A 55470-nucleotide genomic window follows, 5' to 3' on the forward strand; every position below is an offset into this window, starting at 1 on the left:
ACGTCCGCGGCGAGACCGTGCTTCTCGCGTGCCTCGGCCTCGGTGCGGGCCACATACACGTTGCCTTCGGCGTCGTACCAGGCAGGAATACGATGGCCCCACCACAACTGGCGAGAAATGCACCAGTCCTGCAGGTCGCGCATCCAAGAGAAGTACATGTTCTCGTAGTTCTTGGGCACGAACTGAATGTCGCCATTCTCCACCGCTTCGATGGCAGGCTTGGCAAGACTCTCCACAGCGACGAACCACTGGTCGGTGAGTAGCGGCTCGATGACATCGCCACTGCGGTCGCCGTAGGGCAGGGTGTTATTGACCGTTTCGATCTGCTCGAGCAGCCCGGCGGCGTCCATGTCGGCGACGATTCGCCTGCGCGCTTCGAAGCGGTCGAGCCCGGCGTAGGCGTCGGGCAGGCGGGGATCGACCTCCGGCAGCGGACGGCCCTGGATGTCGAAGGCCTCCGCCTGAGGCAGGATCGCGGCATCCTTGGTAAAGACGTTGATCAGCGGTAGCCCCTGGCGCTTTCCGACCTCGTAGTCGTTGAAGTCGTGGGCCGGGGTGATCTTCACGCAGCCCGAGCCTTTCTCCATGTCGGCGTGCTCATCGGCAACGATGGGAATCCGACGGCCGACCAGGGGCAGCTCGATGAACTTGCCGACCAGCGAGGCATAGCGCGGGTCGTCGGGATTGACCGCGACGCCGGTGTCGCCAAGCAACGTCTCGGGGCGGGTGGTGGCGACGACGAGATACTCCTTGCCTTCGTCGGTGGTGACGCCATCCGCCAGCGGGTAACGGAAGTGCCAGAACTGGCCCTGCTGATCGCGATTCTCGACCTCGAGATCGGAGATCGCGGTGTGCAGCGTCGGATCCCAGTTGACCAGGCGCTTGCCGCGGTAGATCAGGTCCTCTTCATAGAGGCGCACGAAGACTTCCTGTACTGCCTTGTAGAAGCCATCGTCCATGGTGAAGCGTTCGCGGGACCAGTCGACGCTGGCCCCCATGCGGCGCAACTGCCGTGTGATATGACCGCCGGACTCGGCCTTCCATTCCCAGACCTTGTCGATGAACGCCTCACGGCCGAGATCGTGACGGCTCTTGCCCTCTTCGGCGGCGACCTTGCGCTCGACCAGCATTTGCGTGGCGATACCGGCATGGTCGGTACCTACCTGCCACAGGGTGTTGTTGCCCTGCATGCGGCGCCAGCGGATCAGCGTATCCATAATGGTGTCCTGGAACGCATGGCCCATGTGCAGGCTGCCGGTGACGTTGGGCGGCGGAATCATGATCGAGTAGGGCGCGCCCTCGCCTGAGGGGGCGAAGCGGCCATCGGACTCCCAGCGCTCGTACCAGCGGGATTCGATCTGCTCGGGTTGGTAGGTCTTGTCCATGGGCGTTCCGGGTCCAGAAATGATCGCCGCCGGGTGAGGCACCGGACGGCGGGTATTCGCGAAGAGGGTTCGAAAAATGGGCTCGATTATAGCCCGATGAGGCACGTGGCGTCAGCCAGGAGCGGTACGATAGGGATTCACATGGGCGCCAGGAATAGGCTGAGAGGAGGTCCGATGCCATGGATGGCATCGGTAGCGCCCAGGGATGGGTTTACAGCGCCTCCTCGTTGGCCTGTTCCTGGGTTAGCCCATGAGAGACCTGACCCGTGTTTAGCCGCGAAGCTGATGCGCTTTTACGGGATACCCGCGGTTCTTGTAGGTCTGCCAGCATTCGCGCTTTACGGTCAGCACGTCCTGATGCTGGTTGATGATCTCGGCCACCCGCTCGAAGCGCGAGAACCACTCGGGTATCTCGGGATGCAGGTTGAGCATGGCATCCACGCCTGGCTCCGGCGGCCCTTGCCAACCGATGGTTACCGGGACGTCATCGGCATGCTCACTGTCGAGCAGGGCATGCGGCAGGAAGCTGTCGGGACGAAAGGTCCACAACAGATCGTCGACTTCTCGGGCCATGGCCTCGTCCTCGGCATGCAGATGCAACCGATAGCCCTTGCGGTGGATGGTCTCCGCCAATCGGCAGGCGAAGGCCAGCCGCGCCTCCAGTGTGGTATCGGGGAGGATATAGAAGTCGACTTTCGTCATTCACCCTGCCTTATGCCAGTTGGACCAACCACCCGCGGGTATCTTCCGCGCGGCCGTACTGCAGATCGAGCAGGCGCTTGCGCAGGCGCTTGGCGATGGGGTTGTCGCCCTCGGGGCAACGAATGCGCTCATCTTCGCCAACCAGTTCGCCGACGGGGGTGATGACTGCCGCAGTACCACAGGCGAAGACTTCGGTGATCTCGCCCGAGGCCGCGCCTTCACGCCACTCGTCGATACTGATGTGGCGCTCTTCGGGGCTCAGCCCCTCGTCGCGGGCCAGTTCCAAAACCGAGTCGCGGGTGACACCCTCTAGAATCGTGCCGGTCAGCTTGGGCGTGACCAGGCGACCGTCCTTGTAGACGAAGAACAGGTTCATGCCCCCGAGTTCCTCGATCCACTTGTTCTCGGCGGCATCGAGGAAGGCGACCTGACCGCAGCCGTGGGCCTCGGCTTCCTTCTGCGCCGCCAGCGAGGCCGCATAGTTGCCGCCGCACTTGGCATAGCCGGTACCGCCCGGGGCGGCGCGCTTGTAATTCGAGGAGAGCCAGATCGAGACCGGCGCGATGCCGCCCTTGAAGTACGCCGCCGCCGGTGAGGCGATCACGTAGTAATCGACTTCCTGGGAAGGACGAACACCCAGGAACTTCTCGCTGGCGATCATGAAGGGGCGCAGGTAGAGGCTGCACTCGTCGGCTTCGCTGGCCGGGGTCGGTACCCAGTTGCGATCCTGTGCGATCAGCGCGCGCAGCGATTCGACGAAGGTTTCATCATCCAGCTCGGGCAGCGCCAGGCGGCGTGCGCTGCGGCGAAAGCGCTCGGCGTTCTTTTCGGGACGGAAGGTCCATACCGAGCCATCGGCGTGGCGGTAAGCCTTGATACCCTCGAAGATCTCCTGGCCGTAGTGCAATACGGCGGCAGCAGGGTCCAGCGTCAGCGGACCGTACGGGCGCACCTGGTGACCATGCCAGCCGGCAGCGTTAGTCCAGCGGACATGGGCCATGTGATCGGTGAAATAGCGACCGAAACCGGGATTCTCGAGGATATCGGCACGGATGGTCTCAGCCGTGGGATCGGCAGAAGGCAGCAGGTCGAATGGTGCAGTGGGCACGGCTAGGGTCTCCGCAAAAACCTAGAGCGCGAGTGTCGTCGACTCTCGGGGCGATACGTGAACACCGGGTCGCGTACGCCCCGGTGCATGAAACGAGCAAACACTACTAATTAATGATTGGCGAGTGTAAAGGCAACCCTCGTCGTTTTCAGCCCTTCATTTCTCGACCTGGGCATCGGCTTCGCGATCGAGCAGGTACTGGGTCAGCAGGCCGACCGGGCGGCCGGTGGCGCCTTTCTGCTTGCCCGACTGCCAGGCGGTGCCGGCAATGTCGAGATGCGCCCAGGGAAACTTGTCTGCAAAGCGCGAAAGGAAGCAGGCGGCAGTGATGGTGCCGGCCGGACGCCCGCCGATATTGGCCAGGTCCGCGAAATTGGATTCGAGCTGCTGCTGGTATTCCTCCCACAGCGGCAAATGCCAGGCTCGATCCCAGGCCGTTTCGCCCGCCTCGAGGATGTCCAGCGCCAGGTCGTCGTCGTTGGAGAGCAGGCCGGTCGCATGGTGGCCCAGTGCGATGATCGCCGCGCCGGTCAGCGTGGCAATGTCGATCACACTGGCGGGCTCGAAGCGCTCGGAGTAGGTCAAGGCGTCGCACAACACAAGGCGGCCTTCGGCGTCGGTATTGAGCACCTCGACGGTGAGACCCTTGAGGGTCTTGATGATGTCGCCGGGCTTGGTGGCGCGGCCGTCGGGCATGTTCTCGGCGGCGGCGACCACGGCCACCAGGTTGATTCTGGGCTGGATGGCGAGTGCTGCCTTGACCGTGCCGAACACGCTCGCCGCGCCGCACATGTCGAACTTCATCTCGTCCATCTCGGCGCCGGGCTTGAGCGAAATGCCGCCGGTATCGAAGGTGATGCCCTTGCCGATCAAGACATGAGGCGCTTCGTCGGGGTCGCTGGCGCCCTGGTAGCGCATCACGATCAGGCGTGAAGGTTCTTCGCTGCCGCGCCCTACCGAGAGCAGGGTGCGCGCGCCTAGCTCCTCGAGCGCCGCCTCGTCGAGGATATCGACCTCGAGTTTGCCTTCGGAGGCCTTGCCCAGCTGCTCGGCCTGCTCCGCAAGATAGCGCGGCGTACATACATTGCCCGGCAGGTTGCCCAGGGTCCGGGTGTAGTTGATGCCCTCGCCAACCGCGGCGCCGATTCGGGCTCCCTCCTTGGCATGCTCGGCATCGTCGCTTTCGCTGACCAGCAGGGTCACGCGTTCCAGCTTGGCCGCGGGGGTGGGTTCCGACTTGAATTCGGTGAAGCGGTAGACGGCACGCAGGGAGGCTTCAGCCGTCATGCGGGCTTTCCACTGGCTGTCGCGATTGGGGACAGGGACATCGATCATGGCCACGGCGGCGTCACCGACGGGTAGCCCGGCCAGGGCGTCGAACGCGGCGTCCAGCGCCTTGCGGAAATTGCCTTCGTTACACTTGTCGCGCTCGCCGAGTCCGACCAGCATGAGGCGTTCGGCGTTGAGCCCCGGGGCGAAGGGGATCAGCTGAACATTGCCCAGCCCGGCCGTGAAATCGCCACGCTCGATGAGCTGGCCGATCAGACGCTCGCTGGCGTCGTCGAGCTTGGCTGCGGCGGGCAGCAAGTCTCCGTCCTTGAACACCGGTACCACGAGACAGGCCGTTTCGACCTTGGCCGGGTTGGCCGTCTGAACAGGGAATTCCATGGAGTCTCCACAAGACAAGTGTAGGGGGATTCTGGATAATGCCGGCACGGTAAGGTTCCGTAGCCGAATGCCTCCAGTGTACGCAAAGCCCTTCACTATTGCATGGGGGAGGGCGCAGGGAGCGCCTGGAAATCGACTCGGGAGAGTGTGTTGATAATATTCCGCTATCTGACGCGTGAAATCCTGGTGACCATGGCCGCCGTGGCGGGCGTATTGCTGTTGGTCATCATGGGCAGCCGTTTCATCCGCTATTTCACCGATGCCGCCGAGGGCGAGATTCCGGCCAGCATCCTGGGCACCCTGATGCTCTTTCACCTGCCGGGGTTCGCCGAGCTGGTGCTGCCCCTGGCGCTGTTCCTGGGCATCCTGCTGGCCTATGGCCAGTTGTATCTCAACAGTGAGATCACCGTACTGGTGGCTTGCGGCATCAGTCCCGTGCGATTGCTGCGGGTCAGTCTCATCCCGGCCGCCATCGTGGCCATACTGGTGGCGGTCTGCAGCCTATGGCTGACGCCGGCGGGGGCGCTGCAGAACGAGCGCATGATCGCCGAGCAGCAGAGCCGACTCGATTTCACGGCCCTGGCGCCGGGGCGTTTCCAGGATTTCGGCCAGGGGCGTACCGCCTATACCGAGGCGATGAACGACGATCAGTCACGCATGCAGGAGGTGTTCATCAGCGAACGCCAGCGACGCAACGATGGGGCGCCGGAAACCATGGTCACGCGGGCCAGCGAAGGCTACCAGACCGTCGACGACGAGACCGGTAGCCGCTTTCTGGTACTGACCGAGGGCGAGCGCTACAGCATCGACCCCGGCAACCATCAGGCCGAGCGCCTGGAATTCGAGACCTATGCCGTGCGCCTGTCCCGCGTCGATGAGGAGCGCGATCTCGACGCTGCCGAATACGCCTCCACGGCGGCGCTGTTCGGTGACGATTCGCCACGTGCCCAGGCCCAGTTGCAGTGGCGTTTCAGCTTACCGGTCATGGTCCTGATCCTGACGCTGATTGCACTTCCCCTGGCCAAAGTCAATCCACGCCAGGGGCGCTTTGCCAAGCTGCTGCCTGCCATTTTTCTGCATATTAGCTATCTCAGCCTGTTGCTGGCCGCCCTGGATGCCATCGGCCGCGGCAAGCTGCCACCCTGGATCGGCATGTGGCCGATCCACGTCTTCTATCTGGCGATCGGGCTGGTGCTGATGTGGCGTTTCCAGCGGGGAGGGGTGCGCTGATGTTGGCCGATCGTCTTGACCGCTATATCGCCCGTAACGTTCTGGGGGCGATCCTCGTGGTCCAGGTGGTACTGCTGGGACTCGACCTGGTGATCACCTATATCAACGAGCTCAATGATGTCGAGGGCGACTACGGCGCCCTTCAAGTCTTTCTCTACCTATGCATGCGCTTGCCATGGCGCTTTTACCAATATGCACCGGTCGGTGTGCTGATCGGGGCGCTGATCGGGTTGGGGGGGATGGCCTCCAGCAACGAACTGACCGTCATGCGTGCAGCCGGTCGTTCCTTGGCTCGCATTCTATGGGGCGTGATGAAGCCCATCATACTGGTGGTCGCGGTTCTGTTGCTCATCGCCGAGTTCGTCAGTCCGCGCACCGAGCAGTTCGCCAGTGCCTGGCGGCTGGAACAGATGCAGGGGAAGGGGGCGGTACTCACGCAACGCGGCGGATGGCAGCGAGAGGGGGATTCGTTCTATCGCTTCGGGGCGATTCGTGCCGACGATACCGTGCTCGACCTGACGCGTTATCGCTTCGAAGACCAGGCACTTCGCGAGGCGACAGCGGCCGAACGGGCAATCTGGGAAGGCGATCACTGGATCCTGGAGAACGTGCGGGTGACCCGAATCGAGGACGAGCGTACCGTCGTTGAGCAGCACGACCGGTTGGCGTGGCAGACCAGCATGACGCCGCAGCAGCTCAACCGGTTGCTGCGGCGCATCGATAGCCAGGCACCCAGCGAATTGTGGGCTTACGCCAATTATCTTCAGTCCCAGGGGCTTCAAGCGACCCAGCCCTTGCTCTACTTCTGGCAGAAGATGCTGCTGCCCTTGACGCTGGCCTCGTTGGTTCTGGTGGCGGCCTCGTTCGTGTTCGGCCCGCTGCGCACCGTCGCTGCCGGGACCCGCGTGTTTTATGGGGTGATCGTGGGACTCTCGTTCAAGTACCTGCAGGACCTGCTGGCCCCGGCCTCCACCGTGTTCGGCTTCTCGCCGGCCTGGGCCGTGCTGGGTCCGACCTTGTTGTGCGTGGCCCTGGGCTTCTATCTATTGCGACGTAGTGGCTGACAACGATGCGCAAGCGCTTTTCCGACCTGGATTCCACCTGGCCTGCCGGCCTGACGCGTCGCCTGGGCGCGATGATCTACGACCTGCTGATTATCGTAGCGATATGGATGCTGCTGGGCTTCGTCGCCGTGGCGATGAACCAGGGTGAAGCGAACGAATCGCCGCTTTTCCATAGTGTGCTGTTCGTGGCGACATTCGCCTTCTTTGCCTTTTTCTGGATGCGTGGGGGCATGACCCTGGGCATGCAGGCCTGGCGGCTGCGCGTCGAGAATCATGACGGGACCCCGATCACGCTGGTCCAGAGCCTGCTTCGATTCCTTGCGGCGGGACTTTCCTTTGCGGCCTGTGGCCTGGGTTATGTGTGGATTCTCTTCGACCGGCACCAGCGTAGCTGGTCGGATATCGTGTCGAACTCTCGCGTCGTGGTATTGCCAAAGTCTTCAGGCAAGACCCGCAGGAGGAATAAGAGCGATTAGGGGTTGCAATGGCCTCTGCGAATCATTTACATTTGGTTTTGCCATATGCAGGAGGTGAAGCCATGTACGTTTGTCTTTGCAAGGGTGTGTCCGACCGAGCCATTCGTGAAGCCGTCACTGAAGGCGCCCGGAGCTGGCGTGAAGTGCGTGAGCAAACCGGTTGCGCCGATCAGTGTGGCAAGTGCGCCTGTGTAGGCAAGGCGATCACGCGTGATGCCATCGCCCGCGAGGTCATGCCCGCCAGCGATCTGGCCTATGCCGTTTGACGCCGCTTGCTGATATCGGTCGTCATGTGGCAATCCTTGCCAATTGCAAGCGAGTCTCGCTAACCTGCTGTCAGGATTGGACTTTTTCTTCTGGATTGACAATACTGCCATGACGGCAGTCGGTCGGCCTGCGATGCAGGTGGCCCATTTCGGTTTTTCTTCCCCCAGGAGTGATAGTCCATGAAAGGCGATGCCAAGGTCATTTCCTACCTCAACACGGCGCTCGGTAATGAACTGGTCGCCATCAACCAGTACTTCCTGCATGCCAAGATCTTCAAGGACTGGGGTCTGGCGGCTCTGGCCAAGTGGGAATACGACGAATCCATCGAAGAGATGCGCCACGCCGATCGCCTGATCGAGCGCATCCTGTTCCTTGAGGGTATGCCCAATCTGCAGGATCTCGGCAAGCTGCGCATCGGCGAGAATACCCGCGAAATGCTCGAGTGCGACCTGGCAGGTGAACATCAGGGCCGTAATGACCTCATCGAAGGGATCAGCTACTGCGAGTCGGTGAAGGATTATGTCAGCCGCGATTTGCTCAAGGACATCCTCGATGACGAGGAAGAGCACATCGATCATCTCGAAACCGAGCTTGGCCTGATCGACAAGATCGGCATCGAAAATTACATGCAACGGCAAATGCAGCAGCCTGGCGGCTGAGTTTTCCCCTGCGTTACCTACCGCCGCCTTCGGGCGGCGGTTTTCGTTACGACCCCATCTCTCGATCGCTTTTCCCTGAAGCGATCCTTTCGTCATTATTTCTATTGCACCCACTGCACCGCACCGATTTCGCTATCGCCATGCGCGAGACCAGTGCGTAACGTCAGGATCATGCGCCATTTGAGTGCGCTCTCTTCGCCTATAACGCTCAGGCTTGGCTTCAATCGAGAGGGCGGATGGCCCCGAGACGGTGCATTGACCGAAGGGACTCATATTGGCAGGCGTTTTGCTAAGGCTTACCTTAGGAGCGTCACGGCTCCACAATCATAATCACCAAGGGACATTCGCCATGTCACGTAGCCGCTTCACCTTGTCGGCGCTAGCCGCCAGTCTCACCGGTGCCACCCTGTTGGCTTCCACGCTCTCCCACGCTGACGACACGCGCATTCGTTTTCAACTCGATTGGCGCTTCGAGGGGCCTGCGGCGCCCTTCCTGATGGCCGTCGAGCGGGGCTACTTCGAAGAGGAGGGGCTCGAGGTCGAGGTCGATTCGGGCAGCGGCTCGGCCGGGGCCATCAACCGGGTCGCTTCGGGGGCCTATGAAATGGGCTTCGGCGATCTTAACGCACTGGTCGAATTCCTGGCCGAGAACCCTGACGGCCCCGGGATCAAGGGTGTCTATGTGGTCTACGACGGCACACCGGCCGCCGTTTTCGCCCGCAAGGATCGTGACATCGAGTCGCCCGAGGATCTCGAAGGCAAGACTCTGGCCGCGCCGAGCTTCGACACCGGCTACCGTGCCTGGGGTATCTTCGCCGAAGCCAACGGGATCGATCCCGAGAGTGTCGAATGGCAAAACGTCGATCCTTCGCTGCGCGAGACCCTGCTCCAGCGCGGGGACGCCGATGCCATTACCGGTTTTTATTTCACCAGCCTGATCAACCTCGAAAGCCGCGGCATGAGCGAGGAAGAACTCACCATCATGCCGTTCTCGGAGTATGGCGTGCCGCTGTACGGCAACGCCATCATGGTTAGCGATGCCTTTGCCGAGGAGAACCCCGAGGCGGTCAAGGGCTTCCTGCGCGCCTTCAACCGCGCCCTGGAAGAGACGCTGGCCGATCCCGACGCGGCCGTTGAATACGTCAAGAATCGTGACGCACTGATCGACGTCGAGATGGAAACCCGCCGGCTGCAGCTGGCGATCGACAGCGTCATTGCCACCGAGGATGCGCGTGCCAACGGGGCCGGCGCTGTCGATGAGGAACGCCTGGCACAATCCATCCAAGCCGTGGCCGATGCCTATGCGCTGTCCTCGGTGCCCGAGGTCGATGACGTTTTCGACTCCCGCTTCCTGCCGCCCCAGGAAGACCGCATGATCTTCCCGGAGTGAGTACGGCATGATCGATGTGATGAATGATGCGTCCGAGACCCGGAAGGTCACGGGCGGGGTCAGGGATTTCGTTGTCTTCGATGACGTGAGCCTGGCCTATGACGAGTCGGGGAATGCGATCGAGGACATCAGCCTGAGCATCGACGAAGGCGAGTTCGTGGCCTTCGTCGGCCCGAGCGGCTGTGGCAAGTCCACTTTCATGAAACTGTGCACCGGCCTGCACGCCCCGACCCGTGGCAGCGTCAGGGTCGACGGCGAGCCCGTCACCGGGCCGCTGAAGATTACCGGCATGGCCTTTCAGAACGCCAACCTGTTGCCCTGGCGCACCACGCTGGATAACGTCTTGCTGCCATTGGAGATCGTCAAACCCTACCGTTCGCAGTTTCGGCGTCGCAAGGCCGAGTTTCAGGAGCGGGCACGTACGCTATTGCGTACGGTCGGTCTCGAAGGCTATGAGGACCAGTATCCTTGGCAGCTTTCGGGGGGGATGCAGCAGCGGGCCTCGATCTGTCGAGCACTGATCCATGAGCCGCGCCTGTTGATGCTCGACGAGCCGTTCGGGGCGTTGGATGCCTTTACCCGCGAAGAGCTATGGTGCGTGTTGCGCGACTTGTGGGAGGCTCAGCGCTTCACGGTGGTGCTGGTGACCCATGACCTGCGCGAAGCGGCGTTCCTCGCTGATACCGTTTATGTCATGAGCCGTCGGCCGGGGCGCATCGTCGAGAAGCGCAGCATCGACCTGCCTCGACCGCGAGAACTCGAAGTGACCTATGAAGAGCCCTTTACCCATCTGGTGCATGAGTTACGGGCCCAGATTGGCGAGATACGCGGAGGCAAGCCATGAATGCCCGACAGCGTGAGCGTATTGCTCCTTGGGTCGCCGTGATCGTGCTGGTGGTGGCCTGGGAGGGGATTGTTCGTGCCTTCTCGGTGCCTGAATTCCTGTTTCCGGGGCCCTTGGCCACGGCCAGGGCCTTGGTCGACTATGCAGGTCCCATTGCCATACACTCCTGGCAGACGTTCTGGACCACCATGGCCGGCTTCGGTATCGGGGTCGTGGTAGGGCTCGCCCTAGGCTTCATCGTGGGATCGTCGCGCTTTCTTTACCAGGCCTGTTATCCGCTGCTGGTCGGGTTCAACGCCATCCCCAAGGTCGCCTTCGTCCCGATTCTGGTCGTATGGTTCGGTATCGGCTCGGTGCCGGCAATCCTGACGGCATTCCTGATCTGCTTCTTTCCCATCGTCGTCAACGTGGCGACCGGCCTGGCGACACTCGAGCCCGAACTCGAGGACGTGCTGCGCGTACTCGGCGCCAAGCGCATCGATGTATTGCTCAAGGTGGGGCTGCCGCGCTCCTTGCCGTACTTCTTTGCCTCGCTGAAGGTGGCGATCACGCTGGCCTTCGTCGGTGCGGTGGTGTCCGAGACGGTCGCTTCCAACCAGGGCATCGGCTACCTGATGATGAGCGCCGGCTCGCAGATGCGCATGCCGCTGGTGTTTGCCGGGCTAGTGGTTATCAGTGCCATGGCGATGGTGATGTACGAGTTCTTCTCCTTCCTCGAGAAGCGACTGACGGGGTGGGCGCACCGCGGCCAGCGCTGACGCAAACAGAGTGGCTGGCTAGAACGCCTTCTCCAGGGCGAACCGGGCCACCGGCTCGCCCTGCACGTCGACTGTTTCGCAGAACATGCCGAGTGGCCTGACCCACAAGCCATACTCGCCATAGAGTGCGCGGTAGGTCACCAGTTCTTCCTCGGTCTCGCTATGGCGTGCCACGCCCAGCACCTCGTAGCGCGCCCCCTTGTAATGGACATAGATGCCCGGCACCGGGCGGCTGTGTTCATGACTCATGATCGCTCTCCTGAGGCTCCGCTGTGTGAGTGAGGGGGTGTCGTCTCGGCGGAGGGTTTTGCAGCACGCTTGGCCAGGCGGGCCATAACCCGGGAAGCGGCGGTGAAGCCGAAACTGCCGGTCACGAAGGTCGCGGCGCCGAAGCCACTGGCACAGTCCAGGCGTGTCGACTCGCCCTGGCCGGGCTTGGTGAAGCAGACCTCGCCATCGTTCCCCGGGTAGACCAGTTGCTCCTCGGAATACACGCACTCGATACTGAAGCGCCGCTTGGGATTGCGCGAGAAACCGTAATCACGGCGCAGCTTGGCACGCACCTTGGCCAATAGCGGATCGTGCTCGGTACGCGACAGGTCGGCAATCCGAATACGTGTGGGATCGGTCTGTCCGCCGGCGGCGCCGGTGACGGTAATGGGAATCTTGTGGCGACGGCACCAGCTGATCAGAGCGGCCTTGGCGGCGACGCTATCGATGGCATCAACAACATGATCGGCCTCCAATGGCAGGCGCGTGGCGAGATTGGTCGGCGTCACGAACGCCGTGTCGGCCACGACATCGATACCCGGCTGGATGGCTCGGCAGCGTTCGGCCAGTACCTCGACCTTGGGCCGGCCGATGGTGCCGTCCAGCGCATGTAGTTGACGATTGACATTGGAGACGCAGACATCGTCGAGATCGATCAACGTCAGCTTGCCGATGCCGCTACGCGCCAGTGCCTCGACTGCCCAGCTACCGACACCCCCCACGCCGACCACCACGACGTGGGACTGGCGGAAAGCCTCGGCAGCTCGAGTGCCGTAGAGTCGGCGAATGCCGCCGAAGCGAAACGCATAATCGTCATTCATGGGCAGGCGTTACCTCTTCCAACCAATGGGTGCCACAGCGGGAATATGGCCGGACCAGCCGAAACGCTCGAACAAGGCGTGAAGTCCTGGCGATACCCCACACTGAACATGTAGGCGCGCGCCTTCGACCGGATGCGGAATCGTGAGTTCAACGGCAGCCAGCAATAGGCCCGGACAATCCAGCCGGTCACGAAAGAAACGGTTATGGTTGCCCTTGCCGTGCTTGGCGTCACCGATGATCGGATAGCCACGCTGCGACAGGTGGCGCCGAATCTGATGGCGCCGCCCGGTGCGCGGTCGTGCCTCCATCAGCGAATAGCGCGCCTGGGGATAGCGATCCACGGCGACAGGTAGCTCGACGCTATCGAGTCGACGAACCTCGGTGAGGGCCGCCATGGCGGGCATCTCGGCCTTGGGCCGCCGGCCATCCTCTTCGCGCAAGGCATAATCGAGCACGTCGTGCTCCGGCCCGATGCCGCGCACCACGGCAAGATAGCGTTTGGACACCGCCTGCTGGGTGAAAGCCTCACCCAGTCGCGCGGCTACCGTCGGCGAAAGGGCGAACACCATGACGCCAGAGGTAGGCCGATCGAGGCGATGCACGGGATAGACGCGCTGCCCCAGCTGGTCGCGGAGCGTCTGTACCACGAAGCGGGTCTCGCCGCGTGCCAGTGGCGAGCGGTGGACCAGCATGCCGGGGGGCTTGTGAATCACGACCAGCGATGCGTCGCGATAGAGGACTGCCAGTTCGGGCGCGTCCTTGTCTTGCAGCGTTGGGTGTGACTGGGGCATGCGGGCCATTGACCAGGAAATGGGCGTGTATTGTGGCCGTTCGTTTCAGCACTGTCATCCATCCCGATCACTCTCGCAGCCCTCGAAAAGGGGCCTATCGCAAGGCAACATGACCGGGACTGAGCCCACAGGATCGACTATAGTAGCGGCGACTCAAGTCGTGAGGTGGTGGGGTATGTTACTTCGTGTCGAGTGGGGGTCGGTGACGCGTATCGTGAGCTGGGCACCGGTACTCAAGGTGCTCGGGGTGCTGTGGCTGGTATTGGCGCTGTTCATGGCGTTGCCCTGGCTGGTGCTGTTTGTCGAGCGCGATCCGGATGCCCCGGCTTTCGGCCTGTCGATCCTGTTGATCCTGGGGCTGGTCGTGGTCGCCTGGCTAATGACCTGGCGGGCACCGATCGAACTCAAGCCCCGGCACATGTTCGTGCTGACCACGCTGAGCTGGGTCTCGATCAGCGGGCTGGCCAGTTTGCCGCTGGTACTGGGCGCACCGCAGCTGTCCGTCACCAATGCCGTGTTCGAATCGGTCTCGGCGATCACCACTACCGGTTCCACCATTCTTGTCGGTATCGAATCCTTTTCCGATGGCATCAAGTTGTGGCGCGGCATCATGCAGTGGCTGGGCGGTATCGGCATCATCGTCATGGGCATCGCCATCCTGCCGTTTCTCAAGGTCGGTGGCATGCGCCTGTTCCATACCGAATCGTCGGATTGGTCCGAAAAGGTCATGCCTCGCACAGGGGGCATCGCCAAGGCCACCCTGGGCGTCTATCTCGGATTTACACTGGCAGCCGCCATCGCCTACTGGCTGGGTGGCATGGTGCTGCTGGATGCCATCGTGCATGCCATGACCTCGGTGGCCACCGGTGGCTTTGCCAATTCCGATGCCTCGTTTGGCGCCTATGCCGACCGGCCCCATCTCTTGTGGATGGGAACGCTCTTCATGCTCACCGGTGCGCTGCCGTTCGTGTTGTACATTCGCATGCTCAGGGGCACGCCCAGCGCACTGTGGCGGGACGAGCAAGTCCGCGGTTTGCTGGTGCTGCTGACGTTCGTGTGTCTGGCCTTGACGGTCTACCGGATCGTCAACGGCACGGCCCCCTTCGACGCACTGACCCATGCCACCTTCAACGTCGTCTCGGTCGTCACGACGACGGGCTATGCCTCGGACGATTACACGCTATGGGGGCCGCTGGCCGTGGTGGCATTCTTCTATCTCACGTTCGTTGGCGGCTGCAGCGGCTCGACCAGCGGGGGGATGAAGATCTTTCGTTTCCAGATTGCCTCGGAGATGCTCAAGAATCAGCTGCGCTTTTTGATTCACTCCAATGGTGTCTTTGCTTCCCGCTACAACGGCATGCCGCTGACTGACGATATCTCCCGCGGCGTCGTGGCATTTTCGTTCTTCTTCTTCCTGACCATCGCCGGGCTGGCGCTTGGATTGTCCCTGCTTGGCCTCGACCTGGTGACGGCTCTTTCCGGCGCAGCCACGGCGGTGGCCAATGTGGGCCCGGGGCTTGGCGACACCATCGGCCCGTCCGGCAATTTCGCCTCGCTGCCGGAGGCCGCCAAGTGGCTGCTTTGCGTGGGCATGCTGATGGGGCGACTCGAGATCCTCACCGTGCTGGTGCTGCTGACCCCCATGTTCTGGCGCAAATGAAGCGTACTGGCGAAATGAGCCGGTATTCTTGGTCGGCTTCTCGCCGAATGCTAGGGTTGGCTGACCAAGCCCGAGTTCCAGGATCGCCATGACATCATCCTCCAGGCCGCACCTGGTCGTGCTGACCGGGGCCGGTATCAGTGCTGAAAGCGGTATAAAGACGTTTCGGGCCAGCGACGGGCTCTGGGAAGAGTATCGTGTGCAGGACGTGGCCACGCCCGAGGCCTTCAACCGCGATCCTGAGCTGGTGCTGCGTTTTTATGATCAGCGTCGAGCCCAGGTGCGCCGCGCGCGGCCCAACGCGGCCCATCGTGCCCTGGCGGATCTTGAGCGTGACGGTTTTCGGGTCAGCATCGTCACGCAGAACATCGATGACCTGCATGAGCGCGCCGGATCGCGCGATGTGCTGCACCTGCACGGCGAAATTCTCATGGCGCGTTCGAGCGTCGATCCCCGCTTGCGCTATCCCTTGCCTCGCGGCGGGATCAAGCTGGGGGATGTCTGCGACAAGGGCAGCCAATTGCGCCCCGATGTGGTGTGGTTCGGCGAGTCCGTGCCGCGCTATGCAGACGCATGCGATATCGTGGCCGAGGCCGATCTGCTGCTGGTGGTAGGCACCTCGCTGGCGGTGATGCCGGCGGCGTTGCTGCTCGAACAGGCGCCTCTGGAAACGGATATCGTTCTGGTCGACCCTCAGGCCGGCAGCCTGGCGCCACCCGGTGTGGCGCGTGTCAGCCGTCCCGCGGGCGAGGGCGTTCCCGAACTGGTGCGCCACTGGCGTCGTGAAGGTCGATTGTGGCTACCCGAATTGCGGTTCGGCCCGTCGTAAGTTGTCGCTGATCGCTGGCCGCGATCGGCGTGCTAGAATGCGCGCCCGTTTCCAGCCATGTTGTCCTATGCCCAACGATACCCCGCACGACCCTTCCCGCGATCCGGCAACCGGACATCCGCGTCCGCCACGGCGTGAATTCAAGGCGCGCGGCAGTTTCGTCACACGCTGCCCCGGCTGCAACCTGCCCGTGCTCAATTGTCTATGTCCGTTTCGCGTCACCGCCCAGAGCGATGCGCGGGTCTGGTTGTTGACGCATCCCCTCGAGCATCATAAACCGACCAATACCGGGCGGCTCATTGGTGACGTGCTCCCCACCACCGAGGTCTTTACCTGGTACCGGACCGAGCCTGATCCTCGCTTGCTGGCGCTGCTAGACGACCCGCAATACGTCCCTTTCATCATCTTTCCCGATGATCAGCCTGACTATGCCCACCGGGTCGTGGGCATCGATGCCGTAGTCGATGTCAAGCAGGCAGGACGTATCCCGGTATTCGTGATTCTTGACGGGACCTGGCGGCAGGCACGGCGCATCTTCCGCAAGAGCCCCTACCTCGATGCACTGCCGGTGTTGCCGCTATCGACTCGACGCCTGACACGCTACCGCTTGCGCAAGCCCGCCTCCAGCGCCCACTTATGCACGGCCGAAGTGGCCATCGAGCTGCTGCGCCAGAGTGGCGATACTAACGCTGCGGAAATTCTCGACGACTACTTCGATGTCTTCAACGACAGCTATGCGGCCAGCCGGGCCTATCACAAGCTCGAATCGACACCGGCCATGCGGCGGCTAAGCGCCCGTCGGTAAGGGCAGGTGCGGGGCGCTTGACCTAAGCCATTAGGCGCCAAATAGTTTGCCGGCAATACGAAATCCTGCAATCCATGTCCCCGCCGCGGAACCCAGCGTGGCGAACAGGAACACCAGCAACGTGCGTGAGACCCGATTGCGCCACCAGCCTTTCGGCGCGGCCACGTCGTGACGTAACTGGGAGAAGTCGCGCACCTTGGGCTTGCGCATGAACAGCTCGACACCGGCCGCCACGAAACCGGCACCGATGGTGGGGTTCAGCGAGGTCAGCGGTGCGGCAAAGAACGTCGCGACGACGGTCAGCGGATGAGCGAGGGCCACCAGCGTGGCGGCCGCCGACAGGATGCCATTGATCAGGAACCAGTCGAGCACCAGCTCCCAGCCCAGGTCGGTGTTGCGCGAGAAACCGATCACGAAGCCGATCAATACCAGGGCGGTAATCGCCCAGGGCAGGGCTCGCCACCAGGCACCCCGCGGCGGGGTATGCTCGAGCGCCTCACGGGCCTGACGCGGATCGTCGTCGGTAGGCGACTCAAGATGCGCAGCCAGCCCCTTGAGATGGCCCGCCCCGATCACCACCAGCACGTTTCGAAAGCGTCCGTGAGGATTGTCCTCGTCGAGACGCAGCGCCATGTAGTGGTCGCGTTCGCTGATCAGTGGGGTATACAGCGCCTCCGACTGTTCGGCGAACTCATTGAATGTCGACTCCAGGATGTCGCCCTCCTTGAGCCGCTCGATATCCGCCGCGGACACCTCCTGGCGGGACATCACGCTGCCGAGCAGGCCGGTGAACAGGCCGAAGCGTTGCCACCAGGGGACGTTGCGGTAGATGCGCTTGAGCGTGACGCCCACGTCGCGATCGATCAGCAGCAAAGGCAGATTGCGCCGCTGGGTCTCCTCGAGCGCAGCACGCATCTCGGCGCCCGGCTCGATGCCCGACTGTTCGGCGACGCGCTGCTGGAAGGCTCCCAGGGCCAGGCTGGCCGCGACCATGCCGGCCTTGCCCTGGCGAAATATCTCGAACAGGTCCTGGCCGGCCAGGGCGTCGGGCTCGATCAGGCTCTGATGACGTGACGGGCACAGCTCGATGGCCACGGCGTCGAATTCGCCGCTGGCGATCAACCGGCGAACTTCGTCGGCACTCTCGGCCGAGACGTGGGCGGTTCCCAGCAGGGTGTAGCGCGTAGTGCCATGTTCCACCACCCGCATCGGGCCCGTGATCGGGGACTCATCGGTGCGTGCGGCAATGTCCTGAGGGTCGGTCATGAACGCTCTTATCCTGTGGGTGACCGGTCGATTATCCACCAAGGCGGCGGGCAGGCCAAACCGGTCGATGTTGCGAAGCTGCCGTCAGCGGCGCCAGAAAGCCGGCGTCAGCAGCACCAATACGGTGAAGATTTCCAGGCGGCCCAGGAGCATGGCGAACACCAGAATCCATTTGGCAAGATCGGGTATGTCCCCGTAGTGACCGGCGACTTCGCCGAGACCCGGGCCCAGGTTGTTGAGAGCCGAGGCGACGGCCGACCAGGCGGTGATCTGGTCGAGCCCCGTCGCCATGACGCCTAGTAGCATCACAAAGAACAGCAGTAGGTAGACGGAGAAAAAGCCCCAGACGGCCTGGGCGATACTGTCCGGCACACTGACCTTGCCCACCTTGACCGCGATGATCGCGTTGGGGTGAATCAGTCGCAGGATTTCACGCAAGCCCTGCTTGAGGATCAGGATGATACGGATCACCTTGATGCCGCCACCGGTGGATCCTGAACAGCCTCCTACGAACGCCGCCACGAACAACAGGAAGGGCAGGGCGCCGGGCCAGACCGAGAAATCGGCGACGGCAAACCCGGCCGTCGTCGCAATCGACACGACCTGGAACAGGCCATGGCGAAGCCCCATGCTGTCGGTATAGGTGGCGCTGATCCACAGTGTCGCCACGGTGACGACCGTCAGGCCAAGCAGGAACATCAATAGAAACCGCGACTCGGGATCCTTGAGATACTGGCTCAGCTGACGCTCGCGCCAGGCGGCGAAGTGCAGGCTGAAACTCATCGCCGAGATGATCATGAAGCTAACGCAGATCAGCTCGATGGTGGCACTGTCGAAGTAGCCGATGCTGTCGTCATAGGTCGAAAACCCGCCGATGGCGACGGTCGAGAAGCCATGGCCAATCGCATCGAACCAATCCATGCCGGCCAGCCAATAGGCGACGATGCAGGTCACGGTGAGGCTGGCGTAGATATACCATAACGCTTTCGCCGTCTCGGTGATTCGAGGGGTCAGCTTGGAATCCTTGAGCGGGCCGGGGATCTCGGTGCGATAGAGCTGCATCCCACCGACACCGAGCGTTGGCAGGATAGCCACCGCCAGCACCACGATCCCCATGCCACCGAGCCACTGCAGTTGCTGGCGATAGTAGCGGATCGACTCTGGCAGGAAATCGATGCCGGTGATGACCGTGGCCCCGGTGGTGGTCAGCCCCGAGAACGACTCGAAGACAGCGTCGGTCGGTGACAGGGCGTAGGTCGCCTCGAACATAAGTGGCAGCGCACCGAACAGGCCGAGTACGGTCCAGAACAGCGCGGCGATCAGGAAGCCGTCGCGGGTGCGCAATTCCTTGCGTGCACCCAAGTTGGGCAAGTAAAGCAGGCCACCTGTGGCCAGTGTGATGCCCAGGGCGATGGCGAACCCCTCCCAGGCGCCGTCGCGGAAAATCACCGAGATCAGGATCGGCGGCACCATGGTCAGGCTGAAGAGCATCAGCAACAGACCCAGGATGCGAAGTATGACCCGGCCGCTCATATTAGAAGAAAGTCAGCCCGACCTGGAATAGCCGCTCGACGTCGCGGATGCGGCGCTTGTCGATGACGAACAGGATCACATGGTCGCCCGACTCCACCAACACGTCGTCATGAGCGATCAAGACTTCCTTGCCGCGTACGATGGCGCCGATCGTGGTCCCGCTGGGCAGGTCGATCTGGTCGATGGTACGCCCGACTACCTTAGATGAGCGGGAATCGCCATGGGCGATGGCCTCGATGGCCTCGGCGGCACCGCGGCGTAGCGAGTGCACATTGACGATGTCGCCGCGCCTCACGTGGGTCAGCAGACCACCGATAGTGGCCTGCTGGGGCGAGATGGCGATATCGATCTCGCCGCCCTGGACCAGATCCACATAGGCGGCATTGTTGATCAGGGTCAGCACCTTCTTCGCCCCCAGGCGCTTGGCCAGCATCGACGACATGATATTGACCTCGTCGTCGTTGGTCAGGGCGCAGAAGATGTCGCAATCCTCGATGTTCTCTTCCAGGAGCAGACGCTTGCTGGTCGCGCTGCCATGCAGGACGACGGTGCGGTCGAGACGCTCGGAAAGACCGGTACAACGCTCCAGGCTGTGCTCGATGATCTTGACCTGGTGGCTATGCTCCAGCGTCTCGGCGAGGCGTTCGCCGATATTGCCACCGCCCGCGATGACCACACGACGGAAGTCACGATCGAGCTTGCGAAGCTCGCTCATGACGGCACGGATGTCGCGGCGGGCGGCGATGAAGAAAACCTCGTCGTCGGCTTCGATCACGGTGTCGCCGCGAGGAATGATCGGGCGGTTGCGGCGGTAGATGGCCGCTACCCGGGTATCCACGTTGGGCATATGCCGACGCAGGAACCCCAGTTCCTGGCCGACGAGCGGGCCGCCATAGAACGCCTTGACCGCAACCAACTGGGCCTGGCCTCCGGCGAACTCGAGCACCTGAAGCGCCCCGGGATACTCGATCAGGCGGCGAATGTGGTCGGTTACGACCTGTTCGGGACTGATCAGTACATCGATGGGGACCGCGTCATGCGCGAACAGTCCCTTGCGGGTCAGGTAGGCGGTGGCGCGCACACGAGCGATCTTGGTCGGGGTGCGAAACAGCGTATGCGCCACCTGACAGGCAATCATGTTGACCTCGTCGGAATTGGTCACGGCAATCAACATGTCGGCATCTTCGCCGCCGGCCTGGCGCAGCACCATCGGATAGGACGCCGGCCCCGAGACGGTACGGATATCCAGTCGATTGTGCAGTTCGCGCAGTCGCGGACCGTCGGTATCGACGACGGTGATATCGTTCTCTTCATGGGCCAGATGTTCGGCCAATGTGCCGCCGACCTGGCCGGCACCCAGAATGATGATCTTCATGAATCGGGCATCCGCATGCTGTTGGCATGGCGCAGCACAGCGCCCCTCGCCGGATGGCGCAGGCTAGCACAACTCGCCCGCCCAGGGCACGCCGGGGCGGGCGAGTTGTGCCGGTCGGTCACGATAACCAATCACTCGTCGAGGGTGAAGCCTACCTTCATCGTGACTTGCCAATGCGAAATGCGGCCCTCTTCGATATGCCCCCGGGTCTGCATGACCTCGAACCAGCGCAGGTCGTGCAGTGTCTTGCTGGCACGGGTGATGGCCTGCGAGATGGCATCCTCGGCGCTTTCGGTGGAAGAGCCCGTCAGCTCGACATGCTTGTAGACGTGCGACATTGAATCGCTCCTTGATCGTTGAGTGTCGTCGGTCAACGTCAGTATAGGCAGGAGACGCGGGGGAGGGGCAAATGCCCCTCCAGGCTAGGCGCGACGGTTCAGCCGAGCGTAGAAGAAGCCGTCGTGCCCGTCTTCCACGGGCAGCAATTGCCGCCCTGCACCGGCCGGCCGGCCCCAGGCGACCTGCTCCGGGGTGGTGACCTGAGCCTCCGGGGTGCGTTCGAGGAAGGCGGCGATCTGGTCGGCGTTCTCCTCGGGGAGCACGGAGCATGTGGCATACAGCAGCGTGCCGCCCGGGGCCAGCGTTTGCCATAGGCTGTCGAGCAGGCGTGCCTGCAGTTTCGCCAGCTCACGAATGTCTTCGGGCTGGCGCAGGCGTTTGATATCGGGGTGGCGGCGAATCACGCCACTGCCGGAGCACGGGGCATCGAGCAGGATGACATCGAACTCGGTACCGTCCCACCAACTCCGCTCGGTGGCATCGCCATGCAGCAGGCGGGCGGACAAGTCGAGGCGGGCAAGGGTCTGTTCGGCGCGCTCCAGGCGCGTGGCGTCGCTATCGATGGCGGTCATGTCGACATCGAAGGCCTCGAGCAGGTGGGCGGTCTTGCCGCCGGGGGCACAGCAGGCATCCAGCACCTTGGCACCGGGGCGCGGCGCCAGCAGGGGCCCGAGCAGTTCAACGGCCAGTTGTGGCGCTTCGTCCTGGACGCTGACCAGACCGTCGTGAAAACCCGGCAAGGTATCCACATCGCAGGATTCGACCAGGGTCAACCCGTCCGGCGCATGCAGGCACAGCCGGGCATCGAGGCCGGCACTCACCAGTCGCTCGCGATAGGCTTCGCGGTCGATTCGGCGGCGATTGACGCGCAGCGTCATGGGGCCCGGCTGATTATTGGCGATGGCGATCTCCTGCCAGTCGTTGGGCCATGCCCGGCGTAGCCATTTCAACCACCAGCCGGGATGCAGCATCGCCACGCTGGGGTCACTGTCGACCTTTGCCTGGAGTTCGCTGGCCTCGCGTTGCAGGCGCCGCAGACAGCCATTGATCACGCGGGTGGCCCACGGCTTGTCGAGTACGCGCGCAGCACCGGCCGTCTCGCCCACCGCGGCGTGCGCCGGCACGCGAAGGTAAAGCAATTGATAGATGCCGATCAGGAGCAGCGCCTGGATATCCGCGTCACGTGTCTTGAAGGGCGACCGCAGCAATTCCGACGCTAGCGCCTCGAGACGGGGTAGCGTTCGACAGGCGCCGTAGCATAGTGCGCGCATGAGTCCGCGATCGCGCGAGGCCACCTGGCTGGTGTCCAGGCCTGAAAGCGACCCCTGGTCCGTGATTACCGGTACCAGTGCACGCGCCGCTGCCGCGCGAACGGCTTGTCCGTTGGAGTTAGGCGAATTGTCCTGTGGCATCAACGAGTCTCCTCCTGAGATGAGTGGGCACGGCCCAGGCGCGTGCCGGTATGTAGCCGATCGCCTCGTGCGTTGAGTAGATCGCGCGCCAAGAGTGGCTTGCCACCCGGTAACTGTGCCTGATGAACGCACAGCACCTCCTCGCCCTGGCTGCCGCAGGCGATACGCAGCGCATCGGGGGCGGCCGGCAGCAGCGTACCCGGCGCGGCTTGGGGGTCGTCCGGCCGGAACTGGCCCACCGAGGCGCGCCATAACCTCAGCGTATCATCACCGAGCGTCGTCCAGGCCACCGGCCAGGGATTGAAGGCCTGGATGCGCGCCGCCAAGGCCTTGGCCGGTTCGCGAAAGTCGAGTTCGGCTTCGGCCTTGGACAGCTTGGCGGCATAGGTGACCCCTGACGCCGGCTGGGGAACGGCCTCGAGTCCTGTACCTGCCAGTGCGTCCAGGGCCTCGACGATCGCTTCACCCCCTAGCGTGGCCAGCCGGTCGTGAAGCGTCCCACCGGTGGTATCGACATCGATCGGCGTGGTCCGCGTCAACAGCATGGGCCCGGTGTCGAGGCCGGCATCCATCTGCATGATGGTGACGCCGCTCTGCCCATCGCCCGCTTCGATGGCGCGCTGGATGGGTGCCGCGCCTCGCCAGCGCGGCAGCAGCGAGGCATGCACGTTGAGACAGCCAAGGCGGGGGATGTCGAGAACGGCCTGGGGCAGCAGCAGCCCATAGGCGACCACCACCATGATGTCGGCCTCGAGCGCCTTCAGCTGGGCCTGGGCCTCGCCCTCCTTGAGCGTGACCGGTTGATAGACGGGCAAGTCGTGTTCGAGGGCCAGGGCCTTGACCGGGCTCGGGGTCAGCTTGCGCCCCCGGCCGGCGGGGCGGTCGGGCTGGGTATAGACTGCGATGACATCATGGTTGCTGGCCAGGAGGGTGGCGAGACTGGCGGCGGCGAAATCCGGGGTGCCGGCAAAGATCACACGCAGGGATTGGGTCATGTGGCGGCCCTTGGCTCGTCGTTATCGAAAGGAAGTGACGCCATGATAGCGGAAGGGGCCGGTAACGACGAAGGCCGACTCACCGGAGCCGGCCCTCGCTAGGACGTGCCGATCAGGCATCCTGCAATTGTTTATGTCGCTTCTGCATCTTCTTCAGGACCCGATCGCGCTTGAGGGGCGACAGGTAATCGACGAACAACACCCCTTCGAGATGATCGTGCTCGTGCTGAATGCAATGGGCCAGGAGGCCGTCGGCATCGAGCGAGTAGGGGTTGCCGTCGCGGTCGAGCGCCTCGAGATGCACGCGCAGGTGACGGGGCACCTCGGCGTAATACTCCGGAATCGACAGGCAGCCTTCCTGCATCGGCTCACGTGCGTCATCGAGCGGGGTATAGTGCGGATTGATCAGCACCAGCGGGCTGGAATGGTTGTCGCTGACATCCATGACGATGACGCGACGATGGACGTCGACCTGGGTAGCCGCCAGGCCGATACCACGGGCCTCGTACATGGTCTCGAGCATGTCGTCGACCAGTTGGCGTACCTCGTCGTCGACGCGCTCGACAGGCGCCGCCTTGGTGCGCAGTCGTTCGTCGGGAAATTCGAGGATCGGAAGTAGGGCCATGGCGTTGAATTCACCGTTACGCTGTTATGACAAAATACGCCCCAAGTCTCTTGGGCGAAAACCGATAGTGTAGTGGGCGGAAGCCGCCAACGGAACCTTGGGGACCATTATTGGAATGATAGCCGAGTCCGATGGTTCCCTGAAATCAGCGACAATGTCGTACAATCGCGAGCGCCGGACACAGGCGAAGCGACAACGATGCGCGGGGTGGAGGAACATGAACCGAAGAAAGCGCCACCTGCATGGCAGGGTGGGGCAGTGGGTACGCCTGCTGACTTTATCGCTTCTGGTCTTCCCGCTGGGGGTAGGCAGCGCTTCGGCCCAGGGCCTTGGCGATTCGGGATTGCGCGATGACGCGCCGGACAGCTACACAGTGGTGCGCGGCGACACGTTATGGGATATCTCAGGTCGCTTTCTGCGCCATCCCTGGCAGTGGCCACGGATCTGGGGCGTCAACCCGCAGATAGACAATCCCCATCTGATCTATCCCGGCGATAGCGTCTACCTCTATTACGAGAACGGCCAACCCCGCCTGGGGCTCGAGCGAGGCCAGGGCGAAGTGCGACTATCTCCTGACGTGCGTCGCGTGCCTCGCCGTGAGGCGGTGCCGCCGCTGCCGCTGGAGCGTGTCCAGCACTTCCTGTCCGATCATCGGGTGGTCGATGAGTCCACGCTGGCAACACAGCTTCCTTATGTGCTGGCCGGCGACGATAGGCGACTGGTCAGTGGGGCGGGCGATCGCATCTATGCCCGAGGTGAGCTGGCCGCTCAGGGCCGCTGGGGCATCTATCGGCCTGGCGAGGCCTACCATGACAGCGTAACCGGCGAATTCCTGGGCCAGGAAATGGCAGGGGTGGGCCAGGCGCGTTGGATCAGTCAGGAGGAGGACATCGCCTTGCTCGAGGTGGTGGCGTCTCGTCAGGAAGTGCGCGATGGCGACGTGCTGCTGCCCTTGGAAACGTTCACCCTGCCCGTTGCCTTTCAACCGGCACCGCCCACGCGTTTCGTCGATGGCAGAATTCTTGCGGTACCGGGCGGCGTCCGATTCATCGGCCGTCTGCATGTCGTGGCGCTCGATCGCGGCAGCCGCGATGGCCTGGGTCCGGGCCATGTATTACGTGTGGAGCAGCGCGGCGAACTGGTCACCGACCCTGTCACCCAGGAAGCGGTCCGCCTGCCGGGCTCACCGGCCGGACTGGTCATGGTCTTCAGGGCGTACGACAAAATGAGCTATGCCCTGGTCATGCAGGCCAGCCGTAGCCTGTCGGTAGGCGATCGCGCTCATAGCCCCGATATTCCCGATATCGAGTCGGATAGGGTCGCGTTGCCGGCCACCCCCGAATCCCTTCGTTGACGTTTTGACTGGAGTGCCCATGACGGCCAAGGAGTGGCTGGTTCTATCTTGTCTTCCCAAACTAGGCCCGCGGCGTCTGGTGGTGCTTGCGGCGCAAGCGCCGAGCTGGCCCGAGGGGTGGTTGGCCCTATTGCCTCCCGAGCCGCGCCAGGCCCTGCGCCTGTGGCTCGAGTATCCGCAGCGCAGCCCCTTGCAGGCACAGTGCGATGCCCTCGACGCCTGGCTGGCTGCCGACCCGCGCAACGCCCTGCTGCACCCGCATCATCCGGCCTGGCCGTGCCTGCTCGACGAGATCGCCGACCCGCCCCCCGTTCTCTGGGCCATCGGCGACCTGGAGGCGCTGACGCCTCCAGGCATCGCCATCGTGGGCACGCGCCGCCCGTCCCGCGATGGGCTGGGCAACGCGGCGCGTTTCGGCCGGGAGCTTGCTGAACAGGGCTGGTGCGTGGTCAGCGGCCTGGCACTGGGCGTCGACGGTCAAGCGCAGCAGGCCGCACTGGATGCGGGCGGCCGCAGCGTGGCCGTGCTTGGCTGCGGTGCCGACGTCATCTATCCCCCCCGCCATGCCGGCCTCTATCGTCGGCTGCTCGATGAAGGCGGGCTCATTCTCTCCGAACATCCGCCCGGCACCACGGCGCGGCCGGCCTACTTTCCCCGGCGCAATCGCATCGTGACCGGGCTGGCGCAGGGCGTCGTGGTCATCGAGGCAGCCGAGAAGAGTGGCTCGCTGGTCAGCGCCCGCCTGGCCATCGAGCAGAATCGCGAGGTCTTCGCCTTACCTGGTTCGCTTCACAACCCCCAGGCCCGCGGTTGCCTGAGCCTGATTCGGCAGGGTGCGACCCTGGTGACCGAGGTTGCCGACATCCTCGCCGAGCTTGGACACTGGTCCACACCGGCGGTAGATGTCGAGGCGGGCAGCCAGGGGGCCTCTGTCGTCGCTGACGATCCGTTGCTTGGCTGGCTGAGTGACGTACCGACGCCGCTTGATGCCTTGATCTCGTTGACTGGCCTGGATGTGTCGGGCTGTCAGCTGCGCTTGCTCGAACTCGAGCTCGAAGGGCGGGCGACCCAGGCCGCCGGGGGGTGGATACGTCTGCCTGGGTAGCCATGCTAGACTACGCCCCTGCCAAGACACCGGTCAGGTCAAGGACGCAATCATGAGTGAAAACGACGTCATTACCGCTGCTGCCAACGCCATGCGTGAAGGCGCCGTGATCGCCTATCCCACCGAAGCGGTGTGGGGGCTGGGCTGTGATCCCGACAATGGCGAGGCATTGACTGCCCTGCTACGCCTCAAGCAACGCGACCCGGCCAAGGGGCTGATCCTGATTGCCGGCACGATTGCCCAACTCGACGAGTGGCTGCGCGACCTGCCGTTTGCCCTGCACGCGCCATTGGTCTCCAGCTGGCCGGGACCGCATACCTGGCTGGTGCCTGACAACGGCCGCGCCCACCCCCTGCTGAGAGGCGGTCATTCCTGCGTGGCTCTGCGCGTCAGCGATCACCCCACGGTGCAGGCGCTGTGCGACGCCTTCGGCGGCCCGATCGTCTCGACCTCAGCCAACCTCGCCGGCGAAGCGCCTGCCATGAGTGCCGACGAGATTCGCCAGCACTTCGGCAATCGCCTGGGCGCGGTAGTCGACGGGCCCTTGGGGGGCCTCGACCGGCCGACTACCATTCGCGATCTGGTCACCGGACGCGTCTTGCGCGCCTAGTCTCCTCATTCACGACAGCGACCCGGAGGCCTCGTGGCTCACGCCTACCTCGATGACGTAAAGACCTATCTACATACCCTTCAGGACACCCTTTGCCAGGCATTGGCAGCGGAGGATGGCCAGGGGGAATTCCAGGAAGATAGCTGGCAACGGGAAGAGGGCGGAGGTGGACGTTCGCGCGTGCTCGAGAACGGCCGTGTCTTCGAGAAAGGCGGGGTCAATTTTTCTCATGTCCATGGCGAACAGCTGCCACCCTCGGCCACTGCGGCACGCCCCGAACTGGCGGGTCGCGGCTACCATGCCGTCGGCGTTTCCTGGGTGCTTCATCCGCATAATCCCCATGTGCCGACCAGCCATGGCAACGTGCGCTTCTTCATCGCCGAGAAGGACGGGGAGGCACCGGTCTGGTGGTTCGGCGGTGGCTACGATCTGACGCCTTTCTATCCCGTTTGGGACGATGTCGTGCACTGGCACGAGACCGCCCGGCAGGCCTGTGAGCCGTTCGGCGAGACGGTCTATCCGCGCTACAAGGCCTGGTGCGACGAGTACTTCTATCTCAAGCATCGTGGCGAGACGCGCGGCGTCGGCGGGTTGTTCTTCGATGACCTCAACAGTGGCGGTTTCGAGGCCTGCTTCGCCTTCCAGCGTGCCGTGGGCGACAGTTTCCTCGACGCCTACCTGCCGATCGTCCGGCGGCGGCGGGACGCCGAGTACGGCGAGCACGAACGTGACTTCCAGGCCTATCGCCGCGGGCGCTACGTGGAATTCAATCTAGTCTGGGACCGCGGCACGCTGTTCGGCCTGCAGAGCGGCGGGCGCACCGAATCCATCCTGATGTCCATGCCGCCCATGGCTTCCTGGCGCTATGGCTGGACCCCGGAGCCCGGCAGTGCCGAAGAGCGGCTTTACCAGGAGTTTCTGCATCCCCGCGATTGGCTGGGGGAACAGGAAGCGCTTGAGCGGACACGCGGCAAGAACAAGGGAGCGGATGCATGAGCGACCGTTACTGCGTGTTCGGCCACCCCATAGGTCACTCCAAATCTCCCATCATTCATCAGGCCTTTGCCGCGCAGACGGGCGAAGCGATGGGGTACGAGGCCATCGAGGCGCCACTGGACGGATTTCAGGACGCCTGGCGGAGCTTCGTGGCCAACGGTGGGCATGGGGCCAACGTCACTGTGCCGTTCAAGCAGGAAGCCTATCGCCTATGCGATACCCTGAGCCACCGTGCCAGGCGTGCCGGTGCGGTGAATACGCTGCTGCTGGGCAAGAATGGCGCCACGTATGGCGATACGACGGATGGTGTGGGCCTGGTCAGGGATCTGGCGAACCATGCGGTCGCACTGGCCGGAAAACGGGTGCTGGTCCTGGGCGCCGGTGGCGCGGTACGCGGCGTTCTCGAGCCGCTGCTTGCGGCGGGGCCTGCCCAAGTCGTGATCGCCAACCGCACGGTCGAGAAAGCCGAGTGCCTGGCTCGTGACTTTGGCGACCTGGGGGCTGTCTCCGGTGCCGGTTTCGAGGGCCTGCCGGGAGGCTTTGACGTGGTGATCAACGGCACCAGCGCCAGCCTCTCTGGCGAATTGCCGCCGCTGCCCGATGACCTGTTCACCGAGCGTGGGGCCACGGCCTACGACATGATGTACGCTGCCGAACCCACGGTATTTCTGGCCTGGGCCGCGGCCCGTGGCGCAAGACCGCTCGATGGGCTGGGCATGCTGGTCGAGCAGGCGGCGGAATCCTTCTTCCAATGGCGGCATGTGCGCCCGGACACGGCGCCGGTCCTGGCTGACCTGCGTCGTGCGCTCTAGGGCGAGCACGGCGCGCTAGTCATATCAGCGGCGCCGGATGAACAGGCCGGACAGGCACATCACGGCACCCAGTAGTGCCACGACCATCCCGCCGTTGACCAGCCAAGGATAACGCTCCAGCCAGGAGACGAAGGGCTGGGGCTGGTCGCGGCATACCCCTTCGGCGTAATCCCAGAACCCGCCATTGAGTGTGCATTCACGCACATTGCCCAGTTCCCAGAAATAAACACCCATCAGGATCACGATGGGCATCACCAGAAGCAACAGTCCGAGTCTCACCATTTCCTCAGCCCGGCCGCGAGCAGTTGGGACGCTGGCCGGCGTCCTGTGCTGCCTGATAGCGTGACAGGGCCTCGTCCATCGCGGATTGTAGATCGCTGATACGCTGGCCGTGGCTGGGGTGCGTGGACATCCAGGCAGGCGGCTGACCGCCCGACGCGGACTGCATGTTCTGCCACAGATCGATACTGGCGCGGGGATCGAAGCCGGCCTCGGCCATCAGGTTGAGCCCGATGACGTCCGCTTCGCTCTCATGACGGCGAGAGAAGGGCAGCAGGATGCCGTACTGGGCGCCGGCGCCCAGCAGCCCCATCAGCTGTTCGCCCTGGGCGCCCTGCATGCCGGCCGCGGACTGCAGCACCGACAGACCGAGCTGTGTGGCCGACTGGGTCGAAACACGCTCATTGGCGTGACTTGCCAGCACGTGGGCGATTTCATGGCCGATGACCGAGGCCAACTGGTCCTGCGTGTTGGCGATCTTCAGCAGGCCGGTATGCACGCCCATATAGCCGCCCGGCAAGGCAAACGCATTGGCCGAATCATCCTCGAAGACCCGCACTTGCCAGTTCTGGTTGCGCTGCTCGGCCGGCAGGGCCTGGACGACCTGGTTCGTCACGCATTCGACATAGGCCAGTGTCGCACCCCCGACCGTGGGCAATTCCTGCTGATATTGGGCAAAGGTCTGTTCGCCCATCTGGTTGAGCTGCTCGTCGGAGTAGAGCGTAAGCTGCTGGCGACCGGTGGGAGAGTTGGTACAGGCCACCAGGCTGAGGCACAGGGCGCCTATGGCCGCACGGGAGATCCAGCGCATATGAAGTTTCCTCGTAGGTCGCCATCGGAGCAGATGGACGAAAGCGGACGATGTGCCACAAGATACCCCTAACGTCGTACACGTCAACCACTCCGATCGCACGAGGACCCTGAATGGATGCCCATCTATCGCAACGCCTGTTGTCGCTCATCGAACGTGCCGAGCAGTGGTTGCCACCCGCCCCTGAACCGGTCGACTGGGAGCGGGACGTCGCCGCGCTGTGGCAGCGCCATGCCCTGGGCGGTCAGCTATTGCCCGTCAAGGTGCGCGATGCCGTCACTCTGGATGACTTGCTGGGAGTGGAACGCCAGAAGCGCGCCCTGCTCGACAATACGCGGGCTTTCCTCCACGGGCTGCCAGCCAACCATGCCCTGCTATGGGGAGCCCGGGGCAGCGGCAAGTCGTCATTGGTCCGCGCACTGCTCAATTCGTTATCGACAGAAGGATTGCGCCTGATCCAGGTCGATCGACACGACCTTGCGGGGCTGCCACAACTGGTACAGCAGCTACGCGATGCCTCGCATCGTTTCGTAGTGTACTGTGACGATCTCTCCTTCGAGGGCAACGATGACGCCTACAAGGCCCTCAAGAGCGTCTTGGACGGCACGCTGACCGGGCCGCCGGAGAACGTATTGCTGTATGCCACCTCGAACCGCCGCCACCTGTTGCCGGAATCGCTGTCGGACAATGAGGCATCGCAATTGGTGGGTGACGAACTTCACCATGGGGATACCGTCGAGGAGAAGATTTCCCTCTCGGATCGCTTTGGCCTATGGCTGGCCTTCCATCCGTTCAACCAGGCCATCTATCTGGAAGCCTGTGAACACTGGGTCAGCCAGTTGGGGCGCCCCGAAGACTGGAACGAGGCATCGCGCGAGGAAGCGATTCGCTTTGCGACGTTGCGTGGGGGTCGCAGCGGCCGCGCCGCCTGGCAATTCGCCTGCCAGTGGGTGGGCCGCCAGCGTCTGGAGGATCGGTAACCGATCAGGACTGGGGTTGCAGGTTGCCGTCCTCGCCCACGGCCAATCGCAGGGTGGGCATCCATAGCCCTGGTGGCAGGCTCACGCCAAGGCCACGCAAGCCTCCCGGGGTGATCGCCAGTTCGCTACCCACGGGCAGATCTCCCCGGGTGGCGAGCTGACTGGCCAATTGCACCATCGGCGCCAGGCGCTGATTGCCACCCAGCACATCGAAGGCCACCGGCAGGCGAAGATCGGCATCCTCGCCAGGTGTCAGGGCGACCCGCTGCTCATACTCGCCGCTGATCGGCTCGGCGCCCGGCACGTCGAGCGTCCAGGCGAAGCCGTTCATTTCCACCGGTGGCAGTCCCTTGGGCAGGCCCAGCCCCAACGCCATGGTGGCCTGTATCGGCAAGCTGCCCATGCCCAGGCTGGACGTGACCAGTGAGGTAATATCGCTCGTATCCAGGCCACCACGAATGGCATAGGGGCCGATACGCACATCCTCGATACCCAGCGAGGTCACGGCCAGGCGCATGGCGAACAGCCCCGTCTGGGGAAGCGCCAGGCAACCGCTCAGCAATAGGGTTACTAGGCCGGGTATCAGCCAATGCCAATATGGACGGAAGCGGGAAGGCGACGAACGAGACATGGCGACTCCGAAACGATGAGCCACCCGAGCGGGTGGAGATTGAGAGGCAAGGCGCGCGCATTTTAGGGCCAGCCCGAATCCAAGCCAAGGGAAATCGGTAACGTCTGGCAAGCGCTGCCTTCCTGGTCGATGCTGGTAGTCAACGAAGCGGTACCAACCTGGGTCAGGAGAGCTCATGTCGCTTTTTTTACGTTGCCTGCTGGGCTACGCTGCGGCCGTCTTGACCGCTACGTTGCTCGGGTCGATCGTGCAGACGCAATTCAACCTGGCGGCGCTGACCGAGATGGGGCTGCGCATCCCCTTGGGCACGCGACTGGCTACGACGGGTCACGACCTGCTTGGCTTCACGCCGCTTTACAGCGTGATCGTCGCCGTCGCTTTCGCAGCGTCGCTACCGGTGGCCGAGGCCCTTAGGCGACGTTGGCGACCGGGGGCGCACCTGTTTCCCGCGCTGGGCGCCGGCTTGGGATTATGGGTGGCACTTTGGGTAGCGAATTCGCTTGCCCCGATGCCCACCTTGATCGCTGCCACGCGAGGCAATGTCGGCAGCCTTGCCATGGTACTCAGCGCTGCGCTGGGAGGCGTGGCCTATGCTTGGGTGACCCGGGCTCTCAGCACACGGAGGATTTCCCCATGCGACGCCTGATCGTCGCCGCAATCACACTCATGGCCGGTCTCGCCGAGGTATCAGCCGCGACCACCTATCACATCGCTACCGTAGCCGAAGGCCTTGACCATCCCTGGTCGCTGGCCTTTCTCCCCAATGACGACATGCTGGTGACCGAGCGCGCCGGGCGCCTGCGCCTGATTCGAGCTGGAGAGGGTTTGCAGGCGGCACCCGTCGAAGGGGCGCCAGAGGTTTACGCCGAAGGCCAGGCGGGCCTGTTCGAGGTACTGCTCGCACCCGACCATGAGGAGAGTGGTGTTCTGTTTCTCAGCTATGCCTGTGGCGAGGCGAAGGCCAATACCACTTGCCTCGATCGTGCCCGTTTCGACGGAGAGCGACTCATGGACCGCGAGACCCTGTTTCGCGCGCTTCCCGATACCTACGGGGCGTCCCACTATGGCGGGCGCATGCTTCTGCTGCCCGACGATACGCTGCTGTTGGGGCTGGGTGACGGCTTCGATTACCGCGAGCATGCTCAGAATCCGGCCAATCACCTGGGCAGCGTGGTACGGCTCACGACAGACGGGGACGTGCCGGAGGACAATCCCTTTCTTGGGGTCGAACGTGCCCAGCCCGAGCTGTTCAGCGTGGGCCATCGCAACGTACAGGGGCTCGCCTACGATGCTGAACGTCGTGAAATCCTGCTGCACGAGCACGGCCCCCGGGGTGGGGACGAGCTCAACCGTATCCAGGCGGGCGGCAACTATGGCTGGCCGATGGTGACGCACGGGGTCGACTACACTGGCGCACGTATCTCGCCCTATACCGACCTGGGGCTTTTCGAGTCGCCGCTCCTGCACTGGACCCCGTCCATTGCCCCTTCCGGCATGACCCTTTACGACGCGTCGCTGTTTCCCGAATGGCAGGGCGATCTCTTCGTTGCAACATTGGCCGCCCGTCATGTGGTGCGACTGAACCGCGTCGATGGCCGCATCGTTGCCCAGGAGCCGTTGTTCGCCGAGCTTGGCGAACGAATACGCGACATCCGCACCAGTCCCGACGGGGCGCTCTATCTATTGACTGACAGTGACGAAGGACGGGTATTACGGGTCATGCCCACCGAGCAGCGCTGACCGGCGGGCATGATGGTTGAGGACTAGCGGCGCTTCTTGCGGGCCTCGCGGGTGCGGTTCAGCTCGCGCTTCTTGGCTTTTTCACGATCGCTGGCGCCGGCATCGGCATCGAACGGGTTGGCACCCGAGCGGAATTCGAAGCGAATCGGCGTCCCACGCACCTTGAGTACCTTGCGGAACGTATTGGTCAGGTACCGCTTGTAGGCTTCCGGCAGGGACGCGGTCTGATTTCCATGCACCACGATGATCGGCGGGTTGCTGCCCCCCTGGTGGGCCATGCGCAGCTTGATGCGGCGGCCATGCACCAGAGGCGGCTGATGCTCACTGACGGCATCCTGCAGGATCGTGGTGAGTCGGTTCGTCGACCAATGGCTGGTGGCCGAGGCAAACGCCCGCTCGATGGAGGGGTAAAGATCCCCAACGGCGGTACCGTGCAGGGCCGAAATGAAGTGCAGGTCGGCATAGTCGGCGAAACCCAGCCGACGCTTGACCTCGGCGCGCATCTTTTCCTTGGCTTCCTGCTCCAGACCATCCCACTTGTTGACGGCTAGCACCAACGCGCGTCCCGAAGTGAGTACATAATCGAGTAGGTGCAGATCCTGCTCGACCAGGCCCGTTCTGGCGTCGAGCACCATGACCGCCACGTGGCACTCCTTGATTGCCTCGAGGGTCTTGATGATCGAGAACTTCTCGGCGATCTCACGGACATTCTTGCGCCGACGCACCCCGGCGGTATCGATCAGGACGTAGGGCTTGCCACGACGTTCGAAGGGGATCTCGATGGCATCGCGTGTGGTGCCCGCCTCATCGAATACCACCACCCGGTCCTCGCCCAGCAGACGGTTGACCAGCGTCGACTTGCCCACGTTGGGGCGTCCGATCACACCGATCCGAATGCCGTTGCTGATATCCGCAGGCGGGGCGTTTTCCTCGAGTTCGGGGAAGGGCGCCAGCACCTCGTCGATCAGGCTGGTCACGTTGCGCCCGTGGGCGGCGGCGATGGGCCGCGGGTCGCCGAGGCCCAGGGTCCAGAAATCGGCCATGGCGGAATGTTCTTCCAAGCCGTCGGTCTTGTTGACCACCAGCCAGGTCTTCTTCTGGTTGACCCGCAGATGGTTGGCGATCGCCTCGTCGGCGACATGCAGGCCTGCACGTGCATCGACCAGGAACAGCACGATATCCGCCTCGTCGATGGCCAGCAGCGACTGCTCGGCCATGACCGCGTCGATGCCCTCCTCGTCACCGCTAATACCACCGGTATCGATGACGGTGTAGGCCTTGCCGCCGAGCTGGCCGTTACCGTACTTGCGATCCCGGGTGAGGCCGGGGAAGTCGGCCACCAGGGCATCGCGAGTACGCGTCAGGCGGTTGAAAAGGGTCGACTTGCCCACGTTGGGGCGACCGACCAGGGCGATGACAGGATTCATTGGTTCTCGCGTATTTGCAGGGCTTCGAGGCTGCCGTCGTTGGCCTGGGCGTAGACACGGCGGCCCTCGGTGAGCGGGCGCACGCTGATGCCGGAGCCGTCGACACGGGTGCGTCCGACGATATCGCCACCGCGGGCCTCGATCAGATGTACGTAGCCCTCGAAATCGCCCACGACCAGCTTACCATCGGCAAATGCCGGCGCCGTCAGCCAGCGTCCCTCGAGCTTGTCGTTCTGCCAGGCGATATCGCCTGACATGGCATCCAGGGCCAGGATGTGGCTGGCTTCGTTCACGGTAAACAGATAATCGCCGACCAGTAGCGGCGTCAGGTAGCTGGACTGCTCGCGTTCCCAGAGTACCTCGCCGCTGGTGGCTTCCAAAGCCATCAGACGGCCGTTGTAGCTGGTCACATAGAGACGGCCATCGGGGGTCAGGACCGGCTGGCCGGCCAGGTCCACCAGGCGATCCACTTCGCTGCGTCCCTTGGGTACGGCGACGCGCATTTCCCACAACGGTTGTCCGCTACGATTGTCCAGCGTGGCCAGGCGGCCGTTGGCGAAGCCGACGAAGGAGACCGGTTCGATGACCTGGGGCGTTCCCGTACCGCGCAGGGTGAGCGCCGGCTGGGAGCTGGTGTAAACCCAGCGCTCGCTGCCGCTCGCCCGGTCCAGGGCGGTCACGGTGCCATCCACGCTCTGTACGATAAGCAGCTGGCTGCTGGCCTGGGGCGCCGCCAGCACTTCACTGGAAACACGAGCACGCCAGGCGACGTCACCGTCCGACTGGTCGAGCGCCAGCACTTCACCGTTACGGGTTCCCAGGTAGACCTGGCCCGCCACGGCCGTCAGTCCGCTCGAGATGGGCGTATCGAGATCGATCGACCAGCGCGTATCACCATCTTCGGCCTCGATGGCGCGCACATGACCGCGAGCATCCGCCGCGAAAATGGCACCTTGCGCGCGGGCAGCGCTAATCGGGTAGCCGGCACGGCCCAGACCTTTGCCTACTCGCTGGCTCCATACGCTATCCAGTGTGACGCGCTCATCGATACGGGTTAGTTCCTTGGGAGGATATTGCGGTTCGACCTTGCCGGCGCAGCCGGCCAAGAGACCTGCAAGGGCGACCGCGGTAACCAGAGTGGGCATCTTCATAGGGTCGCCTCCTGAGTGCCGAGGTTGTCGAGCTTCAGCTCAACGCCATACAGCGGTTGTTCGTTCTGTTCGGCAAGGGTCAAGGCCTCGCGATATGCCTCGCGCGCCTGCGCCTCATCGCCCAGGGCGATGAAGGCATCGCCACGAATATTGGCTCGCTGGGCGGCGAGCGGCGCGGCATCAACCTGTTCAAGGGTCTCTAGCGCGGCATCGGCGTCTTCGGTGGCAACCTGAAGGCGAGCCAGACGGAGTCGGGCGAGACTCTTGATATAGTCCTGCGAGGTACGACCGATCACATCGCCCAACGCTGTCTGAGCCGCGATAAGGTCCCCTTCGGCTACCGCCAGGCGTGCCTCAATGAGTCCCGCCAGGTCGGCATACAGCCTGTCGTCGTGCTCGTTGATGAGGGTGTCGGCTAGGTCGCGCGCTTCGCTACGGGTCGATTCATCGAGCGTATCCTGGCTGGCCAGGGCGACGAGTTGCTGATAGCGCAGCGAGGCGGCTTCCGCCTGGTTCGCCTGGTAATCCTGCCAGGCGTTCCAGCCTACTACCCCGGCGACGGCTATCACCACCCCCGCAATCAGGGATTTCCCGTTCTCTTTCCACCAACGCTTGATCGCTTCAAGCTGCTCTTCTTCTGTTCTCAGCTCCGCCACGGGCGGTCTCCTTAACAACATCGCGAATCGGCAGGGGCTGCCTCTGGCTAGGGGGTGTCGAGCAGGTCGGCAAGGGTCTCGGCCAGATCCTGTTGGGCGAGGCGTTGCTGATCCCGCGCATCGCGCAGGAACTTGAGCGTCACCTGTTGCTGGGCCCGCTCCTCCTCGCCGATCAACAGGGCCAGGCGCGCACCGCTCTTGTCGGCCTTCTTGATCTGGCTCTTGAAGCTGCCGCCGCCGCAGTGTACCTGGATGCGCCGCGTGGGCAATTGCTCGCGCAAGGTTTCGCCAAGCAACAGGGCGTCCTGGCTACCCGCCTCGTCCATTCCAATGATGTAGATATCCAGCACCGGATCGGCGTCCTGGGGTACCAGCGACAAGGTTTCGAGTAACAGGATCAGCCGCTCGATGCCCATGGCGAAACCCACTGCGGGCGTGGGCTTGCCCCCAAGCTGTTCGACCAGAGCGTCGTAGCGCCCACCGGCACACACCGTGCCTTGGCTACCCAGGGCAGTGGTGGTCCACTCGAAAACGGTACGCGAATAGTAATCCAGGCCACGCACCAGGCGCGGATTGATGGTGTATCCGATACCCGCTGCATCGAGTAGACCGGTCAGACGCTCGAAATGTTCACGCGATTCTGCGTCGATGTGGTCGAGCAATTGCGGGGCATCGGCCAGCATCGGTGCCATGTCCGGATTCTTCGAATCGAGAATGCGCAGCGGATTGCTGTGCAGTCGGCGACGCGAGTCCTCGTCGAGCACCTCATGGTGACGCTCGAAATAGGCGACCAGCAACTCACGGTAGGCGGCGCGGGCCTCGGCCGAGCCCAGCGAGTTGAGCTCAAGGGTGACATGCTCGTAAAGCCCCAGCTGTTTCCACAGGCGTGCCGTGAGCAGGATCAGCTCGGCATCGATGTCCGGACCGTCCAGGCCGTAGGCTTCGACCCCGACCTGATGGAATTGGCGGTAGCGCCCTTTCTGGGGGCGCTCATGGCGGAACATGGGGCCCTGATACCAGAGACGTTGTACCTGGTTGTGCAGCAGGCCGTGTTCCATGGCTGCACGCACGCAGCTGGCGGTGCCTTCGGGACGCAGTGTCAAGCTGTCGCCGTTACGATCCTCGAAGGTGTACATCTCCTTCTCGACGATATCGGTGACCTCGCCGATTGAGCGGGCGAACAGGGCCGTCTGCTCGACGATGGGCGTACGAATCTCGCTATAGCCATAGCGCTGCATCAATGTCCGTACCTGACCCTCGAAATACTGCCACAGGGGCGACTGCTCGGGCAGCAGGTCGTTCATGCCACGAATGGCCTGGATCTTTTTCTTGCTCAACGGGGGCTCCTTGAGGGTCGCCGGCGGTCATTCGCCGCGGGCGATCACGTCCTGTTCGGCCTGCTCTTTTATCCGTACGCGCTCACGGATCAAGGCTTCAAGATCGTCGACCAGGTGGTCGTTGCGCAGTTTGCTGGCCGGTTTGCCATCGATATAGACGAGGTTGGCCGGACTGCCACCGGTCAGGCCGATGTCGACTTCCTTGGCTTCGCCCGGGCCATTGACCACGCAGCCGATCACTGACACATCGAGCGGGGTCATGATGTCCTCGAGGCGGGATTCGAGGGCGTTCATGGTGCCGATGACGTCGAAGTTCTGACGTGAGCAACTCGGGCAGGCTATGAAGTTGATGCCCTTGCTGCGCAGGCGCAGACTCTTGAGCATGTCGAAGCCAACCTTGATTTCCTCGACCGGATCGGCGGCCAGTGAAACGCGTAGGGTATCGCCGATCCCATCCATCAGCAGCATGCCCAGGCCGATCGAGGACTTGACGGTGCCTGAACGCAGCCCCCCGGCTTCGGTAATGCCCAGATGCAGCGGCTGTTCGATGCGCTGGGCCAATTGCCGGTAGGCACCGACCGCCATGAACACGTCGGACGCCTTCACGCTGACCTTGAATTCCTGGAAGTCGAGACGATCGAGGTGATCGATATTACGCATGGCCGACTCGACGAGCGCCTCGGAGGTCGGCTCGCCATATTTCTTCTGAAGGTCTTTCTCCAGTGAACCGGCATTGACACCGATGCGGATCGGGATGCCATTGTCCCGCGCTGCCGAGACCACCGCGCGCACGCGGTCTTCTCGCCCGATATTGCCAGGGTTGATCCGCAGGCAATCGACGCCGAGCTCGGCGACACGCAGGGCAATCTTGTAATCGAAATGGATGTCGGCGACCAGCGGCACGTCGACCTGGGCCTTGATGCGACCGAACGTCTCTGCAGCGTCCATGGTGGGCACCGAGACACGCACGATGTCGGCGCCTGCAGCTTCGAGCCGCTGGATCTGGGCCACGGTGGCGGCTACATCCAGGGTGTCGGTATTGGTCATGCTCTGCACCGAGATGGGTGCATCGCCGCCAACCGCGACCTTGCCGACATGAATCTGACGCGAGCGCCGCCGAACGATGGGAGATTGCGCATGCATGGCCGTCATTCTCCTAGAGTGAAACGTGCAACATTATTGCCACCCGCGCGTGCGCTCAGGTCGACGGGCTCGCCACGATAGCGCAGCTCGACGCCGGAGGCATTGCCGATGGTCAGACGGAATGGCGGTTGGCCTTCGGCGGTCGCCTGGCTTCCGGCTTCCTGAAGACCGACGAAGATGCGGTTATTATTGGCATCGAAGATCTCGGTCCAGGATTGCTCGTTGAATGTCAGTGACAGACTGCGCGTACTGGCGGTAGCGGGCTCTTCCTGTGCCGCCGTCTCGGGGGTGGCCGCGTCCTGGCCGGTGGCCGCCTCGGCCTGCTGGGTCTCCGTCGGCTGGTTCTCGGCATCGCTCTCGCTACCTTCAAGCACCACGCCGTCCTCGATCAGCGGGTCCTGAGCGACCGCCGAAGACGCTTCTACGGCGGTGGGCTCATCGGCTTCACCGGGCGTGCCCTGCGGGGTGTCCTGAGCCGCAGGTACGTCGCCGATATTGCTGTCGGTCGCCGTCGGTGGTGCGTAATCGGGCGACTCGACGCTGTCATCGACCAGGCCCATTTCCTCGCCTTCGTCGGGGACGGGGGGCAGGTCGGTAGTACCGTCGCTTTCCTGGGAGACCGGGGTGCCGTCCATATTGTCCACGGCGACCTGGTCATTACCGCCAAGCCCCAGCAGATCATTGCCGTCACGGCTTTGCCACCACAGTAGGGTGAGGCCGATCAAGCCGGCAATGACCAGTAGCGTGACCAGCTTGAAAAGCCAGGCGCCCAGACGGGAGGGCGGCTTGGAGGCATGCACTGGGGTGACCCTGTGCTCGCTCTCGGTCTTGCCGAAGCGAGTATTGTAGGCCTCGATCACCGGTCGGTCGTCGATACCCAACAGGCGCGCATAGGCACGCAGGTAGCCGCGGCGGTAGGCCGCGACCGATACCCCGTCATAGGTGTCGGCCTCCAGGCCGCCTACCACGGCAGGCCGCAGGTTCAGGGCGGTCGACACCTCGTCTCGCGACAGTCCCTGGCGCTCACGTTCGCGCTTGAGTATTTCCCCTGGTGATGTGTCGCTTACGAATTGGTGCGGATCGTCGTAGTGTGTTTCGCTCATGGCTGAGCATCCTTAGTCAATATACGATCATCGTTGCGCATCGGCAGTGTCCGATGGCTCGCTGTAAAAGGTGGCATTGGCAGCATCGCCCCTGGCCTGGGCAATAATGCTTGCCAGGCGCTGGTTCTCGGGGGTCAAGCCTGCCAGCCGAATATGTGCCTGCAACTGGTCCCATGCGCGATCATGGTTGCCCTGGGTATGCTCGAGCTCGGCCAGGGTCAGGTAACTGCGCGGAAAACGGACATCGATCGCCTGGGCACGCTCCAGGTTCTGGCGAGCCAGGGCGATTTCGCCCTGCTCCAGGTGGCATTGGCCCAGGTTGGTGAACAACTGCGCCCGATTAGGGTACTGGGTATCTTGCGAGGCCTGCTCCAGCTGTCGGCAGGCTTCAGCGACGCGGCCTTCGCTGTAAAGAAAGGCAGCGTAATTGTTGCGTGCCCGAGTGAAGCCGGGATCCTGGCTCAGGGCACGCTGAAAATACTCATCGGCCACCCGAGTATCGCCTTGACGTTGATAAGCGACGGCCATGGCCTGGAGCGCCTCGGGGTCGCCGGGTCTGGCTTCGAGTGCCCGGTCCAGCGCAGCGATGGCGCGCGGCAGGTTATTGCGCTCGAGGTAGGCGACGCCCAACTGGGTATAGGCCGCGGCGGGGTCAGCCGCACTGGGCTCAGGCGCCGACGTCTGACTCGCACACCCCGATAGCCAGGCAGCGCTCAGCAGGGCGGCAGCGTAAGCAGCCGGCTGCAGTCGAACTGGCAAGCAGTGGCGACGAATCATATGTAACCCCATAAAAAAAGCCTACCCATCAAAGCGCCGTGTCGGGTTGAAGTCAAGGAGGCACGGCACTTAGTCGCCATCGAGCTGGATCGCTCAGTCGGCGTCGAGCTGGATCGATTGTATGTAGCGAGCGTGTCGCTTGGTACGGTCCTTGACGCGACCTACCAGTTGGCCACAGGCCGCATCGATATCATCCCCCCGGGTGCTGCGGATAGGAGCCGTGTATCCCAGCTCGTAGAGCCACTGCTGGAAGCGCATGACCTGATTGCGTGACGGCTTCTCGTATCCGGAATGCGGGAAGGGATTGAAGGGAATCAGGTTGATCTTGCACGGCAGCTCGGCCAGCAGCGCAGCCAATTGCTCGGCATGCTCCTGCTGATCGTTGACGTCCTTGATCAACGTATATTCGATGGTCACCATGCGCGTATCGTCACACTTGGCGAGATACCGCTGGCAGGCGTCGATTAGGGCGCGGATGTTGTACTTGCGATTGAGCGGTACCAGCTCGCTACGCAACGCATCGTTGGCCGCATGCAACGAAATGGCCAGGCTCACGTCGAGCTCGTCGCCGAGGCGGTCGATCATCGGCACGACACCTGACGTGGAAAGCGTCACGCGACGCTTCGACAGGCCGTATCCGTTGTCGTCGAGCATGAGCTTCATCGCCGGTACGACATTGTCGTAGTTCATGAGCGGCTCGCCCATGCCCATCATCACGACATTGGTCACCGGCCGGTTGGCGGTGTCCTTGCGTGGGCCCACGCTACGCTGGGCGACCCAAACCTGGCCGATGATCTCGGCAGCGGTGAGGTTGCGCTGGAACCCTTGCTTGCCGGTGGAGCAGAAACTGCAGTCCAGCGAGCAACCGACCTGCGACGAGACGCACAAGGTTCTACGCTTGCCGTCGTCCGCGGGGATGAGCACCGTCTCGACGTAGCTGCCGTCTTCCACTTCCAGCACCCACTTGCGCGTGCCGTCGTTGGACGTGCCTTCATAGACCACGCCGGGACCACGGATTTCCGCTACCTCGGCCAGGCGAGCCCGTAGTGCCTTGGAGAGGTTGGTCATGGCTTCGAAGTCGTCGCAGCCTTCGTGGTGAATCCACTTCATGACCTGGGCGGCACGAAACTTCTTCTCGCCAATGGTCAGGAAAAAGGCTTCCATCTGCTCGCGGGACAGACCCAGCAGATTGGTGCGTTGGGGTGCAGTGGTGGCGGTCATGGCATCAGCGGGTCGTTGGGGCAGGGGCATGAAACACACCCCTGCAGGGCCTGGGGAAGAACTCCCTCAGCGAGAGCAGATTTCTTCGTTCTTGAAGAAATAGGCCACTTCGCGAGCGGCGGAGGTAGTGGAGTCGGAACCGTGGACGGCATTGGCGTCGATGGACTGGGCGAAGTCCGCACGGATAGTGCCGGCTTCGGCCTCCTGCGGGTTGGTAGCCCCCATCAGTTCACGGTTCTTGGCGATGGCGCCTTCACCTTCGAGCACCTGAACGACCACCGGGCCGGAGGTCATGAAACCCACCAGATCGGGGAAGAAGGGGCGCTCCTTGTGCTCGGCGTAGAACCCTTCGGCCTGTTCCTTGGACAGCTGCAGCATCTTGGCAGCGACCACTTGCAGGCCAGCCTTCTCGAAACGGCTGATGATCTCGCCGATGACATTCTTGGCAACGGCATCGGGCTTGATGATGGACAGGGTTTGCTCGGTGGCCATGGGCATCTCTCCATGAGGGTGATTGATGGGAAGCGAATGACGGCGCGCCGCCCGGATGTGGCGTGAGCCGATACCTGGGGCGGCGCGTCGTGAAAAAGAACCGTCTTGCGACTCGCGATCGAGTAGCCGGGCATTATACCGGTTGTGGGCGAAACATCACAATCGCCGCCTTCCGGACGGGCAGTAACGTCAATTCAGACGCTGAAGCTTTCGCCACAGCCGCACTGGTCCTTGACGTTGGGGTTGTTGAAGCGGAAGAAGCGATTGAGCCCTTCGCTGACATAATCGACTTCGCTGCCGTCGAGCAGGGTGAGTGCCTCGGGGTCGACGTAGACGGTCACGCCGTGCTCCTCGAAGGACACATCGTTGGCCGCCGCTTCGTCGGCAAAATCGAGGACGTAACTGTAGCCCGAGCAGCCACTAGGCTTGACTGAGACACGTAGCCCCAAGCCATGCCCGCGCTCATCGAGGACACGACGGATCTGGTCGGCGGCAGCGGTGGTGATAGAGAGTTGCGCCATAGCTAAAAGTCTCCTGCGATGATCGATAAGAACGGCATCAGCGCCGCAGCGCCGTCACGGCATGGCGGATTTCACCCAGCGCCGTGTCGATGTCGGTATCGGTGGTAAACCGGCCGAAACTGAAGCGCAACGATGACAGCGCGCGCGCGGGATCGATGCCGATGCCCTTTAGTACATAGGATGGTTCAACGCTGGCCGAGTTGCATGCCGAGCCGGTGGAGATGGCAAGATTGCGCAGCGCCATGAGCAGCGTTTCGCCATCCACGTTGTCGAAGGCCAGGTTGACGATATTGGGTAACGACACCTCGACATCGGTGTTCAGATGGATCCCCGGAAGCTCGGCAAGCCCGGCCAGAAAGCGCGCCTGCAAACGCGCGATATGGCTCTGGTCGGCCTCGCCTTCCTCCTGTGCCAGCGCGAAGGCCTGACCCATGCCGACGATCTGATGCGTCGGCAGGGTGCCCGAGCGCATGCCGCGCTCGTGGCCGCCACCGTGAATCAAGGCTTCGACCCGGATATCGGCGTGTCGCCTCACGTAGAGTGCACCGATGCCCTTGGGGCCGTAGAGCTTGTGAGCCGATAGCGACAGCAGATCGATGCCCATGCGCTGCACATCCAGGGCAAGCTTGCCGGCCGCCTGAGCGCCGTCGACATGGAATACGGCGCCATGGGCATGCACCACCTCGGCCAAGGCCGGCAGGTCGTGAATGCAGCCCAGTTCGTTATTCACCGCCATCAACGAGACCAGCACGGTATCCTCGCGCATGGCCTCGCCGAGTAGTGCGGGCGTGATGCGCCCATCCGACCCCGGCGTCAGCCAGGTGACCTCGAATCCTTCGGCCTCGAGCGCCAGTGCAGTATCGATCACGGCCTTGTGCTCGACAATGGAGGTCACCAGGTGGCGACCCCGGCTACGGTTGGCGCGCATGAAGCCGATCAGTGCCAGGTTATCGGCCTCGGTGGCGCCGCTGGTCCAGACGATCTCCCGGGGGTCGGCACCGATCAGATCGGCGACCTGGCGGCGCGCGCCTTCCACTGCCTGCTCGGCCTGCCAGCCCGGCATGTGGCTACGTGACGCCGGGTTGGCAAACGTGCCCTCGAGCGTCAGATGCCGGCTCATGACCTCGGCTACCCGGGGGTCGACAGGTGTGGTGGCGGCGTAATCGAGATAGACAGGGGCGCTCATGGCTGCAGGCACTATCCTTGTTTGAAGGGTGAAAGCGGCATCACCAGAGGCTATGACACGGCGATGGTGGATTGGTCGATACGTCGGCGCTGACGCTCGGCGACTCGCCTGACGTCGTTGCGCTCGACAAGGTCGCCGAGGGTGATGCCATCGAGGAAACCGTGGATTTCCTTGGAAAGATCGCACCATAAATGATGCGTCAGGCAGACATCGCCCTGCTGGCAGTCCGACAGCCCCTGGCAACGCGTCGCATCCACCGACTCGTTCACGGCATCGATGACCTTGGCTACCGAGATATCAAGCGGTGCATGAGCCAGCAGGTACCCGCCTCCCGGGCCGCGAACGCTCTTGACCAGCTTGGCACGGCGCAACCGAGCGAAAAGCTGCTCGAGATAGGACAGCGAAATCTCCTGGCGCTTGGAAATATCCGCCAGGCTGGTCGGGCCATCATGGGCATTGAGTGCCAGATCCAGCATGGCGGTGACGGCATAACGTCCTTTGGTAGTCAGGCGCATAGGGAGTGTCTAACGCTGGAGTGGTGATAAGGCAAGCACCGGCCACCGGCCAGTGCTGCCATTATGTAGAAACCCTAGCGTTTTGGTCAACAATTGACCGCGCCACCTGCCTGCACCGTTCAGCGGTTGTCGCTGCTGGAGCGGCTGGAAGAGCGTTTGGGCGCAGCCTGATGCTCGTTGGTGGCCTCGACGGGCGGGCAGCAGCTGTCGACATCGGCGAGAATATCGGCGAAGTCCTCGTCGCGAAGCTCAGGCATCTGCCCGTCACGGTAACTGGCGTCGAGCTTGCGCAGGGTGGCGCACATGCGCTCGATACGCTGGTCGACGGCATGCATGTGATCGAGCATGGCCTGCATCGAGCGCGCCACGGGATCGGGCATGTCCTGGCTGACGCCGTAGGCATCGAAGCCGAACTTCTGACGAATCGCCTCGCGTCGTTCGGGGTCGAAGATGGGGGGCTCCTCGACATCCGGGTCGGTACGCTTGACGATCTTGCCGGGGATGCCCACAACGGTGGCCCCCGGAGGCACTTCCTTGGTGATGACCGCATTGGAGCCGATCTTGGCCCCGGCCCCCACGTTGAAGGGGCCGAGAATCTTGGCGCCAGCGCCGACGATGACCCCATCGCCGAGCGTCGGGTGGCGCTTGCCCTTGTTCCAGCTGGTTCCGCCCAGGGTCACGCCCTGATAGAGCGTCACGTCGTCACCGACTTCGGCAGTCTCGCCGATGACCACGCCCATGCCATGGTCGATGAAGAAACGACGCCCGATCCGCGCGCCGGGATGGATCTCGATACCGGTCAGCCAGCGGAACAGCGTAGAGATCGAGCGGGCCAGCCACTTGAGGTTGCGATTCCATAGCCAGTGGCTAAGGCGATGCGCCACCAGGGCATGCAGACCTGGGTAATTGGTCAGCACCTCGAGGAAATTGCGCGCGGCTGGGTCGCGAGCGAACACGCTGTGAATGTCTTCACGCAGCTGACGGAACATGCGGCAGTCCTTACATCACGGAGTGGCGGCTGGCCGGACGGGCCGAATACCCGCCGAAGGGTCATTATTGGGGCGCCGGTGCCCACCTGCAAGGCGAGGGCACGGACCCTGCATCAGGCAAGGCGCAGACTGGCCATCATCCAGCCGAGGCCTTGGCGCGCTTCTCCATGGCGGTAAGCATACCGCGCAGGATATTGACTTCCATCTGGTCGGGGCGGGCGCGGAGAAAGAGACGGCGCAATCGTGCCATGAGCTGGCGTGGGGTGTCGGGATCATGGAAGTCGATGGCGATCAGTACCTCTTCCATGTGCTCAAAAAGGCGTTCGAGATCGGCATGGCTGGCCAGGGGATCGCGGTCGCCTTCATCGATCGTAAACGGCTGGGTCTCATCGTGCTTGGGGGCACCAGTTGTGGCGGCGGGTGTGTTCTCGCCGAGCCAGGCCAGGCGGCATTCATAGGCCAGGACCTGAACGGCGGTGACCAGGTTCAAGGAACTGAAGTCGGGGTTCGATGGGATGTGCACGTGCGCGTGGCAGCGCTGCAATTCGGCATTGGTCAGGCCGGTATCCTCGCGGCCGAAGACCAGGGCCACGCGCGAATCCCCGCTGGCCAATTCGCCGGGAAGGCGCGCCCCGAGCTCACGCGGGCTGATCATGGGCCAGGGCAGGTTGCGTGAGCGTGCACTGGCACCCACCACCAGCGAACAATCGCCCACGGCATCCTCGAGCGTGTCGACGACCGGCGCCCTGGCCAGGAGATCATCCGCGCCGGAGGCGCGCGAAATGGCCTCGGCCGAACGCGCTTCGCCGCGCGGGGCGACGAGGATCAGGTCGCCGAGCCCCATGTTCTTCATGGCGCGGGCGGTGCCGCCGATATTGCCGGGATGACTGGTCCCGGTGAGGACGATACGGATACGCTCGAGCATGGCCACGTTTGTCTATGCTGGGAGAAATTCGGGGCGAGTCTAGCACGACGCACCCCATGGGCGCATACGGGGTAATGGCGGCCTAGGCCAGGATCTGCTAGCATGCGCGCCGTTTCCCCTGTCATCTAGTGCCAGGACACAGCGTCCTGAGACAGCGTTCTTTAACAGTGACCGACTTACCAAAGGCCCGATCATGCATCCGATGGTCCAATTCGGGTTGCGCGCCATGCGCAGCGCCGCTGAACAATTCGTGCGCGTCCGTGAGCGTATCGAAAACGCTCATGAAGAACACAACCTCGACCGTTTGCTGGAGGACGTGGCCCGTAACGCCGAAGCACTGGTCGTTCGTCAGCTGTCGCGTGGGTATCCTGACCATGGCGTCTCCGGGCGTTACACGCCCTACCGCGAAGGCCAGGGTGAGGGGCGCGATATCCATTGGCGGATCGAGCCCTTCCATGGCTACTCCAACCTGACCGTGGCCAGTACCGGCTGCGCGATATCGCTGGTCTGCCTCGTCAACGGCCGGCCGGAACACGCCATCGTCATCGCCCCGTATGCCGACCAGGAATACCTGGCGAGCCGCGGGCGCGGCGCCCAGTACAACGGCAAGCGCATACGCGTACCCAAGACCACCACCATCGGTGGGGCGCGTGTGGCCATGAGTCTTCCCGAGTCCTGGTTGCGTTCGCGCCACTTGCCCGCCTACCTGACGATCGTGCAGCAGCTGGGCCCCCAGGTAGAGGTGATGCGCGCCACCGGCAGCGGGCTGCTCGATATCGCCGAGTTGGCCAGCGGCCGTGCCGATATGGTCTTCGTGCTCGGCCTCGAGGAACAGGATCGGGATGTCGGTACACTGCTTCTCAAGGAGACAGGCGCGTTGATCGGTACGCCCGATGGGTTGCCCAATGTCGAGCTAGAAGGTCGGATGATGGCCGCCGGTCCCCGTCTCTACAAGGCGCTGGTCCAGCAGCTCAAGCCACACTTCTAATCGTCGTACACGCGATACAAAACCGCCCCCGCAGCGTTGCTGCGGGGGCGGTTTTGGTTACGGCGTGCCGAGTTCCAGTCAGGGCAGCTCTTCGGCTTCGGGGTCTTCCTTCTGGGCCGGAATCAGATCCTGGCGCTGGAGTTTCAGCGTGAGCAGCAACGCCGAAGCCACATAAATCGACGAGAACGTCCCCACGCCGACGCCGACCAGCAGGGCCAGGGCGAAGCCTTCGATCATGTCGCCGCCAAGGGTGAGCAGGGCCAGCAGGACCAGCAAGGTGGTACCCGAGGTGGCCAACGTCCGGGCCAGCGTCATGTTGATGGCATCGTTGAAGATCTGTGTCATGTCGTCGATCCGGGATTTGCGGATATTTTCTCGAATCCGGTCGTAGACCACGATGGTATCGTTCAACGAGTAGCCGATGACCGCCAGCAGCGCGGCCAGTACGGTGAGATCGAACTCGATCTGGAACAGCGAGAACACCCCGAGAGTGATGATCACGTCATGAACCAAGGCCAGCAGGGCGCCGAGAGCGAACTTGTACTGGAAGCGGAAGGCCACGTAGACCATCACGATCCCCAGGGCGACCAGCATGCCCAGGCCACTGCGGTCACGCAGCTGCTCGCCCACCTGAGCGCCGACGAATTCGGCGCGCACCAGGTTGACACGGTCTCCACTCTCGCTGAGTAGTCCCACGACCTGCTCGCCCACATTGTCGTCGTAGGCCTGTTGCAGGCGGATCAGGACTTCGTTGGCAGCCCCGAACGTCTGCACCGAGATATCCCGGAAACCGGCATTTTCAAGCAGCTGACGTACCGAGTCCAGGGAGGGCGCCACGGCATAGCGAACCTCCACCAGCGTGCCCCCCGTGAAGTCCAGGCCCAGGTTGAGTTGCTGAACCGCCAAGGCAATTATCGAGACCAGCACCATGACGGCTGAAGCGATGAAAGCCAGGCGGCGCTTGCCCATGAAGTCGAACTGTCGCATCGCGAGGCTCCTTTAGATCCAGAGTTTCTTCACCGGCTTGCCACCGTAGACCAGATTGACGATGGCACGGGTGACGAGCAGGGCGGTGAACATGGAAGTGAGGATCCCGAGTGACAGTGTCACCGCAAAGCCCTTGACCGGTCCGGTACCGATCGAGAACAGGATCAACGCCACCAGCAGGGTGGTGATATTGGCGTCGACGATCGACGTGAAGGCACGCTCGTAGCCGGCGTGGATGGCTTGCTGGACTGACATTCCGGCACGCAACTCCTCGCGTATTCGCTCGTAGATCAACACGTTGGCATCGACCGCCATGCCCAGGGTAAGCACGATACCGGCGATCCCCGGCAGGGTCAGCGTGGCACCCAGCATCGACATGGCTGCAATCAGCAGCGTCAGGTTGATGGCCAGGCCGATATTGGCGATCAGGCCGAATACCTTGTAGCGCACCAACATGAACAGCACGACCAGCAGCAGGCCGATCTGAACCGACAATACGCCGCGGTCGATGTTGTCCTGACCGAGGCTCGGGCCGATGGTGCGTTCCTGCACGAAGTAGATCGGTGCAGCCAACGAGCCTGAGCGCAGTAGCAACGAGAGCTCTGCCGCTTCGGTGGGCGAATCCAGACCGGTAATGCGGAAACTGTTGCCCAGCGCGCTCTGGATGGTAGCCAGGCTGATGATGCCGCGCTCGGTGTAGGGTTCGCGCTCGATGATCTCTTCGCCGTTCTCGATCACGACACGGTCGCGGGTCTTGTGCTCGATGAACAGAACGGCCATGTTGCGCCCGATATTGGTGCGCGTGGCGCGGTTCATCAGCGTGCCGCCGGTACCATCGAGATTGATGTTGACCTGGGGACGGCCATTCTCGTCAAAGCTGCGGCTGGCGCTGGAAACGCTGTCACCGGTAATGATCACGTCGCGCATCAGCGTGGCACTGCGGGCTTCGTTATTGCGGAACTCGAAAGACTCGGTCTCGATATCCGGCGTATCCGGGCGCGCCTCGAGGCGGAACTCCAGGTTGGCGGTCGCCCCGACGACCCGCTTGGCGGCGGCGGTATCCTGCACACCGGGGAGTTCGACCACAATGCGGTTGGGTCCCTGGCGTTGCACCATCGGCTCGGCCACCCCCAGCTCATCGACCCGGTTGCGCAGGGTGGTCAGGTTCTGGTTGATGGCGTAATCCTGAATCTCGTTGACCGTCTGCTCGGTCATGGTCATCGCCAGCGAGGCGCCACGCCCTTCGTCGAGATTCTCATATTCGAAGTCGGGAAAATCCGTTGCAATGATTCGACGTGCTGCGTTGCGGTCCTCCTCGCTGGTGAACTGCAGTGTCAGCGTGCGCCCTTCGATGTCGGTACCGCGATAACGGATACGCTCACTGCGCAGCATTTCACGCATGGCACTGGCGTTGACCTCGAGCCGTTGCTCCAGTGCCGCATCCATGTCCACTTCGAGCAGGAAATGAACGCCGCCGCGCAGATCCAGCCCCAGCGTCATGGGTGAGGCGGAAAGACTCTCGAGCCAGCCGGGAGTCGATTCGGCGAGGTTGAGGGCGACCACCACGTCATCGCCCACCATGTCGGCGATGATGTCGCGGGCGCTGAGCTGGTCTTCGGCGTCGGCAAGGCGAATCAGGACGCCGCTCGAATCGATCTCGCCTCGGGTGACCTCGATCCCGGCCTCGCTCAGCGCGCTTGTAAACTGCTGAAGCTGACGCTCATCGAGCGAGACATCGCCGCGGGTGCTGCTGATCTGCACGGCGGGGTCTTCGGGATAGAGGTTGGGAAGGGAATAGATCAAGCCGACGGCGAGGACGACGAGTATCAGCAGGTATTTCCACAGGGGATATCGGTTGAGCATGCAAGCCCTGCCTTTAGCTAGCGTGACGAAGTCGCGGGCGCGTTACGTGTCGGACCACGCACGACGGGAGGGTTCGCACCCTCCCGTCGTCGGGCCGCACAGGGGAGAGGTTAGATGGACTTGAGGGTGCCCTTGGGCAGAACCGCCGCCACGGCATTCTTCTGAACATTGACCTCGGTGCCTTCGGCGATTTCCATGGTCAGGAACTCATCGCCCACCTTGGTGACCCGGCCGAGCATGCCGCCGCCGATCACGATCTCGTCCCCTTTGGACAAGCCGCTGACCAACTGCTTGTGCTGCTTGGCGCGTTTGGCCTGCGGACGCCACAACAGGAAATAGAAGATCAGCACGAAACCGACCAGCATGACGATCTGCGCTATGCCGCCGCCTGCGGGTGCGCCGCCTTCGGCCAGCGCCGGTGAAATGAAGAAGTCCAGCATCGGGTAGTATCTCCAGCATCAGATAGGGAAACGTTACACAGCGTCGCCTGGCTAGGCGGTGGGTGCGGGGGGCACCGGCAAGCCACGTTGCGTGTAGAACCATTCAACGAAGTTCGCCAATGTACCCGCTTCAATAGCACCGCGCAAACCGGCCATTACACGCTGATAATGCCTCAGGTTATGGATGGTATTGAGCATCGAGCCGAGCATCTCACCGCAACGGTCCAGATGATGGAGGTAGCCACGCGAGAAGTGCTGACAGGTGTAGCAATCGCAGTCTGCTTCCAGGGGCCGTGTATCGTTACGGTGCTTGGCGTTGCGGATCTTGACCGTGCCTTCGAAGGTGAATAGATGGCCGTTCCTGGCATTGCGGGTCGGCATCACGCAATCGAACATATCAATTCCGCGGCGCACCCCTTCCACCAGGTCCTCGGGCTTGCCTACGCCCATCAGGTAGCGGGGGAGTTCATCCGGCATCCAGGTGGGCAAATAGTCGAGTACCTCGATCATCTCGTGCTTGGGTTCACCCACCGACAGCCCGCCGATGGCCAGGCCGTCGAAGCCGATCTCCATGAGCCCCTCGAGCGAACGCTTTCGCAGGTCGGCATGCATGCCGCCCTGGATGATACCGAACAGCGCCGAGGCGGAATCGCCATGGGCGCTACGCGAGCGCTTGGCCCAGCGCAGCGAGAGTTCCATCGAGGTCTTGGCTTCATCGAAGGTGGCCGGGTAGGGCGTGCATTCGTCGAAGATCATCACCACGTCGGAGCCCAGCGAACGCTGTACGGCCATCGACTCTTCGGGTCCCATGAAGACCTTGGCGCCATCCACCGGCGAGCGGAAGTGCACGCCCTCTTCGGTGATCTTGCGCATGGCGCCCAGCGAAAAGACCTGGAAGCCGCCGGAGTCGGTCAGGATCGGCTTGTGCCACTGCGAGAAGTCATGCAGGTCGCCGTGTTCCTCGATGACTTCGGTGCCCGGGCGCAGCCATAGGTGGAAGGTGTTGCCGAGAATGATCTCGGCGCCGATCTCCTCCACCGAGGCGGGGGTCATGCCCTTGACGGTGCCGTAGGTACCCACGGGCATGAAAGCCGGCGTTTCCACCGTGCCCCGTGGGAAATGTAGCCGGCCGCGTCGGGCACGCCCGTCGCTGGCCAGGCGTTCGAAATTCATGAAACATTCGTTGCGCATGGGTCTCTCGATCGATTACCGCCCGGGACGCTCAGTCCGGCCGGCGGGTCAAAAACATGGCGTCGCCGTAGCTGAAGAAGCGGTAGCCCTCTTCGACAGCGGCGTGATAGGCGCGCATGACGGTGTCGTAACCGGCAAAGGAAGCGACCAGCATGAGCAGGGTCGACTCGGGCAGGTGGAAGTTGGTCACCAGAGCATCGACGCAACGCCATTCATAGCCGGGGTAGATGAAGATGTCCGTTTCGCCGCGATAGGGCGCGATCTCGCCATCGGCGCGACTGGCCGTTTCCAGGCACCGCACGCTGGTCGTGCCCACGGCAATCACGCGACGCCCGGCCGCTTTCGCCGCGCGGACCTGCTCGCATACGCCTTCGTCGACTTCCAGCCATTCGCTGTGCATGGTGTGCTCGCGAATGTCGTCGGCGCGCACGGGCTGGAAGGTACCGGCGCCCACGTGCAACGTGACGTAGGCGTGTTCGACACCCTTGGCAGCCAGCGCATCGAGCAGTGGCTGATCGAAGTGCAGGCCGGCGGTGGGTGCGGCAACCGCCCCTTCGCGTCGTGCATAGACGGTCTGGTAGCGCTCGCGATCCGTCAGCTCATCGTCGCGGGTGATGTAGGGGGGCAGTGGCATATGCCCATGGCGCTCGAGCAGTTCGACCAGGGGGGTTTCGCCCAGGAAGCGCAGCTCGAACAACGCATCGCGGCGACCCTCGACCACCGCGTGAATATCGCCCTCGAAGATCAGCTCGGTTCCCGGCTTGGGCGACTTGCTCGAGCGCAGGTGGGCCAGGCCGCGATGGGCATCGAGCGGTCGTTCGAGCAGCATCTCGATGCGCCCGCCGCTGGCCTTGTGGCCATGCAGGCGCGCCGGGATGACCCGGGTATCATTGAAGACAAGCAGGTCGCCCGGGTCGAGCATCTCCAGCAGGTCGGGGAACCGCCGGTGGGCAAGCTCGCCACTGAGCCCGTCGACACACAGCAAACGACAGTCGCTGCGCTTTTCTGAGGGGTAACGGGCGATCAGCTCCTCGGGGAGCGTGTAATGGAAGTCGGCGCGCTGCATCGGCGAAACGGGTCTCGGTACGGCTCTTGGCTGGAATCGGCGTGCGCAGTGCTCTCGGCACGCGCAGGGCGCCTAGGATACCGATTTCATGGACTAAAGTCAGTCCGAACGATTGACCTGCCGGTCGGGCTACGTATAATGCAACGCGCTGCCGGTGTGGCGGAATTGGTAGACGCAGCGGATTCAAAATCCGCCGCTAGCGATAGCGTGTCGGTTCGAGTCCGACCACCGGCACCATTCCAATCAAGTAGTTAGCTGTTTCTCTTGTGGCTTCGTGTGGCATAAACTAGCATCCAATAACACAACTAATGTTGGTAAGGATGTTGGTAAGCGGCTATGCCTAAGAAAGCCCGTCCCCTATCTGCCCTTGAAGTGAAGCGCCTCACCACCCCTGGCTTTCATGCCGTGGGCGATGTTGCCGGCTTGCTATTGCGTGTCGATAAAACCGGCGCACGTTCCTGGATCTTGCGTTACTCCACTGGCGAGACTCGCCTGGCTCAAAGTGGCAAGCCATATAAAGTACGCCGTGACCATGGCTTAGGCGGCTACCCTGATACTTCGCTTGCACTAGCGCGCGACAAGGCACGCAAGGTCCGTGAGATGCTGGATCAAGGCATCGATCCTTTGGCAGAGCGAAAGGCCGCCAAGCAAGCGCGTTTGGCTGCTGAGCTGGCGCGCCTGACTTTCAAGGAGGCAGCTGAGGCCGTTATCAGGATGAAGCAGGCCGAGGCCAGCAACCTGAAGCATGCCCAGCAATGGCGGCAAAGCCTGGAGGCGTACGCCTTACCAATCTTGGGTTCTATGAGCGTGGCCGATATTGGTTTGGTCCATGTTAAGCAAGCCCTTGAGCCCGTATGGACCACCAAGCCCACTACCGCCGCCCGCGTGCGCCAGCGCATCGAGTCTGTGTTGGCATGGGCGACTGCTCACGGGCACCGCACCGGCCCCAACCCGGCTACGTGGAAAGGTAATCTTGATGCAGTGCTACCGGCGCCAACCAAGATAAAGAAGAAAGCCCACCACCGCGCCATGCCCATCGATGCCATGTCCGATTTCTGGGCGCGGCTGCAGATGCGTGACGACATACCGGCCAAGGCTCTAGCCTTCACCATCCTGACCGGCTGCCGGTCTGGTGAGGTGCTGGGCGCTCGCTGGGAAGAGATAGACCTCGTCGGGGCGACCTGGACAATACCGCCGGAGAGAATGAAAGGACGCCGGGAGCATCGTATACCGCTGGCGCCTGCTGCCGTTGATCTGCTGCATTCGCTGCCCCAAGGCGAGGAGGGACTGGTATTCACCCGCGACGAGGGCCGCAAACTATCTGACCGGGCGATGACTGACCTGCTGGACGCCATGGGCGAGAAGGAGCGGGCGACAGTCCACGGCATGAGATCCACCTTCCGCGATTGGATGGCAGAGCGCACCGCCACTCCGCATGATGTCGCTGAGATGGCGTTAGGCCACGCGATTACTAACCAAGCAGAGGCCGCTTATCGACGCGGCGACCTGCTGGCCAAGCGCGCCCGCGTTATGAAGCAATGGGCCGCCTTCTTGGCCACCCCCGCCAGCGCCAGCACTAAGAAAGTAACGGCGATCCGCAAGGCAGCTACTGATTGACCGATTTATCCGGCAGGGAGCACACCCGAGCGCAGCGACTCCATCACGCCCGCGGGTCAGTATTTCTATTGAGTGTCACTGAGGAGTAAGGCATGGCCATAACCCCTTGGGGTGTTCCCCGATATTTCAGCTTGTCTGAAGCTGCGTATTTGATGGCAGGCGTGGAACTTTGGACTGTTGAAGCCGACTTTGTCCCCCTTAAGGAAGAGCAAACAGCCAAAGAATGCAAAATAATGCTCTTTGAGGCCGCTAGGCGAGGGGAGGTTGAACCTTTCTTTGATGAA

At 63.0% G+C, this 55470-nt stretch carries 58 protein-coding genes and 1 tRNA gene (2 of these 59 only partly in view); 23 read left to right on the top strand and 36 right to left on the bottom strand.

Annotated features, from left to right (window positions below):
- The 4 genes from JH15_RS08815 to JH15_RS08830 form a co-directional block, all read right to left on the bottom strand.
- Positions 1-1385, bottom strand: the beginning of a protein-coding gene (locus JH15_RS08815) for a valine--tRNA ligase (RefSeq protein WP_043529499.1). Its footprint begins 1465 nt before the window's first position; 1385 of the gene's 2850 nt are visible here — the first part of the coding sequence; it begins with the start codon at positions 1383-1385; its stop codon lies beyond the left edge, outside the window.
- Positions 1386-1655: 270 nt separating this feature from the next.
- On the bottom strand, positions 1656-2087 hold the full coding sequence (locus JH15_RS08820; protein ID WP_043529501.1) for a DNA polymerase III subunit chi: 432 nt from the start codon (positions 2085-2087) through the stop codon (positions 1656-1658).
- A 10-nt stretch (positions 2088-2097) separates the two neighbouring features.
- Positions 2098-3195 (bottom strand): branched-chain amino acid aminotransferase, encoded by a 1098-nt coding sequence (locus JH15_RS08825; protein ID WP_043529503.1) that lies wholly within the window; start codon positions 3193-3195, stop codon positions 2098-2100.
- A gap of 156 nt (positions 3196-3351) precedes the next feature.
- Positions 3352-4863 (bottom strand): leucyl aminopeptidase, encoded by a 1512-nt coding sequence (locus tag JH15_RS08830; RefSeq protein WP_043529505.1) that lies wholly within the window; start codon positions 4861-4863, stop codon positions 3352-3354.
- A gap of 150 nt (positions 4864-5013) precedes the next feature.
- Here JH15_RS08830 and lptF point away from each other — a divergent pair, with 150 nt between their 5' ends.
- The 8 genes from lptF (at position 5014) to JH15_RS08870 (ending at position 11551) form a co-directional block, all read left to right on the top strand.
- Positions 5014-6093: an LPS export ABC transporter permease LptF gene (gene lptF / locus JH15_RS08835; protein WP_197053297.1), complete on the top strand. Its 1080-nt coding sequence runs from the start codon at positions 5014-5016 to the stop codon at positions 6091-6093.
- Complete coding sequence (gene lptG, locus JH15_RS08840; RefSeq protein ID WP_043529507.1) at positions 6093-7157, top strand: LPS export ABC transporter permease LptG; 1065 nt, start codon at positions 6093-6095, stop codon at positions 7155-7157. The genes lptF and lptG overlap by 1 nt, the downstream gene beginning before the upstream one ends.
- Positions 7158-7162: 5 nt before the next feature.
- Positions 7163-7633 (top strand): RDD family protein, encoded by a 471-nt coding sequence (locus JH15_RS08845; protein WP_043529509.1) that lies wholly within the window; start codon positions 7163-7165, stop codon positions 7631-7633.
- A 62-nt stretch (positions 7634-7695) separates the two neighbouring features.
- Positions 7696-7899 (top strand): (2Fe-2S)-binding protein, encoded by a 204-nt coding sequence (locus JH15_RS08850; RefSeq protein WP_043529511.1) that lies wholly within the window; start codon positions 7696-7698, stop codon positions 7897-7899.
- Between the two features lie 180 nt (positions 7900-8079).
- A complete protein-coding gene (bfr, locus tag JH15_RS08855) occupies positions 8080-8559 on the top strand; it encodes a bacterioferritin (protein ID WP_043529513.1) in 480 nt (159 codons plus the stop codon).
- A 349-nt stretch (positions 8560-8908) separates the two neighbouring features.
- Positions 8909-9949, top strand: a complete 1041-nt coding sequence (locus tag JH15_RS08860) for an ABC transporter substrate-binding protein (RefSeq protein WP_043529515.1) — start codon at positions 8909-8911, stop codon at positions 9947-9949.
- Positions 9950-9956: 7 nt separating this feature from the next.
- Complete coding sequence (locus tag JH15_RS08865) at positions 9957-10793, top strand: ABC transporter ATP-binding protein (RefSeq protein WP_052383992.1); 837 nt, start codon at positions 9957-9959, stop codon at positions 10791-10793.
- Positions 10790-11551 carry an ABC transporter permease gene (locus tag JH15_RS08870; RefSeq protein WP_043529517.1) on the top strand — a complete coding sequence of 254 codons (762 nt, stop codon included), beginning with the start codon at positions 10790-10792 and terminating at the stop codon, positions 11549-11551. The genes JH15_RS08865 and JH15_RS08870 overlap by 4 nt, the downstream gene beginning before the upstream one ends.
- Positions 11552-11569: 18 nt before the next feature.
- On the opposite strand, the gene JH15_RS08875 is transcribed toward JH15_RS08870, so the two are convergent.
- The 3 genes from JH15_RS08875 to JH15_RS08885 are packed head-to-tail and all read right to left on the bottom strand — an operon-like array spanning position 11570 to position 13434.
- Positions 11570-11800 carry a DUF1653 domain-containing protein gene (locus JH15_RS08875; protein WP_043529519.1) on the bottom strand — a complete coding sequence of 77 codons (231 nt, stop codon included), beginning with the start codon at positions 11798-11800 and terminating at the stop codon, positions 11570-11572.
- Positions 11797-12642: a tRNA cyclic N6-threonylcarbamoyladenosine(37) synthase TcdA gene (gene tcdA / locus JH15_RS08880; protein WP_052383993.1), complete on the bottom strand. Its 846-nt coding sequence runs from the start codon at positions 12640-12642 to the stop codon at positions 11797-11799. Before tcdA ends, JH15_RS08875 begins: the two co-directional genes overlap by 4 nt.
- Positions 12643-12651: 9 nt before the next feature.
- On the bottom strand, positions 12652-13434 hold the full coding sequence (locus JH15_RS08885; protein WP_052384084.1) for a pseudouridine synthase: 783 nt from the start codon (positions 13432-13434) through the stop codon (positions 12652-12654).
- A 175-nt stretch (positions 13435-13609) separates the two neighbouring features.
- On the opposite strand from JH15_RS08885, the gene JH15_RS08890 reads away from it, so the two are divergent.
- The 3 genes from JH15_RS08890 to JH15_RS08900 all read left to right on the top strand — a co-directional run bounded on the left by JH15_RS08890 (position 13610) and on the right by JH15_RS08900 (position 16728).
- Positions 13610-15094 carry a TrkH family potassium uptake protein gene (locus tag JH15_RS08890; protein WP_052383994.1) on the top strand — a complete coding sequence of 495 codons (1485 nt, stop codon included), beginning with the start codon at positions 13610-13612 and terminating at the stop codon, positions 15092-15094.
- An 88-nt stretch (positions 15095-15182) separates the two neighbouring features.
- Positions 15183-15923, top strand: a complete 741-nt coding sequence (locus JH15_RS08895) for an SIR2 family NAD-dependent protein deacylase (RefSeq protein ID WP_043529521.1) — start codon at positions 15183-15185, stop codon at positions 15921-15923.
- Positions 15924-15990: 67 nt separating this feature from the next.
- Positions 15991-16728, top strand: a complete 738-nt coding sequence (locus JH15_RS08900) for a tRNA-uridine aminocarboxypropyltransferase (protein ID WP_043529523.1) — start codon at positions 15991-15993, stop codon at positions 16726-16728.
- A gap of 30 nt (positions 16729-16758) precedes the next feature.
- Here the strand turns inward: JH15_RS08900 and JH15_RS08905 are convergent, their stop codons facing one another.
- The 7 genes from JH15_RS08905 to def form a co-directional block, all read right to left on the bottom strand.
- The gene (locus JH15_RS08905; protein ID WP_043529524.1) at positions 16759-17994 is read right to left on the bottom strand and encodes a TraB/GumN family protein; all 1236 of its coding nucleotides are present in this window, start codon (positions 17992-17994) and stop codon (positions 16759-16761) included.
- 84 nt (positions 17995-18078) lie between these two features.
- A complete protein-coding gene (locus JH15_RS08910) occupies positions 18079-19527 on the bottom strand; it encodes a TrkH family potassium uptake protein (RefSeq protein ID WP_043529525.1) in 1449 nt (482 codons plus the stop codon).
- Position 19528: 1 nt separating this feature from the next.
- On the bottom strand, positions 19529-20902 hold the full coding sequence (trkA, locus tag JH15_RS08915; protein ID WP_043529526.1) for a Trk system potassium transporter TrkA: 1374 nt from the start codon (positions 20900-20902) through the stop codon (positions 19529-19531).
- Positions 20903-21033: 131 nt separating this feature from the next.
- Positions 21034-21240, bottom strand: a complete 207-nt coding sequence (locus tag JH15_RS08920) for a dodecin (RefSeq protein ID WP_043529527.1) — start codon at positions 21238-21240, stop codon at positions 21034-21036.
- An 84-nt stretch (positions 21241-21324) separates the two neighbouring features.
- A complete protein-coding gene (gene rsmB, locus JH15_RS08925) occupies positions 21325-22653 on the bottom strand; it encodes a 16S rRNA (cytosine(967)-C(5))-methyltransferase RsmB (RefSeq protein WP_043529528.1) in 1329 nt (442 codons plus the stop codon).
- A complete protein-coding gene (fmt, locus tag JH15_RS08930) occupies positions 22653-23648 on the bottom strand; it encodes a methionyl-tRNA formyltransferase (protein WP_043529530.1) in 996 nt (331 codons plus the stop codon). Before fmt ends, rsmB begins: the two co-directional genes overlap by 1 nt.
- A 112-nt stretch (positions 23649-23760) precedes the next feature.
- Positions 23761-24273 carry a peptide deformylase gene (gene def, locus JH15_RS08935; protein ID WP_043529532.1) on the bottom strand — a complete coding sequence of 171 codons (513 nt, stop codon included), beginning with the start codon at positions 24271-24273 and terminating at the stop codon, positions 23761-23763.
- A gap of 217 nt (positions 24274-24490) precedes the next feature.
- On the opposite strand from def, the gene JH15_RS08940 reads away from it, so the two are divergent.
- Genes JH15_RS08940 through aroE form a run of 5 tightly spaced genes read left to right on the top strand, consistent with a single transcriptional unit; the run spans position 24491 to position 29150 of the window.
- Positions 24491-25627, top strand: a complete 1137-nt coding sequence (locus JH15_RS08940) for a LysM peptidoglycan-binding domain-containing protein (RefSeq protein ID WP_052383995.1) — start codon at positions 24491-24493, stop codon at positions 25625-25627.
- A gap of 19 nt (positions 25628-25646) precedes the next feature.
- Positions 25647-26732, top strand: a complete 1086-nt coding sequence (dprA, locus tag JH15_RS08945; protein WP_043529535.1) for a DNA-processing protein DprA — start codon at positions 25647-25649, stop codon at positions 26730-26732.
- A 52-nt stretch (positions 26733-26784) separates the two neighbouring features.
- The gene (tsaC, locus tag JH15_RS08950; protein ID WP_043529537.1) at positions 26785-27342 is read left to right on the top strand and encodes an L-threonylcarbamoyladenylate synthase type 1 TsaC; all 558 of its coding nucleotides are present in this window, start codon (positions 26785-26787) and stop codon (positions 27340-27342) included.
- 33 nt (positions 27343-27375) lie between these two features.
- Positions 27376-28338, top strand: coding sequence for an oxygen-dependent coproporphyrinogen oxidase (hemF, locus tag JH15_RS08955; RefSeq protein WP_043529538.1), 963 nt, complete (start codon positions 27376-27378; stop codon positions 28336-28338).
- Entirely contained in the window at positions 28335-29150 is an 816-nt protein-coding gene (gene aroE, locus JH15_RS08960; RefSeq protein ID WP_043529541.1) for a shikimate dehydrogenase, read from the top strand. Before hemF ends, aroE begins: the two co-directional genes overlap by 4 nt.
- Before the next feature lie 24 nt (positions 29151-29174).
- Here aroE and JH15_RS08965 read toward each other — a convergent pair whose 3' ends face one another.
- Both JH15_RS08965 and JH15_RS08970 read right to left on the bottom strand, forming a co-directional pair.
- On the bottom strand, positions 29175-29432 hold the full coding sequence (locus JH15_RS08965; protein WP_043529543.1) for a hypothetical protein: 258 nt from the start codon (positions 29430-29432) through the stop codon (positions 29175-29177).
- A gap of 4 nt (positions 29433-29436) precedes the next feature.
- Complete coding sequence (locus JH15_RS08970) at positions 29437-30240, bottom strand: M48 family metallopeptidase (RefSeq protein ID WP_043529545.1); 804 nt, start codon at positions 30238-30240, stop codon at positions 29437-29439.
- A gap of 113 nt (positions 30241-30353) precedes the next feature.
- Here JH15_RS08970 and JH15_RS08975 point away from each other — a divergent pair, with 113 nt between their 5' ends.
- Complete coding sequence (locus tag JH15_RS08975; RefSeq protein ID WP_043529547.1) at positions 30354-31220, top strand: ATP-binding protein; 867 nt, start codon at positions 30354-30356, stop codon at positions 31218-31220.
- A 4-nt stretch (positions 31221-31224) separates the two neighbouring features.
- Here the strand turns inward: JH15_RS08975 and JH15_RS08980 are convergent, their stop codons facing one another.
- A complete protein-coding gene (locus JH15_RS08980; RefSeq protein WP_043529549.1) occupies positions 31225-31851 on the bottom strand; it encodes a hypothetical protein in 627 nt (208 codons plus the stop codon).
- Positions 31852-32026: 175 nt separating this feature from the next.
- On the opposite strand from JH15_RS08980, the gene JH15_RS08985 reads away from it, so the two are divergent.
- Positions 32027-32497, top strand: a complete 471-nt coding sequence (locus JH15_RS08985; protein ID WP_043529551.1) for a hypothetical protein — start codon at positions 32027-32029, stop codon at positions 32495-32497.
- Positions 32485-33591: a PQQ-dependent sugar dehydrogenase gene (locus JH15_RS08990; protein WP_043529553.1), complete on the top strand. Its 1107-nt coding sequence runs from the start codon at positions 32485-32487 to the stop codon at positions 33589-33591. Before JH15_RS08985 ends, JH15_RS08990 begins: the two co-directional genes overlap by 13 nt.
- 23 nt (positions 33592-33614) lie before the next feature.
- Here the strand turns inward: JH15_RS08990 and der are convergent, their stop codons facing one another.
- The 14 genes from der to trmJ form a co-directional block, all read right to left on the bottom strand.
- On the bottom strand, positions 33615-35018 hold the full coding sequence (gene der / locus JH15_RS08995) for a ribosome biogenesis GTPase Der (RefSeq protein ID WP_043529555.1): 1404 nt from the start codon (positions 35016-35018) through the stop codon (positions 33615-33617).
- Positions 35015-36169, bottom strand: coding sequence for an outer membrane protein assembly factor BamB (gene bamB / locus JH15_RS09000; RefSeq protein ID WP_043529557.1), 1155 nt, complete (start codon positions 36167-36169; stop codon positions 35015-35017). Before bamB ends, der begins: the two co-directional genes overlap by 4 nt.
- Positions 36166-36825 (bottom strand): YfgM family protein, encoded by a 660-nt coding sequence (locus tag JH15_RS09005; protein WP_043529560.1) that lies wholly within the window; start codon positions 36823-36825, stop codon positions 36166-36168. Before JH15_RS09005 ends, bamB begins: the two co-directional genes overlap by 4 nt.
- 47 nt (positions 36826-36872) lie before the next feature.
- Positions 36873-38162 carry a histidine--tRNA ligase gene (gene hisS, locus JH15_RS09010; RefSeq protein ID WP_043529561.1) on the bottom strand — a complete coding sequence of 430 codons (1290 nt, stop codon included), beginning with the start codon at positions 38160-38162 and terminating at the stop codon, positions 36873-36875.
- Positions 38163-38189: 27 nt separating this feature from the next.
- Positions 38190-39305 carry a flavodoxin-dependent (E)-4-hydroxy-3-methylbut-2-enyl-diphosphate synthase gene (ispG, locus tag JH15_RS09015; RefSeq protein ID WP_043529563.1) on the bottom strand — a complete coding sequence of 372 codons (1116 nt, stop codon included), beginning with the start codon at positions 39303-39305 and terminating at the stop codon, positions 38190-38192.
- A gap of 5 nt (positions 39306-39310) precedes the next feature.
- A complete protein-coding gene (locus JH15_RS09020) occupies positions 39311-40408 on the bottom strand; it encodes a RodZ domain-containing protein (RefSeq protein WP_043529565.1) in 1098 nt (365 codons plus the stop codon).
- Positions 40409-40435: 27 nt separating this feature from the next.
- Entirely contained in the window at positions 40436-41185 is a 750-nt protein-coding gene (pilW, locus tag JH15_RS09025) for a type IV pilus biogenesis/stability protein PilW (RefSeq protein WP_052383996.1), read from the bottom strand.
- 93 nt (positions 41186-41278) lie between these two features.
- The gene (rlmN, locus tag JH15_RS09030) at positions 41279-42406 is read right to left on the bottom strand and encodes a dual-specificity RNA methyltransferase RlmN (RefSeq protein WP_043530599.1); all 1128 of its coding nucleotides are present in this window, start codon (positions 42404-42406) and stop codon (positions 41279-41281) included.
- Positions 42407-42472: 66 nt separating this feature from the next.
- Positions 42473-42898 (bottom strand): nucleoside-diphosphate kinase, encoded by a 426-nt coding sequence (gene ndk, locus JH15_RS09035; protein ID WP_043529567.1) that lies wholly within the window; start codon positions 42896-42898, stop codon positions 42473-42475.
- 194 nt (positions 42899-43092) lie between these two features.
- The gene (locus JH15_RS09040) at positions 43093-43419 is read right to left on the bottom strand and encodes a HesB/IscA family protein (RefSeq protein WP_043529569.1); all 327 of its coding nucleotides are present in this window, start codon (positions 43417-43419) and stop codon (positions 43093-43095) included.
- 37 nt (positions 43420-43456) lie between these two features.
- The gene (locus JH15_RS09045; protein WP_043529571.1) at positions 43457-44605 is read right to left on the bottom strand and encodes an aminotransferase class V-fold PLP-dependent enzyme; all 1149 of its coding nucleotides are present in this window, start codon (positions 44603-44605) and stop codon (positions 43457-43459) included.
- Positions 44606-44655: 50 nt separating this feature from the next.
- Positions 44656-45120, bottom strand: coding sequence for a Fe-S cluster assembly transcriptional regulator IscR (iscR, locus tag JH15_RS09050; protein WP_043529573.1), 465 nt, complete (start codon positions 45118-45120; stop codon positions 44656-44658).
- Between the two features lie 119 nt (positions 45121-45239).
- The gene (cysE, locus tag JH15_RS09055; RefSeq protein WP_043529574.1) at positions 45240-46109 is read right to left on the bottom strand and encodes a serine O-acetyltransferase; all 870 of its coding nucleotides are present in this window, start codon (positions 46107-46109) and stop codon (positions 45240-45242) included.
- A gap of 136 nt (positions 46110-46245) precedes the next feature.
- Positions 46246-47034 carry a tRNA (cytosine(32)/uridine(32)-2'-O)-methyltransferase TrmJ gene (trmJ, locus tag JH15_RS09060; RefSeq protein ID WP_043529576.1) on the bottom strand — a complete coding sequence of 263 codons (789 nt, stop codon included), beginning with the start codon at positions 47032-47034 and terminating at the stop codon, positions 46246-46248.
- 193 nt (positions 47035-47227) lie between these two features.
- On the opposite strand from trmJ, the gene JH15_RS09065 reads away from it, so the two are divergent.
- Complete coding sequence (locus tag JH15_RS09065) at positions 47228-48022, top strand: inositol monophosphatase family protein (protein ID WP_043529578.1); 795 nt, start codon at positions 47228-47230, stop codon at positions 48020-48022.
- A 78-nt stretch (positions 48023-48100) separates the two neighbouring features.
- On the opposite strand, the gene secF is transcribed toward JH15_RS09065, so the two are convergent.
- The 5 genes from secF to queA all read right to left on the bottom strand — a co-directional run bounded on the left by secF (position 48101) and on the right by queA (position 53569).
- The gene (gene secF, locus JH15_RS09070; RefSeq protein ID WP_043529580.1) at positions 48101-49009 is read right to left on the bottom strand and encodes a protein translocase subunit SecF; all 909 of its coding nucleotides are present in this window, start codon (positions 49007-49009) and stop codon (positions 48101-48103) included.
- A 12-nt stretch (positions 49010-49021) separates the two neighbouring features.
- Positions 49022-50872: a protein translocase subunit SecD gene (secD, locus tag JH15_RS09075; RefSeq protein WP_043529583.1), complete on the bottom strand. Its 1851-nt coding sequence runs from the start codon at positions 50870-50872 to the stop codon at positions 49022-49024.
- A gap of 110 nt (positions 50873-50982) precedes the next feature.
- Complete coding sequence (yajC, locus tag JH15_RS09080; RefSeq protein ID WP_043529585.1) at positions 50983-51312, bottom strand: preprotein translocase subunit YajC; 330 nt, start codon at positions 51310-51312, stop codon at positions 50983-50985.
- Between the two features lie 51 nt (positions 51313-51363).
- Positions 51364-52485 (bottom strand): tRNA guanosine(34) transglycosylase Tgt, encoded by a 1122-nt coding sequence (tgt, locus tag JH15_RS09085; protein WP_479691126.1) that lies wholly within the window; start codon positions 52483-52485, stop codon positions 51364-51366.
- A 49-nt stretch (positions 52486-52534) separates the two neighbouring features.
- Positions 52535-53569: a tRNA preQ1(34) S-adenosylmethionine ribosyltransferase-isomerase QueA gene (gene queA, locus JH15_RS09090; RefSeq protein WP_043529589.1), complete on the bottom strand. Its 1035-nt coding sequence runs from the start codon at positions 53567-53569 to the stop codon at positions 52535-52537.
- Positions 53570-53719: 150 nt separating this feature from the next.
- Here queA and JH15_RS09095 point away from each other — a divergent pair.
- The 3 genes from JH15_RS09095 to JH15_RS09105 form a co-directional block, all read left to right on the top strand.
- A tRNA-Leu gene (locus JH15_RS09095) sits at positions 53720-53806 on the top strand.
- A 99-nt stretch (positions 53807-53905) separates the two neighbouring features.
- On the top strand, positions 53906-55186 hold the full coding sequence (locus tag JH15_RS09100) for a tyrosine-type recombinase/integrase (protein WP_043529592.1): 1281 nt from the start codon (positions 53906-53908) through the stop codon (positions 55184-55186).
- A gap of 92 nt (positions 55187-55278) precedes the next feature.
- Positions 55279-55470: the start of a hypothetical protein gene (locus JH15_RS09105; RefSeq protein WP_043529594.1), read on the top strand. It continues 396 nt past the right edge of the window; the window shows 192 of its 588 coding nt (coding positions 1-192); its start codon is at positions 55279-55281; the stop codon falls past the right edge of the window.

Source organism: Litchfieldella xinjiangensis (assembly GCF_000759345.1).
Classification (GTDB): domain Bacteria; phylum Pseudomonadota; class Gammaproteobacteria; order Pseudomonadales; family Halomonadaceae; genus Litchfieldella_A; species Litchfieldella_A xinjiangensis.

Excerpts from the sequence above, each read along its gene's own strand:
- JH15_RS08905 (WP_043529524.1), bottom strand. The coding sequence starts at position 17,994 with ATGACCGACCCTCAGGACATTGCCGCACGCACCGATGAGTCCCCGATC.
- def (WP_043529532.1), bottom strand. The coding sequence starts at position 24,273 with ATGGCCCTACTTCCGATCCTCGAATTTCCCGACGAACGACTGCGCACC.
- JH15_RS08985 (WP_043529551.1), top strand. The coding sequence starts at position 32,027 with ATGTCGCTTTTTTTACGTTGCCTGCTGGGCTACGCTGCGGCCGTCTTG.
- rlmN (WP_043530599.1), bottom strand. The coding sequence starts at position 42,406 with ATGACCGCCACCACTGCACCCCAACGCACCAATCTGCTGGGTCTGTCC.
- tsaC (WP_043529537.1), top strand. The coding sequence starts at position 26,785 with ATGAGTGAAAACGACGTCATTACCGCTGCTGCCAACGCCATGCGTGAA.
- JH15_RS08885 (WP_052384084.1), bottom strand. The coding sequence starts at position 13,434 with ATGCCCCAGTCACACCCAACGCTGCAAGACAAGGACGCGCCCGAACTG.
- bamB (WP_043529557.1), bottom strand. The coding sequence starts at position 36,169 with ATGAAGATGCCCACTCTGGTTACCGCGGTCGCCCTTGCAGGTCTCTTG.
- JH15_RS09045 (WP_043529571.1), bottom strand. The coding sequence starts at position 44,605 with ATGAGCGCCCCTGTCTATCTCGATTACGCCGCCACCACACCTGTCGAC.
- trkA (WP_043529526.1), bottom strand. The coding sequence starts at position 20,902 with ATGAAGATCATCATTCTGGGTGCCGGCCAGGTCGGCGGCACATTGGCC.
- lptG (WP_043529507.1), top strand. The coding sequence starts at position 6,093 with ATGTTGGCCGATCGTCTTGACCGCTATATCGCCCGTAACGTTCTGGGG.
- JH15_RS09100 (WP_043529592.1), top strand. The coding sequence starts at position 53,906 with ATGCCTAAGAAAGCCCGTCCCCTATCTGCCCTTGAAGTGAAGCGCCTC.
- JH15_RS08890 (WP_052383994.1), top strand. The coding sequence starts at position 13,610 with ATGTTACTTCGTGTCGAGTGGGGGTCGGTGACGCGTATCGTGAGCTGG.
- dprA (WP_043529535.1), top strand. The coding sequence starts at position 25,647 with ATGACGGCCAAGGAGTGGCTGGTTCTATCTTGTCTTCCCAAACTAGGC.
- JH15_RS08860 (WP_043529515.1), top strand. The coding sequence starts at position 8,909 with ATGTCACGTAGCCGCTTCACCTTGTCGGCGCTAGCCGCCAGTCTCACC.
- cysE (WP_043529574.1), bottom strand. The coding sequence starts at position 46,109 with ATGTTCCGTCAGCTGCGTGAAGACATTCACAGCGTGTTCGCTCGCGAC.
- JH15_RS08870 (WP_043529517.1), top strand. The coding sequence starts at position 10,790 with ATGAATGCCCGACAGCGTGAGCGTATTGCTCCTTGGGTCGCCGTGATC.
- fmt (WP_043529530.1), bottom strand. The coding sequence starts at position 23,648 with ATGACCCAATCCCTGCGTGTGATCTTTGCCGGCACCCCGGATTTCGCC.
- JH15_RS08875 (WP_043529519.1), bottom strand. The coding sequence starts at position 11,800 with ATGAGTCATGAACACAGCCGCCCGGTGCCGGGCATCTATGTCCATTAC.
- secD (WP_043529583.1), bottom strand. The coding sequence starts at position 50,872 with ATGCTCAACCGATATCCCCTGTGGAAATACCTGCTGATACTCGTCGTC.
- JH15_RS08830 (WP_043529505.1), bottom strand. The coding sequence starts at position 4,863 with ATGGAATTCCCTGTTCAGACGGCCAACCCGGCCAAGGTCGAAACGGCC.
- queA (WP_043529589.1), bottom strand. The coding sequence starts at position 53,569 with ATGCAGCGCGCCGACTTCCATTACACGCTCCCCGAGGAGCTGATCGCC.
- yajC (WP_043529585.1), bottom strand. The coding sequence starts at position 51,312 with ATGCTGGACTTCTTCATTTCACCGGCGCTGGCCGAAGGCGGCGCACCC.
- tgt (WP_479691126.1), bottom strand. The coding sequence starts at position 52,485 with ATGAATTTCGAACGCCTGGCCAGCGACGGGCGTGCCCGACGCGGCCGG.
- JH15_RS08850 (WP_043529511.1), top strand. The coding sequence starts at position 7,696 with ATGTACGTTTGTCTTTGCAAGGGTGTGTCCGACCGAGCCATTCGTGAA.
- JH15_RS09065 (WP_043529578.1), top strand. The coding sequence starts at position 47,228 with ATGCATCCGATGGTCCAATTCGGGTTGCGCGCCATGCGCAGCGCCGCT.
- rsmB (WP_043529528.1), bottom strand. The coding sequence starts at position 22,653 with ATGCCACAGGACAATTCGCCTAACTCCAACGGACAAGCCGTTCGCGCG.
- pilW (WP_052383996.1), bottom strand. The coding sequence starts at position 41,185 with ATGATTCGTCGCCACTGCTTGCCAGTTCGACTGCAGCCGGCTGCTTAC.
- JH15_RS08845 (WP_043529509.1), top strand. The coding sequence starts at position 7,163 with ATGCGCAAGCGCTTTTCCGACCTGGATTCCACCTGGCCTGCCGGCCTG.
- trmJ (WP_043529576.1), bottom strand. The coding sequence starts at position 47,034 with ATGCTCGAGCGTATCCGTATCGTCCTCACCGGGACCAGTCATCCCGGC.
- secF (WP_043529580.1), bottom strand. The coding sequence starts at position 49,009 with ATGCGACAGTTCGACTTCATGGGCAAGCGCCGCCTGGCTTTCATCGCT.
- JH15_RS08865 (WP_052383992.1), top strand. The coding sequence starts at position 9,957 with ATGATCGATGTGATGAATGATGCGTCCGAGACCCGGAAGGTCACGGGC.
- JH15_RS08965 (WP_043529543.1), bottom strand. The coding sequence starts at position 29,432 with ATGGTGAGACTCGGACTGTTGCTTCTGGTGATGCCCATCGTGATCCTG.
- JH15_RS08900 (WP_043529523.1), top strand. The coding sequence starts at position 15,991 with ATGCCCAACGATACCCCGCACGACCCTTCCCGCGATCCGGCAACCGGA.
- JH15_RS08895 (WP_043529521.1), top strand. The coding sequence starts at position 15,183 with ATGACATCATCCTCCAGGCCGCACCTGGTCGTGCTGACCGGGGCCGGT.
- JH15_RS08920 (WP_043529527.1), bottom strand. The coding sequence starts at position 21,240 with ATGTCGCACGTCTACAAGCATGTCGAGCTGACGGGCTCTTCCACCGAA.
- der (WP_043529555.1), bottom strand. The coding sequence starts at position 35,018 with ATGAATCCTGTCATCGCCCTGGTCGGTCGCCCCAACGTGGGCAAGTCG.
- JH15_RS08975 (WP_043529547.1), top strand. The coding sequence starts at position 30,354 with ATGGATGCCCATCTATCGCAACGCCTGTTGTCGCTCATCGAACGTGCC.
- JH15_RS08910 (WP_043529525.1), bottom strand. The coding sequence starts at position 19,527 with ATGAGCGGCCGGGTCATACTTCGCATCCTGGGTCTGTTGCTGATGCTC.
- JH15_RS08980 (WP_043529549.1), bottom strand. The coding sequence starts at position 31,851 with ATGTCTCGTTCGTCGCCTTCCCGCTTCCGTCCATATTGGCATTGGCTG.
- ispG (WP_043529563.1), bottom strand. The coding sequence starts at position 39,305 with ATGCATGCGCAATCTCCCATCGTTCGGCGGCGCTCGCGTCAGATTCAT.
- aroE (WP_043529541.1), top strand. The coding sequence starts at position 28,335 with ATGAGCGACCGTTACTGCGTGTTCGGCCACCCCATAGGTCACTCCAAA.
- JH15_RS08990 (WP_043529553.1), top strand. The coding sequence starts at position 32,485 with ATGCGACGCCTGATCGTCGCCGCAATCACACTCATGGCCGGTCTCGCC.
- JH15_RS09020 (WP_043529565.1), bottom strand. The coding sequence starts at position 40,408 with ATGAGCGAAACACACTACGACGATCCGCACCAATTCGTAAGCGACACA.
- JH15_RS08820 (WP_043529501.1), bottom strand. The coding sequence starts at position 2,087 with ATGACGAAAGTCGACTTCTATATCCTCCCCGATACCACACTGGAGGCG.
- ndk (WP_043529567.1), bottom strand. The coding sequence starts at position 42,898 with ATGGCCACCGAGCAAACCCTGTCCATCATCAAGCCCGATGCCGTTGCC.
- bfr (WP_043529513.1), top strand. The coding sequence starts at position 8,080 with ATGAAAGGCGATGCCAAGGTCATTTCCTACCTCAACACGGCGCTCGGT.
- tcdA (WP_052383993.1), bottom strand. The coding sequence starts at position 12,642 with ATGAATGACGATTATGCGTTTCGCTTCGGCGGCATTCGCCGACTCTAC.
- iscR (WP_043529573.1), bottom strand. The coding sequence starts at position 45,120 with ATGCGCCTGACTACCAAAGGACGTTATGCCGTCACCGCCATGCTGGAT.
- JH15_RS08970 (WP_043529545.1), bottom strand. The coding sequence starts at position 30,240 with ATGCGCTGGATCTCCCGTGCGGCCATAGGCGCCCTGTGCCTCAGCCTG.
- JH15_RS09040 (WP_043529569.1), bottom strand. The coding sequence starts at position 43,419 with ATGGCGCAACTCTCTATCACCACCGCTGCCGCCGACCAGATCCGTCGT.
- JH15_RS08940 (WP_052383995.1), top strand. The coding sequence starts at position 24,491 with ATGAACCGAAGAAAGCGCCACCTGCATGGCAGGGTGGGGCAGTGGGTA.